Raw genomic sequence first — 57671 nt, 5'->3', positions numbered from 1 at the left:
CCATCGAAGGTGTACAGGAAGACGTAATTGAAATCCTGTTGAACCTTAAAGGTCTGGCTATCAAGCTGCACGGTCGTGACGAAGTTACGCTGACCTTGTCGAAGAAGGGTTCGGGGGTGGTTACCGCTGCCGATATTCAGCTGGATCATGATGTCGAGATCGTTAATCCCGATCACGTAATCGCTAACCTGGCGTCTAACGGCGCCCTGAACATGAAGCTCGTAGTAGCTCGTGGTCGTGGTTATGAACCGGCAGACTCGCGTCAGAGCGATGAAGACGAAAGCCGCAGCATCGGTCGCTTGCAGCTTGACTCTTCGTTCAGCCCAGTTCGCCGTATCGCATACGTGGTGGAAAACGCCCGTGTCGAGCAGCGTACTAACCTGGACAAGCTGGTTATTGATCTGGAAACCAACGGTACTCTGGATCCTGAAGAGGCTATTCGCCGCGCTGCAACCATCCTGCAACAGCAGTTGGCTGCGTTCGTCGACCTCAAGGGTGACAGTGAGCCAGTGGTTGTCGAGCAGGAAGACGAGATCGATCCGATCCTGCTTCGCCCGGTTGACGATCTGGAACTGACTGTACGTTCGGCTAACTGCCTTAAGGCGGAAAACATCTACTACATCGGTGACCTGATTCAGCGTACCGAAGTAGAGCTGTTGAAGACTCCGAACCTGGGCAAGAAATCCTTGACTGAAATCAAGGACGTTCTGGCCTCCCGCGGTCTGTCCCTCGGCATGCGCCTCGACAACTGGCCGCCTGCAAGTCTTAAGAAGGACGACAAGGCGACTGCCTGATCGTCGTAATCACCGAACGTAGTGTTTGGTAAGGAATGAACCATGCGTCATCGTAAAAGTGGTCGTCACCTGAGCCGCACCAGCTCGCACCGCAAGGCCATGTTCCAAAACATGGCGGTGTCGCTGTTCGAGCACGAGCTGATCAAAACTACTCTGCCAAAAGCTAAAGAACTGCGCCGCGTTGCCGAGCCGCTGATCACTTTGGCCAAGACAGATAGCGTTGCTAACCGCCGTCTGGCTTTCGACCGTACTCGTTCGAAAGCTATCGTTGGTAAGCTCTTCAACGACCTGGGCAAGCGTTACGCTACCCGTGAGGGTGGCTACCTGCGCATCCTCAAGTGCGGTTTCCGCGCTGGCGACAACGCGCCTATGGCGTACGTCGAGTTGGTTGATCGTGCTACTGCTGGCGAAGCTGTATCTGCCGAGTAAGACGTCAGTCTGAAACAAAGAACCGGGCCTAGTGCCCGGTTTTTTGTGCCTGTAAGAAACGCGCCCTCTGTACAAGCGCCTCCCGCGTCCTCGTCGTCATTATGTGATGGGGATGATCATTAGTTTTTCTCTATCGATGCCTGCAAGTTAATGAATTTGTAGCTGTCATATTGATGATCAATACTCCCTCTCAGCCGATAGCCGGCAGTTCAAGACCGACAGAGGAAGGAAGATCGCATGAGCCAAAACAAAACGCTTACCACCGCCAGTGGCGCTCCTGTTGCCGATAACCAGAATTCCCGTTCCGCCGGCCCTCGTGGCCCGCTGCTGCTCGACGACTTTCACCTGATCGAGAAGCTTGCCCACTTCAACCGTGAAAACATCCCTGAGCGCCGTGTACACGCCAAAGGCTCGGGTGCCTACGGTACGTTCACCGTGACCCGCGATATCACTCAATACACCAGCGCGAAGCTGTTTGAGACAGTCGGCAAGCAAACTCCGACTTTCCTGCGGTTTTCCACCGTGGGCGGTGAGCGGGGTTCGGCTGATACCGAGCGTGATCCGCGCGGGTTCGCCTTGAAGTTTTATACCGAGGAAGGCAACTGGGACATCGTCGGCAACAACACCCCCGTGTTCTTCATTCGCGATCCACTGAAGTTCCCGGACTTTATCCACACCCAGAAGCGTTTGCCGCAAAGCAACCTGAAGAGTGCCCAGGCGATGTGGGACTTCTGGTCGCATTCGCCCGAGGCGCTGCACCAGGTCACCATCCTGTTCTCCGACCGGGGTATCCCTGATGGATACCGTCACATGCATGGTTTTGGCAGCCACACTTACAGCCTCATCAACGCTCAAGGTGAGCGTCACTGGGTGAAGTGGCACTACAAGACCAAGCAGGGGATCAAGAACCTTGCTCCAGCGGAGGCTGCGCGCCTGGCGGGCACTGATCCGGATTACGCCCAACGCGACCTGTTCAATGCCATCGAGCAGGGTGATTTCCCGAAATGGCGCGTATGCATCCAGATCATGAGCGAAGCTCAGGCAGCGGCGCACTACGAGAACCCCTTTGATGTCACCAAGACCTGGTCGCAGAAAGAGTTTCCACTGATTGAAGTCGGAGAACTGGAGCTCAATCGCAATCCGCTGAACTACTTTGCTGAAGTCGAGCAAGCGGCATTCGGTCCCAGCAACATGGTCCCAGGTGTTGGCTTATCGCCTGACCGCATGCTGCAAGGTCGAGTATTCGCTTACGCGGATGCTCACCGCTACCGTGTTGGCACCAATCACCAGCAATTGCCGGTTAATGCGCCTCGCAGTCCGGTGAACAGCTACCAGCGTGATGGTTCGATGGCGTTTGGCAGTAACGGCGGTGCGGCACCCAACTACGAGCCGAACAGCTACGTTGAGTCGCCGAAGCAAGCGCCTCGCTATGCGGAGCCGCCATTGGCACTGAGCGGTGCGGCTGATCGCTACGATCACCGCGAGGATACCGACTACTACAGCCACGCCGGCGCGTTGTTCCGCTTGATGACTGGGGAGCAGCAATCATTGCTGGTTAGCAACATTGCCGGTGCGATGGCGGGTGTATCGAGTGATGTGGTTGATCGCCAGTTGCAGCACTTCTACAAGGCTGACCCGGCGTATGGAGAAGCAATCGCAAAGCTGCTCAACGTACAGCTTAACGAAGTCTAAATGAGAAGCAGAACCGCCCTTATTTGGGCGGTTTTTGCGTTATTTCAGCCGGTTTTCTCAGAATATCTTCGCTTTTATTGCGTCTTGCGAGTGACGATAAGGGCATGTTGGTTCAAACTACAACTTTAAAGCAGGGAGATGTAGGGCGATGCAAGGCCACCCAGATGTGATCGATTACCTCAACACGTTGCTGACCGGCGAACTGGCCGCGCGCGATCAATATTTCGTCCACTCGCGGATGTATGAGGACTGGGGTTTCACCAAGCTCTACGAAAGAATCAACCACGAGATGGAAGAGGAAGCAGGGCACGCTGATGCCCTGATGCGCCGGATTCTGATGCTCGAAGGCACGCCGCGCATGCGTCCGGACGATCTCGACGTCGGCACCACGGTGACAGAGATGCTCGAAGCGGATTTGCGCCTGGAATACAAAGTACGGGCTGCGTTGTGCAAGGGCATCAAGCTCTGCGAACAACACAAGGACTACGTCAGCCGCGAAATGCTGCGGGTTCAATTGCATGACACCGAAGAAGATCACACCTACTGGCTCGAGAAGCAGTTGGGTCTGATCAAGTTGATCGGGCTTGAGAACTACCTGCAATCCCACACCTGATTGCTGCGAATATAAAAAAGCCCCTGTCACTGATGAAGTAACAGGGGCTTTTTCATGGGGGCCGGTTAAGCCCGATCGCGCTCCAGCAGCGGCTTGAGGTAGAAACCGGTATGGGATTGCTTCATCTCTGACACTTCTTCCGGGGTGCCGACGGCAATGATCTGCCCGCCCTTGGAACCACCCTCCGGCCCCAGGTCCACCAGCCAGTCAGCTGTCTTGATCACGTCCAGGTTGTGTTCGATCACCACCACGGTGTTGCCGTGGTCGCGCAGGCGATGCAACACGTCCAGCAGTTGCTGGATATCCGCGAAGTGCAGACCGGTGGTGGGTTCGTCGAGGATGTACAGGGTCTTGCCGGTATCGCGCTTGGACAGCTCGCGGGACAGTTTCACCCTTTGGGCTTCACCGCCGGACAGCGTGGTCGCCGATTGCCCCAGCTTGATGTACGACAGGCCGACGTCCATCAAGGTTTGCAGCTTGCGCGCCAAGGCCGGTACGGCATCGAAGAACACCCGTGCTTCCTCGATGGTCATCTCGAGAGTTTCGTGGATGCTCTTGCCCTTGTACTTGATCTCAAGGGTCTCGCGGTTGTATCGCTTGCTTTTGCACACGTCGCAGGGCACGTAGATGTCCGGCAGGAAGTGCATCTCGACCTTGATCAGGCCGTCGCCCTGACAAGCTTCGCAGCGACCGCCCTTGACGTTGAAGGAGAAACGCCCCGGACCATAGCCCCGGGAACGGGACTCCGGTACGCTGGCGAACAACTCGCGGATCGGCGTGAACAAACCGGTGTAGGTCGCCGGGTTGGAGCGCGGTGTACGGCCGATCGGGCTCTGGTCGATGTCGACGACCTTGTCCAGGTGCTCCAGGCCCTTGATGCTGTCGTGGGCGGACGCTTCGAGGGTAGTGGCGCCATTCAGCGCAGTGGCGCTCAAAGGGAACAGGGTGTTGTTGATCAGCGTCGACTTGCCGGAGCCGGACACGCCGGTCACACAGGTCAGCAGGCCGATCGGAATCTCCAGGTCGACATTGCGCAGGTTGTTGCCGCGCGCGCCCTTGAGCGACAGCGTCAGCTTCTTGTTACGCGGTGTACGTTTGGCCGGGACTTCGATCTTCACCCGGCCTGACAGGTATTTACCCGTCAGCGAGTCCGGGTGAGCCATGACCTCGGCCGGTGTGCCTTCGGCGACGATATGCCCGCCGTGCACGCCAGCGCCCGGGCCGATGTCCACCACGTAGTCGGCCAGGCGGATCGCGTCTTCATCGTGCTCGACCACGATCACCGTGTTACCGATATCGCGCAGGTGCTTGAGGGTGCCCAGCAGCCGGTCGTTATCGCGCTGATGCAAGCCGATGGAGGGTTCGTCGAGGATGTACAGGACGCCCACCAGGCCGGCGCCAATCTGGCTGGCCAGACGAATACGCTGGGCCTCGCCACCGGACAAGGTGTCCGCACTGCGATCCAGCGACAGGTAGTCGAGGCCGACGTTGACCAGGAACTGCAGGCGCTCGCGGATTTCCTTGAGGATCTTGTCGGCAATTTCGCCACGTCGTCCAGTGAGCTTGAGCCCGCCAAAATAATCGGACGCATCGCCGATCGGCAGGTTGGTCACAGCCGGCAGGGTTTTCTCGCCGACCCACACATGCCGCGCTTCACGCCGCAGGCGAGTGCCGCGGCAATCCGGGCACGACTGGGTGCTGAGGAACTTGGCCAGTTCTTCGCGCACCGATGCCGATTCGGTTTCGCGGTAACGGCGTTCCAGGTTCGGCACGATGCCTTCGAACGGGTGCGAGCGTTTGACGATATCGCCACGGTCGTTCAGGTATTTGAAGTCGACGTTTTGCGAACCGCTGCCGTGCAGGATGAATTTCTGCTGATCGGCCGGCAATTCGTTGAACGGAACTTCCAGGCTGAACTTGTAGTGCGAGGCCAGCGAGCCGAGCATCTGGAAGTAATAGACGTTACGCCTGTCCCAGCCACGAATCGCCCCTTCGGCCAGGGTCAGTTCACCATTGACCAGGCGCTTGATGTCGAAGAACTGCTTCACCCCCAGACCATCGCAGGTCGGGCAAGCGCCGGCCGGGTTGTTGAAGGAGAACAGCTTGGGTTCCAGTTCGCTGATCGCGTGGCCGCAGATCGGGCAGGCGAAGCGTGCGGAGAAGATCATCTCTTCACCCGGCTCGTCGTCCATCGGCGCCACCAGGGCGATGCCGTCCGCCAGTTTCAGCGCGGTCTCGAAGGATTCGGCCAGGCGTTGTTGCAGGTCGGCGCGAACCTTGAAGCGGTCGACCACGACATCGATGGTATGTTTTTTCTGCTTGTCGAGCTTGGGAGCTTCGTCCAGCTCATAGAGCTTTCCATTGATTCGGGCGCGGACAAAACCCTGTGCGCGCAGCTCTTCGAAAACCGACAGGTGCTCGCCTTTGCGCTCGCGGATGACCGGCGCCAGCAGCATCAGCTTGCTGCCCTCCGGTTCGGCGAGGACCAGGTCGACCATCTGGCTGACGGTCTGCGCTTCAAGCGGGATGTCGTGATCCGGGCAACGGGGAATACCCACACGTGCATAAAGCAGGCGCAGGTAGTCGTAGATTTCGGTGATAGTGCCGACCGTCGAGCGCGGGTTGTGCGAGGTCGACTTCTGTTCGATGGAGATCGCCGGCGACAGGCCTTCGATGGTGTCGACGTCGGGCTTTTCCATCATCGACAGGAACTGCCGGGCGTAGGCCGATAGCGATTCGACGTAGCGGCGCTGACCTTCGGCGTACAGGGTATCGAAAGCCAGGGACGACTTGCCGGAGCCGGACAGGCCGGTGATGACGATCAGCTTGTCCCGTGGCAGGGTCAGGTCGATGTTCTTCAGGTTGTGGGTTCGAGCCCCACGAATCAGGATCTTGTCCAAGGTGGCCTCGCTCGGCGGGCGTCGAAAACGTAGGAGTATACGGCCAAATACTGGATGGATGCACACTATCGAGTGCTGCTATTGCTGCCTTACATGAAAGCACTGTCATCTACACGCGGCAAAGCGTCGCGATATACCCTGCCAATCGATGGGACTGGTAGAATCGCCGCCGGTTCACATGAGGTTTTTCCATGCACGATCCCCACAGCGAGCGCATGAGCGGCAGCGAGACCCGCGCGGCAAGCGGTCTGGCCCTGGTGTTCGCCTTCCGTATGCTTGGCATGTTCATGGTGTTGCCGGTTTTGGCGACCTATGGGATGGACCTGTCAGGAGCGACCCCGGCCCTGATCGGTCTGGCGATTGGCGCTTATGGCCTGACCCAGGCAGTTTTCCAGATTCCATTCGGTTTCATTTCCGATCGCATCGGTCGCCGCCCGGTGATTTACCTGGGCCTGATCGTGTTTGCCCTAGGCAGTCTGCTGGCAGCCAATGCCGATTCGATCTGGGGCGTGATCGCCGGGCGAATCCTGCAAGGTGCCGGGGCGATTTCGGCTGCGGTCATGGCCTTGTTGTCAGACCTGACCCGGGAGCAGCATCGGACCAAAGCAATGGCCATGATCGGCATGACCATCGGTCTGTCGTTCGCCGTCGCCATGGTGGTCGGCCCGTTGCTGACCCGCGCTTTTGGTCTGTCCGGGTTGTTCCTCGCCACGGGCGGCATGGCGCTGCTCGGCATTTTGATCGTCATGTTCATGGTGCCGCGCTCTACCGGGACATTGCAGCATCGCGAGTCCGGTGTTGCGCGCCAGGCATTGATGCCGACGCTCAAGCACCCGGACCTGCTACGGCTGGACCTGGGTATTTTTGTGTTGCACGCGATGTTGATGTCCAGCTTCGTCGCCTTGCCGCTGGCGCTGGTCGAGAAAGCCGGGCTGCCCAAAGAGCAGCACTGGTGGGTGTACCTGACCGCGTTGCTGATTTCTTTCTTCGCCATGATCCCGTTCATTATCTACGGCGAGAAGAAACGCAAAATGAAACGAGTTTTACTCGGCGCCGTCGTGACGTTGATGTTCACTGAGCTATTCTTCTGGCAGTTCGGCGACAGCTTGCGGGCTCTGGTGATCGGTACGGTGGTGTTCTTCACCGCGTTCAATCTGCTGGAAGCTTCGTTGCCATCGCTGATCAGCAAGGTTTCACCGGCCGGCGGCAAGGGCACGGCGATGGGGGTTTATTCCACCAGCCAGTTCCTCGGGTCGGCATTGGGCGGCATTCTTGGCGGTTGGCTGTTCCAGCATGGCGGTCTGTCGGTTGTGTTCCTCGGATGCGCCGGTCTGGCTGCCCTCTGGCTGGCCTTTGCTGTTACCATGCGCGAACCTCCCTACGTCACGAGCCTGCGCTTGCCGTTGTCGCCCGAGGCGATCCGCGAAGCGGGTCTGGTCGAGCGCCTGAAGGCGGTCGTAGGGATAACAGATGCAGTCATCGTCGCGGAAGAGGCGGCGATTTACATCAAACTGGACACCGAACTATTGGATCGCACCACCCTTGAGAGCCTGGTGAACAACCCGGCCGGGGCTGCGTGCGTAGCCTAGGAGAACGTTATGGCCCGTGGGGTTAACAAAGTCATATTGGTCGGCACTTGCGGCCAGGATCCCGAAGTTCGCTACTTGCCTAACGGTAACGCCGTGACCAACCTGAGTCTGGCGACCAGCGAACAGTGGACCGACAAGCAAACCGGTCAGAAAGTTGAAAAGACCGAATGGCACCGTGTGTCGATGTTCGGCAAGGTTGCAGAAATCGCTGGCGAATACCTGCGTAAAGGTTCTCAGGTCTACATCGAAGGCAAGCTGCAGACCCGCGAGTGGGAAAAAGACGGTATCAAGCGCTACACCACCGAAATCGTGGTCGATATGCAAGGCACCATGCAACTGCTGGGCGGCCGTCCACAGGGCGACCAGCAGGGCCAGGGCGGTGGTAACAACTACCAGCAGTCCGCGCCACGCCAGCAGGCTCCACGTCCACAGCAGTCGGCACCGCAACAGTCGCGCCCGGCTCCACAGCAGGCCGCTCCTCAGCCGGCTCCGGATTTCGACAGCTTTGATGACGATATCCCGTTCTGATTCTTTCACCAAAGAATAGAACCTGAAAAAGCCCGGCCTCCCTATGGATGCCGGGCTTTTTTGCATTTTTACCAGGGCATTCCTCGCCGGGATCGAGGATCGTCCAGCGGTCAGCGCGCAGTGATACTCTGCTATGGGTCCAGACCCTGTGCAGAGTTGCCCTATGGATCGCCTGTCTACGTTGTTGTCACAGTTCGGCGTGCGCGCGAACCTGTTTTACAGCGGCATGCTTTGCGGCGTGGCGTCCTACGATGGCGCCGACCAGCGTGGTCATATTCACCTGCTGCAGGCCGGCTCTGTCACTTTGAAAGGTCCAGGGAGGAGTGAGTTGTTGATCACTCGCCCCAGCCTGATTTTCCTGCCACGCCCCAGTCGACATCAGCTCATCGCCAGTGAGACTGAAGGTGCTCAGCTGTTATGTGCGTCGATGCTGTTCGATGGCGGCGCCAGCAATCCGATATCTGCTTCGCTCCCCGATCTTTTGGTGTTGCCCCTGGATGAGCTGCCGTTGCTGGCCGACACCCTGAGATGGCTGTTCGGTGAAGCTGGCGCCGGGCATTGCGGCAGGGAGGCCGTGCTTGATCGTTTGTTCGAACTGTTGATCATCCTGCTGTTCCGGCATTTGCTCGACCACCATCAGTTGAGCACTGGCATGATGGCCGGGTTGGCCGATGTGCGGCTGTCGCGCTCGCTGATACAGATGCACAACCAACCTCAGCGGGCCTGGTCAGTGGCCGAGTTGGCAAATGAATCGAACATGTCCCGCGCCGCTTATGCCGTGCATTTCCGCGCGGTCCTGGGGCAAACACCGTTGGATTATCTTCTGAGCTGGCGGATCAGTCTGGCGCAGAAGCGCCTGCGGGAGGGGCGGCCGATTACGCTGATCGCCGATGAGGTGGGCTATGAAAGTCCGTCGGCCCTTGCCCGTGCGTTTCGCCGCAAGACCGGCTGCAGTCCACGGGACTGGATGAAATCCCTGGCCCTTGAGGGCCGCGTACTGGCTGGTGATGGCGATGACCTGAATGCATCGAGCTGATTCAGGCCATCGGCGGGTGAAGTTGTCAGCTCAAGGGGTTTCCAGTCGGGTCAGCGAATGGCCCGCCACGAACAGGGAGGCGGCAAGCAAACCGATGTCCTTGAGCAGGAACTGGCCTGGCGCGACCGAAATGGCCGGGAAACCAAGGCCGGGCTCAATCACGCCGGGGGTCGAGAACATAAAGCTCAAGGTGGTGAAAAACAGCCCGGCCGACAAGACGCCCCCGATCAAGGAAAGCTTTGGCGACAGCAGGCGACCCGCAATCAGTACACCGATGGAGATCTCCAGAACGCCAAGCAAACTGGAAAACAGATCGACACTGAAAATGTTATAGACCCATCCCAGGAAGGGGCTGTTGCTTACCAGTGGCACCAGTCCCTCTGCTTCATAGTGGGTGAATTTCATTCCCCCGAACCAGAAGTAGATAACGGCGAGGGCGAAGTAAATGCCGTAGGTCCCTAGCGTCATGGTGGTGAGTCCGAGGGATGTTTTTTTCGACAGGCTGTCAGTGCTGATATTCATGCTGTTCATTGTTCAGGCTTCCAGTGAGTTATCCAGAAAGTGGCATGGGTGAAAGCAACATCCCCCGCGTATGCGTTGGGAGTGGAGTGATTGTTGGCTTCGGCATGACTTTTCAGGATTCTGGCGGTATTGCGTTTGATGCAGATCGTCCAGACTCACCGGCAATTAAAAGCCCATGGCATTTGCGGCCATGGGCTTTTTCATTTTCGCTGTCTTGTCCTGAAAAAGGTTTACACCTTCTGGCTTCTTGTCAGGTACTCGTTGGTCGAGACCACGCTGGCATAGGCAAACGCCAGGGCCGCCATGAACGCCGCATGAACTTGCGCCGCCGGAACCGTCACGCCATTGAACTCCAGGTCACGGGTGGCGCAGGCGTCGTGGATCACGGTGACCGTATAGCCAAAATCCGCCGCCGCCCGGGTGATGCCGTCGACGCACATGTGGCTCATGCTGCCCACGACCACCAGTTCCTTGATGCCTTGTTCGTCGAGGATCGATTTCAGTTCGGTTTCGCGGAACGAGTTGACGAAGTGTTTGAGCACCACCGGTTCGTCGGCACGGTTGAGCACTTTCGGGTGCAACTTCGCGCCCTCGGAGTTCGGGGTGAAAAACGGCGCATCTTCAGAGGTGAATTCGTGGCGAATGTGCACCACTGAATCCCCTGCGTCGCGGAAGGCCTTGATCAGGCGGACGGCGTTGTCGGCGGCGGCGTCGGCACCGACCAGCGGCCACTTGCCTTGGGGGAAGTAGTCGTTCTGGATATCGACTACGATGAGCGCTTGCTTGGCCATGACTGTTTCCTCGAAGTGTGTGTTGGTGTGGAATGAAGTATTGGCTCTGGCAGGCGATCCGAGGATTGGCCGCACCGACAATAGAAGGGGGAAAACTGACAATGGACGCAGAAAGGGCAATCGCCGAACTCGGTGTACTGATCTATCCCGGCGCGCAGATGGCGGCGGTGTATGGTTTGACGGATTTGTTCGGGGTGGCCAACCGGATCGCCGCCGAACATCAGTCTGCGCAGTTGCCGCTGTTGCGGGTCAGCCATTGGCAGGTCGAGGGTGATCAGGCGCCGGTTCGGGTCTTCGACAGCCATCCTGGCCCGGAGCGCGCCCTGGTGGCCGTGCTGATTCCGCCGTCGATCGGCGGTTTTTCCGAGGGCCAGGCGCCACAGGGACTGATTCGCTGGTTGCGTGAGCAACATGCCAACGGCGCGACTCTGGGCGGGGTTTGCGTGGGCTCTATCCTGTTGGCCGAAAGCGGTCTGCTCGACGGTCGCAGCGCCACCACTCACTGGACCTCGGCCAAAGCTTTCGCCGAACGTTATCCAGCGATCCGGCTCAAGGCCGATACGCCGATCGTCGATGACGGCGACCTGATTACCACCGCCGGGCTGATGGCCTGGTCCGAACTGGGTCTGCGCCTGGTCAACCGGCTGCTGGGGCCGAGCATCGCCACCAACACCGCGCGTTTTCTGGTGGTGGAACACAGCGATAGCGCCAGTGAGTGCGGCAGCAACTTTGCGCCGATCCTCAGTCATGGCGATGCGACGATCCTCAAGGTGCAACACTGGCTGCAAAGCACCGGAGCGACCGATGTGTCGCTGGCGGCGATGGCCGAAAAGGCAGGGCTGGAAGAACGCACCTTCCTGCGACGCTTTCGCGCGGCCACCGGGCTCAAACCCACCGAATACTGCCAGCACTTGCGAGTCGGCAAGGCCCGGGAAATGCTTGAGTTCACCAACGGCACCATCGACCACATCGCCTGGACCGTGGGTTATCAGGATCCCGGGGCGTTTCGCGCAACATTCAAGAAAATCACCGGGCTGGCGCCGAGTGATTATCGGACGCGGTTCGGGGTGGGCCCTGGATTGGTTGCACGGTAGTTGCATCACCTCGATTCCCTGTGGGAGTCGTGCAAAATGCCGGAATATCAAAGGAAGTCGTGCAGAATAAAACAGGCCTCATGCCATCACTTACTGCGCAACAGACTGATTTGAAAACCCTTTCCCCTCAGGCCGCCTTGGCCTGATCCCTGCACCCCTTCAGCTACATTCATCAAGCGTCGATTGAAGGGGGATGCATGACCCCAACAAACAGCAAGAAACTGGTGCTTGCCCACTCGGTGATCGCCGACGCGCCACTGCACGAAGTCGAGACCAATCGTGCGCTGGCCCGCTGGCTGGCGCAGATACTGGGGCTCAAGTACGGTGGCAGTTTCGACCCGCAACGGCATGGTGGGCGGAATATCTACCTGTTGCCGACCCAGACCCTTGTGGGCGCTGCGGCTGCCCGGCAACTGGGGGTCAAGGGCCCGGAGGATTTGTGGGGCGGTTATGTCGACCACGACTTCATCTGCACCAAAGCCATCAGTCACGGATTGCTCAACCACCATGCCCATGCGCCGCGAGGCTGGGCTCCGTTGTTTTCCGAGCGGGTGCGCAGCGTGGTGCTCGACGGTCTCAGCGTGTTCTCCCTGAAGGATGCGCGCCCGGCGGCGGAGCATTTGCTGTACACCGGGCCGATCCGCCTGAAACCGATTCATGCCTGTGCCGGACGTGGTCAGGAAGTGATCAAAAGCCTCGACGAGTTCGATGAGCTGCTTGCCCAGCCCGAGGCCGAGGCGATGTTCACCGAAGGCGTGGTGCTCGAACAGGACCTGGACCAGGTGATCACCCACAGCGTCGGCCAGAGTTTTATCGGCGCAAAAGTACTTAGCTATTGCGGTGATCAATACTTGACCGAGGACGCTCAGGGTGAACAGGTGTATGGCGGGTCCAACCTGCTGGTGGTGCCAGGTGGCTATGACGAATTGTTGAAGCTGGATCTGCCGGAAGACGTGCAACTGGCGATCCACCAGGCACAGGTGTTCGACAGCGCGGCGGATGAAGCCTACCCAGGTTTCTATGCCTCGCGGCGCAACTACGACATCGCCCAGGGCGTCGGCAGCGATGGCCGGCCACGCAGCGGTGTGCTCGAACAGTCCTGGCGCATGGGCGGTGCCAGCAGCGCCGAGGTCGCGGCCTTGCAAAGTTTCGTCAACGATTCGGGGATATGCGCGATTCGTGTGTCTTCGGTGGAAACATACATCGACCAGCCGCTGCCGGCGGACGCCATCGAGGTGTACCGCGGGCCGGCGCAGGCCAGTGACTTTCTCCTCAAGTACGTGACGGTTAAACCCTATGACGGCTAGAAGCGAATCCATTCAGATCGACATTGACGACGAACAGATGAGCGGCACCTTCCTGAGTCCCAAATCGAAAGTCCCCGGCGTGCTCTTTGTGCACGGTTGGGGCGGCAGCCAGGAGCGGGATCTGGAACGCGCCAAAGGTATCGCCGGGTTGGGGTGCGTGTGCCTGACCTTTGACCTGCGCGGGCACACCGGTGGCACCGGCATTCCATTGTCCCGCGTGACCCGGGAAGACAATTTGCGCGACCTGCTGGCGGCCTATGACCGCTTGCTCGCGCACCCGGCCCTCGATACCTCGGCGATTGCCGTGGTCGGCACCAGTTACGGGGGGTATCTGGCCTCGATTCTGACCTCGCTGAGGCCCGTGCGCTGGCTGGCGCTGCGGGTGCCGGCGCTGTATCGCGACGAGCAATGGCACACGCCGAAACGCGACCTGGACAAGCTGGATCTGCGTGATTACCGAAGCACCCTGGTGCGTGCCGACAGCAATCGTGCCTTGCATGCCTGCTCGCAATTCACCGGGGATGTCCTGTTGGTGCAGTCCGAGACCGACGACTACGTGCCCCATTCGACGATCATGAGTTACCGCGCGGCGTGCCAGCAGACTCACTCGCTGACTCACCGCATTATCGACGGCGCCGACCATGCGCTGAGCGACCCGGTTTCGCAGCAGGCCTACACCTCGATCCTTGTCGGCTGGATTACCGAGATGGTGGTGGGGGAGCGTTTGAGCATTATTCAATCATCCTGATATTGGGGTGTTCTTGCGGGCCCCTTCGTGGGCTTGCCCGCGAAGGCGTCCTCACAACCAGCACAAAATCACTTGGGTTTCTTCGCAATCCGCAATGACTTGGCCTTGGCTTCCACCAGCAGGTACATCACCAGGGCAATCAACAACGGCAGGATGAAATAAATCGCCCGATAGGCCAGCAGCCCCGCCACCAGGCTGCCCCGCGAAGCCTCGTGTTGCAGCAGCGCCACAAACACCGCTTCCAGCACGCCGAGCCCGGCCGGGATGTGAGTGATGACCCCGGCGATGGCGCTGATCAACAGCACGCCCAGCACCAGTGGATAGTCCAGTTTGTTCGGTAGCAAGGTGAAGATCACCGCTGCCATCAGCGACCAGTTCAGGGCACCGAGGGCCAGTTGCAGCACGGCCATGCGCAGCGACGGCAGGTCAATCTCCACACCACGAATCACCCACTCCCGACGTTTGGCAAACCGGCACGCCACCAGGTATCCGGCGCTCAGCAGCAATAACAAAACCCCCACGCCTTGCAGCGCGCTACTGCTGAGCTTCCAGCCCGGCGGCATGCGCACCAGGCCGCTGCTGAACATGGCGCCGGCAATGACCATGTAACCGAACCAGTTGGTCGCCAGGCTCAGACCGAGGATTTTCGCGATGTTGCTCTTGCTGACCCCGAGCCGCGAATACAGCCGGTATCGCATGGCGATGCCACCGACCCAGGCGCTCAGGTTCAGGTTGAAGGCGTAGCTGATGATCCCCACGGGCAGAATCTGCTTCCAGGTCAGGTTCTGGCGGATGTAGGTGCGGCCGATCAGGTCGAAGCAGGCGTACACCAGAAAACTCACCAGGGTCAGCCCCGAGGCAATGATCAGTGTGCGCACCTTGAAATCGGCCAGGGTATCGAACACTTCGTTCCATTCGATGCGTTGGGCGAGCATCGTGAACAGCACGATCAGCATCAGGAAAAACAGCATCGTCAGCGGTCGTTTCCAGCGGTTCCAGTGCGACTTGCCAGGGCTTTTGGCGTGAGTTGCCGTGTGGGGCTCAGTGCGGTTCATGGTCAGCGGCCCCGGTCGGAGGAGGAATGTGTTTCAGGCGAGGTTTATGCGCCGGCAACCAACCGGCCCACGCCGGGAAATGCCGCAGGCAGTGAAACACCAGAAAACCGACGGTCATGTGCCAGACACGCCCGCGTGGCGCGATGTCGTGAGACATGACCTTGCAATGGTTGTCGCTGAGGTCTTCCAGGCGATCGAACAGAACTCGATTGAAGCCACGGTCGCGGATCAGTAAGTTGGCTTCCAGGTTCATCGACAGGCTCAACGGGTCGAGGTTGCTGGAGCCTACGGTGCTCCAGTCTTCATCCACCAGTGCGACCTTGCCGTGCAGTGGACGGTCGCAATATTCGTAGATCTTCACCCCGGACTTGAGCAGGTAATCGTAGGTCATGCGCGCCGCAAGCCTGGCCACCCGCATGTCTGGTTGGCCCTGCAGGATCAGCCGCACATCCACCCCTCGGCGGGCGGCGTTGCGGATCTCGCGCAGCAGGCGGAACCCGGGAAAGAAGTAGGCGTTGGCGATCACCACCCGGCGCTGCGCCTGGCGCAATACCTGGCGGTAAACCTCCTCGATGTCGGTCTGGTGTTCCCCGTTATCGCGGTACACCAGCCGCACCTGACCATCGTGATCGCTGAAGGCCAGTTCCGAACGCCGCTGCCGACGGCGGTGCCACCAGTATTTGGCGTGCGCCGGGCGACCGCATTGCAGCAGGGCAAAGTGATGGATGTCGGCAACGGCCGGACCCTGAACTTCTACGGAATAATCCTGTTTGGCCTCGGGGCCGAAGTCGGCCAGATGATCGGCAGAAAAATTGATCCCGCCGACGAACGCGATGGTGCCATCGACCACCACGATCTTGCGGTGCAGGCGCCGGAACCAGTTGGTGCGGATGCCCAGGCGTTTCGGTGCCGGATCGAACATTTGCAGGTGCACGCCGGCCGCGGTCAGGGCGTTCAGGAACCCGGTACTCAGTTCGCCGCAGCCGAAGCCGTCGAGGCTCACGGTGGTGCGCACGCCACGCTGGGCGGCTTCGATCAGAATCTGTTGCAGCTCATTGCCGACCTTGTCCTCGAACAGAATGAAGGTCTCCAACAGGATTTCGTTTTGCGCCCGGCGCAGGGCTTCAAACACCCGGGGAAAATACGCCTCGCCATTTTCCAGCAACTCGACCCGATTGCTGCCTTGCCAGCCGTATTCGACATCGACCGCTGTCGGCTCGCGGGTGGGCGGAGCGGGGATGTGTTCCAGTGTGTTTTTTTCCATCGAATGGCTGCTCATAGCTCGATCTCCACCGACAGCGGGGCGTGGTCGGAAAGGTGCGACCAGGGCCGAGAGGTCAATACTTGCGGATGGCTGGCCTTGAGGTTGCGTACGTAGATGCGGTCCAGACGCAATGCCGGCAGGCGTGCGGGGAAACTGCGCGCCGGTTTGCCATGGTGCTCGTCGAAGACTTCGCGCAACCCGCTGGGCGTGAGCAATGCATCGGCGCGCTGGCGCCAATCGTTGAAGTCCCCGGCGACAATCACCGGGGCGTTGCCGGGCAGGGCGTCCAGGCGCTGGGTGAGCAGCTTCAGTTGCGCGGTGCGATGGGTTTCGCGCAGCCCCAGATGCACGCAAATCGCATGCACCTCCTGGCCGTCGCCGGGCAAGCGCAATACGCAATGCAAGATCCCACGGTTCTCGTGGCCGCTGATGGACACGTCGAGGTTGTCGTGGCGGATGATCTGGAACTTCGACAACAGCGCATTGCCGTGATCGCCCGCCGGATACACCGCATTGCGGCCATAGGCGAACTGCGGCCACAGGCTGTCGGCGAGGAATTCGTATTGCGGCATCGCCGGCCAGTTGGTGTAGCGCCTGGGATGCTGTTCGTGGGTGCCGTGGACTTCCTGCAAAAACACCACATCGGCAGACACACTGCGCACCGCTTCACGCAGTTCCGGCAGGATGAAGCGCCGGTTGAGTGCGGTGAAACCTTTATGGGTATTGACCGTCAGCACCTTGAAACGACAAGTGACGGACGGCCCCTGTACCTGCATGCCGGTTGCGTTTGAGTGTGCGGGAATATCGGTGTGATTCGCTGTCATGTCGCCTCCCGCCTGACGGCCCCTGTTTTTGGATGACTCCGGGGCGGCGGCGAAAGTTTCGATGGGACTACGGACGGTACATTCTCTGTAGAACACCACCGAACAACTGTAGGAGCGAGCTTGCTCGCGATAACGGCGGTCCATTCAACATGGATGTGACTGATAAGCCACCTTCGCGAGCAAGCCCCACACAGGGTTTATCCGTGGCCGGTGATAACGCGGGCAGAACCCTCGGCCGGTTCTGCATACACCGGGCCGAGGCGATCAAGGCGTCCACTCCATGCGGTCAATGCCAGCGCCACCAACACCACCAGGCCACCGATCCATGCGGTGTGAATCAACCCCATGTGGGCGACGATGAGGCCACCACCCCACGCGCCACCGGCAATGCCGAGGTTGAACGCCGCGATGTTCAGACCGGACGCCACGTCCACCGCCTGCGGGGTGTGATGCTCAGCCTGACGCACCACATACACCTGCAACCCCGGCACGTTGCCGAATGCCACGGCGCCCCAGACCAGCACGGTGGCCAGCGCGAGCCAAGGATTACCGGCGGTGAAAGTCAGCACGAACAACACGGCGGCGAGCAGAGCAAAGATGATTTTCAGAGCGCTGATCGGGCCGCGTTTGTCCGCCAGTTTGCCGCCCCAGATATTGCCGACGGCCACGGAGATGCCGTAGACCAGCAACACCAGGCTGACGGTGCTGGCGCTGAAGCCGGAAAGGTCCTGAAGAATCGGCGCGAGGAAGGTAAAGGCAATGAATGAACCGCCGTAGCCGACGGCCGTCATCGCATACACCAGCAGCAGGCGTGGTTGCTTGAGCACCTGCAATTGCTGCAACAGCGATGCGGGTTTGCTGTGGGCGATATTTTTCGGCACGTATATCAGGCTGCCGATGAAGGCGATCACGCCCAGGGCCGAAACGGCGAGGAAGGTTTCACGCCAGCCGAAATGCTGGCCGATGAATGTCCCCAGCGGCACACCGGTGACCAGCGCCACGGTCAGGCCGGTGAACATGATGGCAATCGCGCTGGCGGCTTTTTCCTTCGGCACTAGACTGGTGGCGATGGTCGAGCCGATCGAGAAAAACACCCCATGGGCCAGGCCGGTAACGATCCGTGCGAGGATCAACGACTCGTAACTCGGTGCTTGCCACGCCAGCAGGTTACCGAGGGTGAACAGCACCATCAGCGACAACAGCAGCAATTTTCGCGGAACCTTGCCGGTGAGGGCGGTCAGCACCGGGGCGCCGACGGCAACGCCAAGGGCATACAGGCTGACCAGCAGGCCGGCGGATGGCAGACTGACGCCGAGGTCGGCGCCGATGGTGGGTAACAGGCCAACGATGACGAACTCGGTCGTCCCGATGGCAAAGGCGCTGAGGGTCAGCGCGAGCAAGGCAATGGGCATGGCTGCAACTCCGGTGGATTCATTCGATGGAGCGCAGTGTCGTGGTTCGGATCGTGCGGAAAAATACAGGGGCGAGCATTTGATATTTGCCTTGGGCGCAAAGGTCGCGAGCGAGAGTGTTAGTCTGTGGCACAGGAAGGCATCGCCGTCCTGCTATCTGCGGGCAATATCCGAACTTGCCAGACATTTCTCGATCAGTTCCTTACCGACACAGCCAAAGGAGCGGGTGTTTTGATCAGGCTCAAGACCGCGATACTGCTGGGAGCGTTGCTGTTTGTGGGTAGCGAGCAACTGGAAGCCGGCGCGATACCGGGGCTGCCGGCCACCGCGACCGCCGTGACCCCACCAGCCCACCCTGAACCGCTGGTGCAAGGCGGATTACTGGGGGCCATCAGTTCAAGCATCGACGAGGTCCAGACCAAACTCGATCTCAACGAAAACCTTCTCGACGTCTGGCGCCTGCGTGCCGACCTCGCGGCCGATGAAGTGGATCAATTGGTCAATAAGCCATCGGCCCGTTCGCCCTGGCGCGTCGCCGGCGATTTCCTGCTGCTGACCTGCGTGTGGGCGGCCGTGTTTGCCTGTCTTTGGGTGCTTGGGCGGATGGCCGCCAGGCGCCTGTGCGAGCACCGTCTGCTGCTCAGTCGGGAACGGGGCCAGGCGTTGCTCGGTTATGTGCTGCCCTACACCCTTCCGGCGGTGATCAGTCTGCCGTTGACGATTTATGCCAGCCAGTTTTTGCCGATATCGGCGGGAAGGGCGCTGGCGTTGTGTTTTGCCTATGCCACCAGTGCCGGGATCTTTGCCGCGTCATTGGTGCTGTCGCTGGTGGTGATGTTCAATGCCGGACACAAGCGGCGGGCGGTGCAGATTATTCGACAACACAGCCCACGACCGCTGTTCGGCATCGGTTTTCTGGTGGCCCTGAGCGATGCCCTGACCAGCCCGCAGATCGCCCATCAACTGGGCAGCAATCTCACCAGCAGCATCGCCGTGTTCACTGGATTGACAGCGTCGATTTCCTTCGGCTTGCTGGTGATCCGCATGCGTCGCCCAGTCGCCCATGTGATCCGCATCCTGCCGCTGGCCCAGCGCCTCAGCCAGCCGGCGTTGCGTGAAACCCTGCGGATATTTTCCGGGCTCTGGTATTGGCCGATTCTGTTGATGGTACTGGTATCGATCATCAACCTGATCGGCGCCGGGGTGGACAACCAGAGAGTGCTGCGCAGCGCCTTGTTCACCACGGTGCTGCTGATCGCCACGGTGTTTATCAGCACCACGCTGCATCATCTGTTCAAGACGCGCAGCGAAGCGGACCTGCGCCGCAGCAGCGCGTACAAGGAGCGCTTTCTCAATTTGTCACATGCCTTGTTGCGTATCGGCATGGCCATCGTGTTCATCGATATCCTCGGGCGGATCTGGGGCGTGTCGCTGTTCGAATTCGCGGTGACCAATGCCGTGGGCCGGGCGATCAGTGATTCCCTGGGCCACATCGGTCTGATCCTGCTGGTGACCTGGATGGTCTGGGTGGTACTCGACACGGCGATTCAGGAAGCTCTGAAACCGCCAACCAACAAGCGCTCGGCGCGTCAGCCGAGTACACGGGTGAAAACCATCCTGCCGCTGCTGCGCAACGCGATCAAAATCATCCTGGTGGTGATATGCGCGATCACCACCATGGCCAACCTTGGGATCAACGTCGCGCCATTCCTGGCTGGTGCCGGGGTTATCGGCCTGGCAATCGGTTTCGGCTCCCAGCAACTGGTGCAGGACGTGATCACCGGGCTGTTCATCATCATCGAAGACACCCTGTCCATCGGCGACTGGGTGGTGCTCGATTCCGGGCATGCCGGCACGGTCGAAGGCCTGACCATCCGTACCTTGCGCCTGCGCGATGGCAAGGGCTTTGTGCACTCGGTGCCGTTCGGGCAGATCAAGGCCGTGACCAACCAATCGCGGCAATTCGCCTATGCGTTTTTCTCGGTGCAATTCACCTACGACACCGATGTCGACAAGGCCATCGAACTGATCCGCGAGGCCGGGCACTCCATCAGCAGCGACCCATTCTTGCGTTACAACCTGCAAGGGCCGCTGGATGTGTTTGGCGTCGACAAAATGGACCTCAACGGCGTGGTGCTGACCGCGCAATTCCGCACGGTGTCCGGCGGCCAATATGCCGTGAGCCGGGCCTTTAACCAGCGCCTGAAAAAGCTTGTGGATAACTGCCCGTGGGTGCATTTCGCGCAGACTTATCCACAGCAGGCGCTGGTGCCGAGGCATGCGGTCGAGCCACTGAAGGAGGGAGATACCGCACCGGAGCATTCGGCGGTGTTGATGCCGGAGCGGCCGCGGCCTCAATAGTCAGTTTAGTACTTGGGGCTTTCAGTGGCTGGTCTGGCCCCATCGCGAGCAAGCTCGCTGCCACAGGGGATCTTCTGTGATTACAAATTTTCGGCACAACAGAGATCACTGCGGGAGCGAGCTTGCTCGCGATGGGGCCGGTCCAGACGCCATTAATGCCGGATAAGCTTACTACGCACTTCAGCCATCGCCCGTTCATCCAGTTCCACCCAGATCTGCTGCTTGCCGGCAATCTCGGCAGCAACCGCCAACCCGTCGCGATACACCAGCCGATTGCTCGCCAGTGCCGGGACTTTCGCGCCGGGCAATAGCGTGCCGGCGAGGTTCAGCGGATCGACCCCGCACACCGCGACCAGGCTGCCGTCTTGGGGTCGACGCCGTACCTCTCGCAACAAGGGAATAGCCTCGGGCAAGGCGAATTGCTCACCCGCCAGCCCGCTGACAAACCGTCCGCCACGAATCTCTCCGCGTGCCTCCAGACGATGGAAAGTACGCAGCAGTTCGCGCCAGCTCGGCAGCCAGTCCGCCTCACGTTCCAGCAAACGCCAGAACACCACGCCGTAACGACGCAGCAAGGTCAAGGCGATGTGCTCAAGGGTATCGGCTGGCGTCCGCTGGTTTTGCACCACCGGCGCGACAGGCATACGTCGCAACAAGGCCCAGCGCCCGGCGTCGTCCATGCCACCGATAAATGCCCCGCGCCCGCGTCGACTGTTGCGAGGCTGGCGCTTGCTGGCCGGGGTGATCAGTGCGCGTAACCCGGCGAAGCTGTCGGCGTTCACCAGCCCGGCGCCCACCAGTTCCTGCAAGGCGATTTCCAGTTCCGAACGCAGCAGGTGGGCCTCATGAATCAGCTCATCGAAAAACAGCGCGCCGTGCTGGCTGAGGGCGGCGTGGACCTTTTGCGCTTTCGGCGACAGTTCGCTGACGGGCGTCTGTTCGGTCAAGCCGCTCCAGAGGCCCACCCGGTTGCGCGGCAGCAACACAATCGGCGTGCTGCGCAGCGCGGTGCTGGCGCTTTTGTTGCGCGCAGTCAGGCGCGTCCACACCAGTCTGCCGCTGCGGCACAACTCATCCAGCCAGGTCGCCGAGTAGTCCTTGATCCGCGCCGGCAGGATGTCGCTGTCCCAGGCTGAAGCGGCAGCAGGGTAGCCTTCGAATTGCGCGACGACGGCTGGCAGTACCGCGGCGCCCTGACCCTTGCTTGCGCTCGATATATGCTGCCAGTCGAACAGGAATCGCATGAAATCCTGCAACGCCACCGGTTCGATTTCCCGGCGCAGGCGCTTGACCGTATAGCGGTGAATCCGCGCCAGCAAATGTCGCTCGCACCATTCTTCCCGGGTAGTGCCCGGGGTAAAGCGACCGCGCAGCACGTAGCCTTCGCGTTCCAGTTGCGCCAGGGCCTGGTTGACCTGCGCAGCGGGCAAGCCGAGTGGTTCGGCAATACGCTCGAGCGCCAGTGGCCCGAAGGCGCTGAGCCGCGCGCGGATCAGTTCGAGGATGGCGTCGTCGGCCTCCCAGACTTCGTCGAAGTCCGGCAGCGCTTGCAGCGATGGCGTCATTTCGGCCTGTGGAAAAATCGCCTGCAGGCAGGTCAGGCGCTCCAGCGCCAGCCACAGCGATTGCCCGGCGTTGATCTGCATACGGCTCGCGCGGCCGCTGTCGGCCAGGGTCTTGAGCCAGTCGAACCACTGCGGGTTGGCGCCGGCCTCGGTATCGGTGATGCACGCCAGGCTCATCAAGGCCTCGTGCATTTCGTCGACCCCGCAGGGCGCTGGCCAGGCTTCGTCGCGCACGGCGGCAATCGCCTCGGCGTCCAGGGCGCCGAGGTCGTCGGTGGATTGCGGGTCGCTCCAGCGCCGATTGAGCACTGCCTGGGTTCTACGTTCCTCCAGCGGTGCATCGTCGAGAAAGGTATAGGGCCGGGCGCTGAGAATCTCCGCCGCCAGCGGTGAAGGCGCCGGCAAGTCGCGGCTGATCAGGCGAATGTCGCCACGTTCCATACGCCGTAACAAAGCCAGCCAGCCTTCACTGTCCATGGCATCGTGCAGGCAGTCATCGAGGGTTTGCTCTACCAGCGGATGGTCGGGAATCTCCCGTTCGCCGGCGAGGTTTTCCACGCAGGCGATCTGATCGGGAAACACGCTGGCGATCAGGTCTTCGCTTTTCATCCGCTGGATCTGCGGCGGGACTTTGCGCCCGCCGCTGTAGCGCGGCAGCGCCAGGGCCACCCCGGCATTCCAGCGCCAGCGCACGCCGAACAGCGGCGCGTCGAGCACGGCTTGAATCAGGATGTGTTCGGCACTGTTGCTGTGCAAGTAGCGCCAGACGTCGTCCAGTTCAAAACTGTGGCTGGTGGACAGCGACAGCACGATGGCGTCTTCGCTGGCGGCGGCCTGCAATTCGAAATTGAAGGTGCGACAGAAACGCTTGCGCAGGGCCAGGCCCCAGGCGCGGTTGATGCGGCTGCCGAACGGCGTGTGAATGACCAGTTGCGTGCCGCCGGACTCGTCGAAAAAACGCTCCATCAGCAATGTGTCTTGGGATGGCAGGGCACCCAGCGTTTGCCGCGCACGGGCCAGGTAATCCACCAGTTGTTCGGCGCTGGCGATGTTCAAACCCAGGGTCTCGGTCAGCCAGTCGAGCGCTGGCTGCAAGTTACCTGGCGCAGCCCCCAGCAGGTCATCGAGTTGTGCCTGCAAGCGCGCCACCGCCGAGGACAATTCGGCACTGCGCCCCGGTGCTTCACCGAGCCAGAACGGAATGGTCGGCGGCTGGCCCTGGGCATCCTCGACCCGGACTTTGCCGGTTTCCACCCGCAGGATCCGATAGGACGTGTTGCCTAACTGGAAGATATCCCCGGCAATGCTTTCCACGGCGAAGTCTTCGTTGATGGTGCCGATGTTCAGCCCTTGAGGCTCCAGCAGCACGCTGTAGTCGGCGTTGTCCGGAATGGTCCCGCCACTGGTCACCGCCGTCAGTTTCGCGCCCCGGCGGCCGCGCAGGGTGCGGTTCACAGCGTCGCGATGCAGGTAGGCGCTACGAATGCCCTGACGACCGTTGTAACCCTCGGCGAGCATGTGCAGCAGCGCCTGGTAGTGTTTGTCGTCGAGTCCGGCGTAGGGCGAGGCGCGGCGCAGCATCTCCAGTAGCGCTTGTTCCGGCCACTCCTGGCAACTGACCTCGGCGATGATCTGCTGCGCCAGCACGTCCAGCGGCGCTTGCGGGATCAGCAAGGTATCGAGTTCGCCCCGGCGCACGCAGTCGAGCAGCGCGGCGCATTCGATCAGGTCGTCCCGGGTGGTGGCGAACAAACGGCCCTTGGGCGTGCCGCCGACCTGGTGCCCGGAACGGCCGACCCGTTGCAGAAACCCGGCAATCGAACGCGGCGAGGCGATCTGGCACACCAGGTCGACGTCGCCGATGTCGATCCCCAGTTCCAGCGACGCGGTGGCGATCAGCACTTGCAGGTCGCCGCGCTTGAGTCGCTGCTCGGCATCCAGGCGAAATTCCTTGGCCAGGCTGCCGTGGTGGGCGGCGACGGCATCCTTGCCCAGGCGCTCGCTCAGGTGCCGGCTCAGGCGTTCGGCCAGACGTCGGGTGTTGACGAAGATCAGCGTGGTCCGGTGTTCCCGGGCGAGGGCGGCGAGGCGGTCGTAGACCAACTCCCAGACATCGTTGGCCATCACGGCCGATAGCGGCACGGGCGGTACTTCGATATCCAGGTCGCGGGGGCGGGCGTGGCCGATGTCGACGATCTCGCACGGACGGTCGCGACCGACAAGGAAGCGCGAGACGGCTTCGATGGGCTTTTGCGTGGCCGACAGACCGATGCGCAGCAGTGGCTCCGGGCAGAGGGCTTGCAGGCGTTCAAGGCTCAGTGCCAGGTGGCTGCCGCGTTTGCTGGCAGCCATGGCGTGGATCTCGTCGACGATCACCGTTTGTGCGGTGCCGAGCATCTGCCGGCCAGAGTCGGAGCCGAGCAGCACATACAGGGATTCCGGCGTGGTCACCAGTATGTGCGGCGCGGTCTTGCGCATTGCCGAACGATCTTTTTGCGGTGTATCGCCGGTGCGCACGGCCGTGGTGATCTGCAACTCGGGCAGGCCCATCATGCGCAATTGCTCGGTAATGCCGGCCAGCGGGTTTTGCAGGTTGATCTGGATGTCGTTGGACAATGCCTTGAGGGGCGAGACGTAGACCACCAGGGTTGCGTCGGGCAAGCCTTCGGGGCTTTCCAGGCCGCGGTGCACCAGGTCATCGATGACGGCGAGAAAGGCGGTGAGGGTCTTGCCGGAACCGGTGGGCGCGGCGACCAGGGTCGAGCGGCGCTGGCGGATCAGCGGCCACGCCCGGGCCTGGGCGGCGGTGACCGCCGGGAACGTGTGGCTGAACCAGGCGCTGACGGCAGGGTGGAAGCCGCTCAGGGCACTGTCTGCGGGAATGGGCAGGTTCATGCGGCAAGTTATGCGGGTGGGTGGGCCAAGATGCAAGTACCGCTTGGGGATCTCTGTTGACTGACAGGACCCCATCGTGAGCAAGCTCGCTCCCACAGGGGAGCGGTTTACACAAAACCATTGTGGGAGCGAGCTTGCTCGCGATGAGGCCAGTGACAGCACCACAAATCCCCCCGGATCTACACTTTACGGGTGACGGTTGCGCACTAAACCCGCAAAATGCAACGATTCCGGCAATTATCAACGACATCGCCTGGGCGCGATGTCGATAAAGCCATCGTTTCAATCAGACTGGGCCTGCTGACTCTATGCGAATGCGCCTTATGTTACTGGGCGGCGGAAATGCCCTTGGGCAGGCGCTGATTCGCCTCGGTGCGGAGGAAGACATCGGTTTCCTCGCCCCCCGCCCACCCGAAGACGGCTGGGATGCCGCGAGCCTGACACAACTGCTCGACGACACCCGTCCCGATGCATTGATCAACCTTGCCTACTACTTCGACTGGTTTCAGGCCGAGGCGGTGAGCGAATCGCGCCTGGCCGGCCAGGAGCGCGCGATCGAGCGTCTGGCGGAACTGTGCCAGCACCACAACATCGTCTTGCTGCAACCCTCCAGCTATCGCGTGTTCGACGGCTCCCGTGCCACCGCCTACAGCGAAAAAGACGAACCGGTGCCTCTGGGCCTGCGGGGGCAGGCGCTGTGGCGGATCGAGCAAAGCGTGCGCGCCACCTGCCCACAACACGTGCTGCTGCGTTTCGGCTGGCTGCTGGACGACAGCCCGGATGGTGCCCTTGGCCGCTTCCTCGCCCGTGCCGAACAACCCGAAGAGCTGCTGATGGCCGACGACCGACGGGGCAATCCGACGCCAGTCGACGATGCCGCCCGCGTGATCATTTCAGTGCTCAAGCAACTCGATTGCGCGGCGCCGCTGTGGGGCACCTACCACTACGCCGGGCATGAGGCGACGACGCCGCTGGCGCTGGGGCAGGCGATTCTGACCGAGGCCCGCAGCCTGCATCCGCTGGCCATCGAAGCCCCGACCGCCCAGGCCCACGCCGCGCGTCCGGATGCCGCCGAAGAACCGCAACACGCGGTACTGGCTTGCAAAAAAATTCTGCACACCTTTGGAATCAAACCACGCGCCTGGCGTGCGGCGCTTCCCGGTCTATTGGACAGGTTCTATCGTCATGGCTGACAGCCCCGTTTTGATCACCGGTGGTGCCGGTTTCATTGGTTCACACCTGACTGACGCCCTGCTTGCCAGGGGCCATGCGGTGCGGATTCTCGATGACCTGTCCACCGGCAAGCACAGCAATCTGCCGCTGGATAATCCCAGGGTCGAACTGATCGTCGGCGACGTGGCCGATGCGGCTTTGGTTGCCCAGGCGATGGCCGGATGCAGCGCCGTTGCACACCTGGCCGCCGTGGCTTCGGTGCAGGCCTCGGTGGACGATCCGGTGCGCACACACCAGAGCAATTTCATCGGCACGCTGAACGTCTGCGAAGCCATGCGCCAGACCGGGGTCAAACGCGTGCTGTTTGCCTCCAGTGCGGCGGTGTATGGCAACAATGGCGAAGGTGAGTCGATCGACGAAGACACGCCCAAGGCGCCGTTGACGCCTTATGCGGTGGACAAGCTGGCCAGCGAGCAATACTTCGACTTCTACCATCGCCAGCATGGGCTGGAACCGGTGATTTTCCGCTTCTTCAACATCTACGGCCCGCGCCAGGATCCGTCCTCGCCGTACTCCGGGGTGATCAGCATTTTCAGCGAGCGCGCCCTGAAGGGCTTGCCGATCACGGTGTTCGGCGATGGCGAGCAGACCCGGGATTTTGTCTACGTCGAAGACCTGGTCGACTTGCTGGTGCAGGCCATCGAAATGCCCCAGGTCGAAGTCGGTGCGGTCAACGTTGGCTGGAACCAGGCGACGACCCTCAAGCAAATGCTCGAAGCGCTCGAAGCCGTGGTCGGCAATTTGCCACCGGTGAGCTACGGCCCGGCACGCTCCGGTGACATTCGTCATTCCCGGGCGAACAACCGGCGCCTGTTGGAACGCTTCACGACCTCGGAGCAGACACCGATGCGTGTGGGGCTGGCGCGGTTGCTGGGGCGATAGATCGCTTCCATGCGGACATGAAAAAGGCGCCTTTTTACAGGCGCCTTTTTCACGGCCGGAATTTACTTACAGCTTGTGTAATTCCTGTGGCGAGGGGGATCGTCGGATCGCCGCATCGCCCCGTTCGACTGCGCAGCAGTCGCCGTCATTTTTAAGTCTGCTCACCACCAAGCCTCATTCACCACCACGTGAACGTTCTTTAGAACTTGTAACCCAGACCCACCATGTAGATGAACGGGTCTACATCGACGTCCACCCGTGCCCGGGTGCCTGGTGCGATCGAGTTGTTCTCGACGGTGGCGCGGGTATCGATGTCGATGTAGCGCACCTGGGCGTTGATCATGATGTTATCGGTCAGCATGTAGTCAGCACCGACCTGCCACGCCAGACCCCAGGAGTTTTCCGCCTTGAAGTTGCTGAAACCGGCGGACTGGGCCTGGCTGCCAACGTGTTCGTCGTAGATATAGGTGTAGTTGATGCCGCCGCCGACGTACGGCTGGAAGGCCGACTTCGGATCCAGCGGGTAGTACACCAGGCTCAAGGTCGGTGGCAGGTGCTTGAGGGTGCCGAGTTTGCCGTTGGCCGCGCTCAGGGCCGTGCCCTTGAGTTTCACGTCATGCTCGAACGGTGTGGCCGCCAGCAGTTCGATACCCAGGTGGTTGGTGAGCATGTAGGCGAAGTTCAAGCCCAGTTGCGTGTCGCTGCTCAGTGTCGCCTTGCCGCCCAGGTCGGCGCCCGCCAGCGGGCCTTGATCGACCTTGACGCTGGAGCTGTCGGCTTCCGGGTTGACGGTGATTGCACCGGCGCGAAGGAGGATGTCGCCAGCTTCGAAGGCATTGGCGAGCGGGGCTGCGAGCGCAAGGGCAACCAGCGAAGCGCTGAGCATGGACTTGTTCATGGGGGCTCCAGAGGACGTTAAAAATTTTGATGTCCAATGGTAAGGCGGCTAACTATTCGGTCTTTTGATGCAGCTCAATGAAAGTGGCAAGGACTGGAATTTGTGATGTTTCTGATGATGAACTGACAGTCGACACAAAACGACCTGATTCACTCCGGCAGTTCATACAGATAAATCTTGTCCGCCTCCATCTGATACCCGGCATCCGCCAACTCGCTGGTGGACGCCTTGACCTGCAACGCGCCTTCGATCCAGTAAGGCTGATACAACTCGTCCAGCTTCACGCCGACTTCGCTCTTGACGTGCACGATCTGGTTCGACGGCGGTGGCGGTACATGGATGCAGGCGCCGAAATACGGCACCAGCAGAAACTCCGTGGTACGTCCTTCCTCGCTCACCTCCAGCGGCACGATGTAACCCGGCAGGCGAATATTCTGGCCGTCGAGGGTCTTGACCACCGGTGCGTTGGGCATGTCCTGCTTGGCTGCTGGCGCCGACTCTGCCGAGAGCGTACTGCTCATCTGCGACAGATCATGCAACGGCGTCATGTTCGGCACTTCTTTCGGCGCGTCGGGCGGGATCATCTCCGACCAGGTCAGGTCTTTTGGCTGGGCCGCCCACAGGGGCAGGGCGACCAGCATCAACAGCGCAAGTACAGCGCGGGGCATTTTCAACGTCCTCATAAACGGATCGACAAGCCATCGGCCAGGGATTGGCGATAGGCGCGCCAGGCCGGCACGCTGCCCATCAGCAACGCGGCGATCAGGATGCCACCGAGTAGCGTCCATTCATACTCACTCGGCCAGGACAGCGGCAGGAACAGGCCGTAGTTGGCTTGCACATAACCCTGGGCCGCCGCGATGCACACATACAGCAACGCCACACCGGCGATCACGCCCGATAGCGCCAGGGCAAAGGCTTCGAGTACCAACAGCGTCGCGATGTGCCAGGGGCGTGCGCCCACCGAGCGCAGGATCGCCATTTCCCGACGGCGCTCGTTGAGGCTGGTGAGAATCGCTGTGAGCATGCCGATCAACCCGGTCAGCACCACAAACAGCGAGACCACGAACAAGGCTTTTTCCGCAGTGCCCATCAGACTCCACAGCTCTTGCAACGCCACGCCTGGCAGGATCGCCAGCATCGGCTCGCCACGGAATTCGTTGATTTCCCGTTGCAGGGCAAAGGTCGAAATCTTGTTGTTGAGGCCGAGCATGAACGCGGTGATCGCTTGCGGCGTGAGGTCCATATTGCGCGCCTGATCAGCCGTGATGCGGCCCTCGCCCCGGGCCGGCACGCCGTTATGCCAGTCGATGTGAATCGCTTCCATGCCACCGAGGCTGATGTGCAGCGTGCGGTCCACCGGTGTGCCGGTGCGCTTGAGAATGCCGACCACAGTGAACGGTTTGTCGTCGTGCTTGACCAGGCTGATCGCCGCCACGCCATGGGCCAGCACCAGTTTGTCACCGAGTTTGTAGTGCAGTGCATCGGCCACTTCGGCACCGAGCACCACTTCGAACGGGTCGGTTTCGAAGGCGCGGCCATCGCTCAGTTGCAGGTGTTGCTGGCGACCGTACTGGTAATGCTCGAAGTAGGCTTCGGTGGTGCCCATCACCCGGTAGCCGCGATGGGAGTCGCCGAGGGACATCGGGATCGCCCACTTCACTTTCGGGTTGCTGGCGAAGTGTTCGAAGCTGTCCCAGCGGATGTTGTTGGTGGCGTTGCCGATGCGGAACACCGAGTACAACAGCAGGTTCACCGAGCCCGAGCGGGCGCCGACGATCAGGTCGGTGCCGCTTATTGTGCTGGCGAAACTGGCCTTGGCTTCGGTGCGCACACGCTCCACTGCCAGCAACAGGCACACCGACAGGGCGATGGCGAACGCCGTGAGGATCGCGGTGAAACGACGGTTAGCCAGGCTGGCCATGGCTAGACGAAACAGATACATCTCAGACCTCGGACGGGGTAGCGGCGCGATTGAGTTCGGCCAGCGACAGGTTGTGGTCGAACAGCGGCGCCAGGCTCTGGTCGTGGCTGACGAACAACAGGCTCGAGCCGGCTTCGCGGCACTCGGCGAACAGCAGGCGAATGAAGTTCTCGCGGGCGTCGTAGTCGAGGGCCGAGGTCGGCTCGTCGGCGATCACCAGTTCCGGCTGACCGATCAGCGCGCGGGCGGCGGCGACCCGTTGCTGCTGGCCGATGGACAACGAATCGGCGCGGCGACCGAGGATGTTTTCATCCTTCAAACCCAAGTGGGCAAGCAGCGTCGCGGCCGCTTTGTCGACGCTGCCGTGGCGTTGTTTTGCCCGTTCGGCGCGTAGTTTCGAGAAGTGGCAGGGCAGTTCGACGTTTTCACGCACCGACAGAAACGGCAGCAGGTTGAACTGCTGAAAGATGTAGCCGGTGTGATCGACGCGGAAGTGGTCGCGGGCACCGGCCGAGAGTTGCGTCAGCTCCTGGCCGAGCAGGCGGATGCTGCCGCGATCAGGCTTTTGCACGCCGCCGAGCAGACCGAGCAGGGTGGTCTTGCCGCTGCCGCTCGGGCCTTTGAGGAACAGGGTTTCGCCGTGCTCCAGGCGAAACGCCGGGATGTCCAGCAGTGGCGGGTGACCGGGCCAGCTGAAGCCCAGGTCGGACAGTTCGATGAGTGCTTGGGTCATGTGAAACCGGTGTGGTTGGTGGTGAACCCTTGTAGGAGCGAGCTTGCTCGCGAAAAACCTGAGAACACCGAGGTGAATCAGGTTGCCCGCGTTATCGTTGGCGTCCATCGCGAGCAAGCTCGCTCCTACAGTGGGTCAGAATTTCAGCGCGGCAGCCTTGGCCGTCACTTCAACCCCTTGCTGCCCGCTCGGGCCGATCAGTTGTACCTGAATTTTTTGGGTGGCCGGGAAGCGGGTGAAAATATTCGCCAGGTCCAGTGACTTCAGTGCCGCTGGCGTGGCGCAAGTGAACTGATAGTGAGCGTGGATTTCGCTGTGATCATGGTGATGTTCGTGGCCGTCTTCGTCCTTGGCGTCCTCATCGTGATCATCGTCGGCATCGGGCTTGTCGCCGAACAGCGGGCTTTCCAGCTCCTGGTTTTCCACCACGCAACCAGCGGCTGTTGGAAGGTTGAACAGCGCCAGCGGTTTTTCGAGCTGAGCGCGAACAGCGGCGACTTTAGCCTTGTCGGCATCGCTGCTGGCGACGTGCTCGAAACCCACCAGGTTCATGGCCGGGCTTTCCAGTTCCAGCTCCAGGGTCTTGCCGTCCAGCGCCGCATTCAGGCGTCCCACACCATGTTCGTGGGCACCCAGGCTGCCATGCTCATGATCGTGTTCGTCGGCGGCATGGGCGACAGTCAGCGGCAACATGGCAAACGGCAGGGCGAGAAGCAGACGACGCATGGCGAGTCTCCGAAAAGTAAAATGAAGAAATTGTTATGTAATCTTATAACGTAATTGCGCAGAGTTTGACTGTCTGCTTGGTGTTGCACAAGTCCCATGGGAGCATGTAGGGAAGAAATGTGCGGGAGCAGACCCATGTTGCGAATTCGCGGAAGCATCGGCGACTGGCCGGTGGATTTGACCCTGGAGATGGACGACGCGGACTGGACGCGACTAGGGGCGCAGTTGCAGGTGGAAAAAACCCCGGTCAGCGTGCCAACGGCGAAACCGTTGAACCAGGATGATGCGCTGTGGCAGATCGCCCGGGATTTGCTGCGCAAGGCCGGGCAGCTCAGTGGCCCGGACCTGCTCGATCAGCTCGAAGGCCTGACCGGCAGTGCAGCATCGGGCAAACGGCTGCTGGTGCGCCTGCGTCACAGTTCGGATGTGAAGGTGGAAAGCGGCGGGGATACACCGCTGTATCGCTGGTTGGAGTAGGAGCGAGTTTGCTCGCGATGGACGTCAACGATAACGCGGGAACCTGATTCACCTCGGTGCTCTCAGGTTTTTCGCGAGCAAGCTCGCTCCTACAGGGTCGGCTTAGTACAACGCAGCAAACAACTTGCGGCGGTACGTGCTGACCAACGGATGATCGTTGCCCAACAACTCGAACACCTGCAGCAAGGTCTTGTGCGGCAAGCCTTCGCTGTAGCTGCGGTTGCGGGTAAACAACTTCAGCAATGCATCCAGCGCGGCGTCGTACTGCTGACGGGCCAGTTGCTGGATGGCCAGTTGATAGACCGCCTCATCGTCCAGCGGGTCTTTCGCCAGTCGGGCCTTCAGGTCGGCGGCATCCGGCAGGTCCTTGGCCAAACCGAGAAACTTGATCTGTGCCTTGGCGCCGGCCAGCGCGGCCTTGTGCTCGTCGCTCTTGACCGCATCCAGCACGGTTTGCGCTTCGCCCAGTTCACCGCGCTCGGTCAGGCAGCGGGCGTACAGGATCAGTGCCTTGGCGTTAGTGTTGTCTTCACCCAGGATCACTTTGAGCTGCGCTTCGGCATCGGCAAAACGGCTGTCGTCGAACAGCGCCTGGGCCTGTTCGAACGGATCGGCGGCGGCCGGTGGCGGCATCTGCACATGGGGTTCGAGCAGGGCACGCACGGCCGACTCCGGCTGCGCACCGGCAAAGCCATCGACAGGCTGGCCGTCCTTGAACAGCACCACGGTCGGCAGGCTGCGGATGCCGAAGCGGGCGACGATGTCTTGTTCGATGTCGCAGTTGACCTTGGCCAACAGCAACTCACCCTGATAGCTCTCGGCAATGCTCTGCAGCATCGGCATCAGCACTTTGCAGGGCGCGCACCATTCGGCCCAGAAATCCACCAGCACCGGCTTGTGGAAAGAGTTCTCGATCACCGACTGGTCGAAATCGGCAGTCGTGGCGTCGAAGATGTACGGCGTTTCCTGACTCATGGGGGATCTCGTAAAAGCGTGAATGGGGCAACTATACGGTCAGGCGCGGGCGGCGTGGTAGAGGCTCACATGCCGAAACTCGTGGGGCTCGGCCAGATCCGGCAGGGTCATCGCCTCCAGCATGTCTATGCGCCGATATAGCGGATGGCGAAAGTCCCGCACTCGGGAATCCGCCACAAGCGCCTCTCGGCCGCGGCTGAGGAACTGGTCGAGCAGTGGCAGGTTGGCCCGGTCGTACAGCACATCCGCCACCAGGATCAGATCGAAGCGATCGGCCTCGGCGAAAAAATCCGTCGAGTAGTTGAGCTCTACGTCATTGAGCTCGGCATTGGCCCGACACGCGGCAATCGCCAGCGGGTCGAGGTCGCAGGCCAGCACTTCGAGCGCGCCGGCTTTGGCAGCGGCAATCCCCGCCACGCCAGAGCCGGCGCCAAAATCCAGCACCCGCTTGCCTTCGACCCAATGCGGGTTGTCGGCCAGATAACGGGCCACGGCCAGACCGCTGGCCCAGCAGAAACTCCAGTACGGCGGCTCATGCAAAATCCGCCGGGTCTCTTCCGGGCTGAAGGCGCGGTCCATGTTGTTGCCGTCGATCAGCCACAACTTCAGGTCGGTCCCTGGTAACTCACAGGCGACTAATTGCGCATCACCGAGCAGTTCACTCAACGCCTTTTGCAGGTCGAGCGGTGCACTCATGGGGCTTTGACGAATTGCAGTTGGCCCAGGGCCTGGGTGGTCGGCTGGGTAATCAGTTGCGACGGCAGGTGCAGGATCAACTGCCCGGACTGACTGGCGCGGCCTCGCAGTTCAACGCGGGCCCCGGCCGGGAAGGATTGCGGATTGAAGCGCAGGTGAAACGGCAGCACCTGGTTGTTGCCGATCAGGCTGGAACTGGCGAGCAATTGTTGCGGGCGGTCCTTATCGTCGATCACCAGCAATGCCAGTTCGACTTCAGCGCCAGCTGGAACGCCTTGCAAGGTGCCGCTCAGTTCACGCTGATGGGCTGGCAGCGGGCCAAGTGCGGCGGCCTCCCGGGCTTTCTTCTGCGCTTGCTGCGGCGCCGGGCCAGGCGTTGGCGACTGGGGCTTGGGCGCATCGCTGCTGCAAGCCACCAGCAGGCTGAAAACGCTGAGCAAAATGAGCGGACGTAACGACATTGGTGGCTCCATAACGCTGAATTCCATGGATCAAGTGATCATCCCGTCTGTATACCGCAAACCCTATGGCTTGTCTTGCCACGGGGATGCGCTACCATGGCCCTCCCTTTTTTTGTTGCCTGCCACCATGCACTGTCCCTTCTGCGGTGCCAACGACACCAAGGTCATCGACTCGCGTCTGGTCGCCGAGGGCGAACAGGTGCGCCGCCGGCGTGAATGCCTGGCCTGCGGCGAGCGTTTCACGACGTTCGAGACGGCTGAACTGGTGTTGCCGCGCCTGATCAAAACCGACGGCAGTCGCCAGCCGTTCGACGAAGAAAAACTCCGCGCCGGCATGCAGCGCGCGCTGGAAAAGCGCCCGGTGAGTGTCGAGCGGCTCGAGTCGTCGCTGGTGCACATCAAACACAAACTGCGCGCCACCGGCGAACGCGAGGTCAAATCCCTCGTGGTCGGCGAACTGGTGATGGCCGAGCTGCAGAAGCTCGACGAAGTCGCCTACATCCGCTTCGCTTCGGTGTATCGCCGCTTCCAGGACCTCAACGAGTTCCGCGAAGAGATTGATCGCCTGGCCCGTGAACCGGTGAAAGAATGACCACTTGCGCCGAACAAGCCATCCTCGACGCCCAATTCATGGCCCGTGCCCTGGAATTGGCGCGCAAGGGGCATTACACGACGCACCCCAATCCGCGGGTCGGTTGCGTGATCGTGCAGGGTGGGCAGATTGTCGGCGAAGGCTGGCACGAGCGCGCCGGTGAGCCCCACGCTGAAGTCCACGCCCTGCGCGCGGCCGGTGAGCAGGCTCGTGGCGCCACCGCTTACGTGACACTTGAGCCTTGCAGCCATCACGGCCGTACACCGCCCTGTGCCGATGCACTGGTCAATGCCGGTGTGGCCCGCGTGGTCGCGGCGATGCAGGACCCGAACCCGGAAGTCGCCGGTCGCGGTCTGCAACGCCTGACACAGGCCGGTATCGCCACCGAAAGCGGCGTGTTGGAAAGCGAGGCGCGCAAGCTTAATCAAGGCTTTCTGAAACGCATGGAACACGGCTTGCCGTTCGTGCGGGTCAAGTTGGCCATGAGCCTCGACGGGCGAACCGCCATGGAAAGCGGCGAAAGCCAGTGGATCACCGGCCCGGCGGCGCGCTCGGCGGTTCAGCGTCTGCGCGCCCAAGCCAGTGTGGTACTGACCGGCGCCGATACGGTGCTGGCGGACAACGCACGGTTGACCGTGCGCGCCGATGAGTTGGGGCTGGATGCAGAGCAAACAGCCTTGGTCATGAGCCGTCCGCCGCTGCGGGTGTTGGTCGACGGCCGCCTGCGGGTGCCGCTGGATGCACCGTTCTTCAAGGCAGGCCCGGCGCTGGTCGCCACCTGCGTGGCGGTTGAAGAGCAATATGCCAACGGTCCGGAGTGCCTGATCGTGCCGGGCTACGACGGTCAGGTCGATCTGCGTCAGCTATTGGTTGAACTCGCAACCCGTGGCGTCAACGAAGTGCTGGTCGAGGCCGGCCCGCGCCTGGCAGGTGCCTTTGCCCAACTCGGTCTGGTGGACGAGTTCCAGATTTTCATTGCCGGCAAGTTCCTGGGTTCCTCGGCGCGGCCGCTGCTGGACTGGCCGCTCGTGCAAATGAAGGATGCGCCCGAGCTCAAAATCATCGAAATTCGTGCCGTTGGCGATGACTGGCGAGTCATCGCCATTCCTTTGCCAGTAGCAAGCGTATAATTTCCGGCCATCGCGCAAGCTTTGGCTTTGTTCTCGAGGAGAACCTCATGTTTACCGGCATCATCGAATCCATCGGCAGTATTCGTGCATTGACCCCAAAGGGCGGTGATGTGCGGGTACACGTCGAAACCGGCAAGCTCGACCTGAGCGACGTCAAACTGGGTGACAGCATCGCGGTCAACGGCGTGTGCCTGACTGCCGTCGAGTTGCCAGGCAATGGCTTTGCGGCGGACGTCAGCCGAGAAACCCTCGATTGCACCGCCATGAACGACCTGAAAAGCGGCAGCCCGGTCAATCTGGAAAAAGCCCTGACCCCAACCACTCGCCTCGGCGGGCATCTGGTCAGCGGTCACGTCGACGGCGTGGGCGAAGTGGTTGCCCGTACCGAAAATGCGCGCGCCGTGGAATTTCGCATTCGCGCGCCGAAGGACCTGGCCAAGTACATCGCCCATAAAGGCTCGATCACCGTCGACGGCACCAGCCTCACCGTGAACGCAGTCGATGGCGCCGAGTTCCTGCTGACCATCATTCCCCACACCCTGAGCGAAACCATCATGGCGTCGTACCAGCCAGGCCGCCGGGTGAACCTGGAAGTGGACTTGCTGGCCCGTTACCTGGAGCGTCTGCTGCTGGGCGACAAGGCCGCAGAGCCGACTGTCGGCAGCACCATTACCGAAAGCTTTCTGGCCCAAAACGGCTACCTCAAATCCTGAGCTCTAATTTCGAAAGAAGGGGGGTGCCTTGTGGCGCTCAATAGCATCGAAGAACTGGTTGAAGACATCCGCCAAGGCAAGATGGTCATCCTCATGGATGACGAAGACCGCGAGAACGAAGGCGACCTGATCATGGCCGCCGAGTGCTGCAAGCCCGAGCACATCAACTTCATGGCCAAGCACGCCCGTGGCCTGATCTGCATGCCGATGAGCCGCGAGCGCTGCGAACTGCTCAAGCTGCCGTTGATGGCGCCGCGCAACGGGTCCGGTTTCGGCACCAAGTTCACCGTATCGATCGAAGCGGCCACCGGCGTGACCACCGGCATTTCCGCCGCCGACCGTGCGCGCACCGTGCAGGCCGCCGCCGCCCGTGATGCCAAGGCTGAAGACATCGTCAGCCCGGGCCACATCTTCCCGCTGATGGCCCAGGCCGGCGGCACCCTGGCCCGTGCTGGCCACACCGAAGCGGCGTGCGACCTGGCGCGCATGGCCGGTTTCGAGCCGAGCGGGGTGATCTGCGAAGTGATGAACGACGACGGCACCATGTCCCGTCGCGCTGAGCTGGAAGCCTTTGCCGCCGAACACGACATCAAGATCGGCACGATCGCCGACCTGATTCACTACCGGATGATCCACGAACGTACCGTTCAGCGGATTGCCGAGCAGCCACTGGACAGCGAACTGGGCCAATTCAACCTGGTGACCTATCGTGATTCCGTGGAAGGCGACGTGCACATGGCTCTGACCCTGGGCAACGTGTGTGCCGAAGAGCCGACCCTGGTTCGCGTGCACAACATGGACCCGCTGCGTGACCTGCTGATGGTCAAGCAACCGGGCCGCTGGAGCCTGCGCGCCGCCATGTCCGCGGTTGCCGAGGCCGGTAGCGGCGTGGTGCTGTTGCTCGGTCACCCGCTCGATGGCGACGTCTTGCTGGCGCATATCCGTGAAACCGCCGATCACGCGGCCGTGAAAAAACCGACCACCTACAGCACTGTCGGTGCCGGTTCGCAGATCCTGCGCGACCTTGGCGTACGCAAAATGCGCCTGATGTCGGCACCGATGAAATTTAATGCGATATCCGGTTTCGATCTGGAAGTTGTAGAATACGTGCCCTCCGAATAATGACCGGTTGTTTCCGGCCTTGAATTCGCGGCAAATAAATCACTGAGGGGCGCGTAGAAGACGCGTCCCGGCTCTTTAAGAGATCTAACGAATGACCCTGAAGACCATCGAAGGTACCTTCATCGCCCCTAAAGGCCGCTACGCTCTGGTAGTGGGCCGTTTCAACAGCTTCGTCGTTGAAAGTCTGGTCAGCGGTGCAGTTGATGCCCTGGTTCGCCACGGCGTGAGCGAAAGCGACATCACCATCATCCGCGCACCTGGCGCCTTCGAAATTCCGCTGGTTGCGCAGAAAGTCGCCCAGAAAGGCGAGTTCGCGGCAATCATCGCCCTGGGCGCAGTCATTCGTGGCGGCACTCCGCACTTCGAATACGTGGCTGGCGAATGCACCAAGGGCTTGGCCCAGGTGTCCATGGAGTTCGGCGTACCGGTTGCATTCGGCGTGCTGACCGTTGACTCCATCGAGCAAGCCATCGAGCGTTCCGGAACCAAGGCCGGCAACAAAGGTGCTGAAGCTGCCCTGTCCGCTCTGGAAATGGTCAGCCTGCTGGCGCAGTTGGAGGCCAAGTGATTAGCGACGAAAGCGATCGTTTCAACCCGCGCGATCCAAAGCCTGCGGATGCCGGCAAGCCATCGAAAAGCGCCAAGCGTCGCGAAGCCCGTCAGCTCGCGACCCAGGCGCTGTACCAATGGCACATGGCCAAGCAGTCGCTGAACGAGATCGAAGCGCAGTTCCGGGTCGATAACGATTTCAGCGATGTCGACGGCGCGTACTTCCGCGAAATCCTGCACGGGGTTCCGCAATTCAAGACTGAAATCGACACCGCGCTCACGCCATGCCTGGACTTGACCATCGAAGAGCTGGACCCGGTTGAACTGGCAGTTCTGCGCCTGTCGACCTGGGAGCTGCTCAAGCGCGTCGACGTGCCGTACCGCGTTGTGATCAACGAAGGTATCGAACTGGCCAAGGTCTTCGGTTCCACCGACGGCCACAAGTTCGTCAACGGTGTGCTCGACAAGCTGGCCCCGCGTCTGCGTGAAGCTGAAGTCAAGGCGTTCAAGCGCTGATTGGCGTTTGGACAGGATACCTGATGGGCGAGTTTGAGCTGATCCGCAATTTCTTCGCCGCCGCGCCTTGTGCGCAGGGCGGCGAAGGCGTTGCCCTCGGGATTGGCGATGACTGCGCCTTGCTGGCTGTTCCCTCCGGGGAGCAGATGGCGATTTCTACCGATACGTTGGTGGCTGGCGTGCATTTTGCCGATCCCTGCGATCCGTTTCTGCTCGGTCAGCGCTCGCTGGCCGTGGCCGTCAGCGACCTGGCCGCCATGGGTGCCACCCCGATTGCCTTTACCCTTGCCCTGACCTTGCCGACGGTGACCGCCGATTGGCTGCAAGCCTATGCCCGTGGTTTGAACCAGATGGCGCAAAGCTGCAGCGTGGCACTGGTGGGCGGTGACACGACCCGTGGGCCGCTGAGCCTGACGATGACCGTGTTCGGCCGCGTGCCGGCCGGTCAGGCGCTGACCCGCAGCGGTGCGCAACCGGGCGACCTGTTGTGTGTCGGCGGCAACCTGGGCAATGCCGCCGGTGCCTTGCCCTTGGTGCTCGGCCAGCGCACCGCCGAAACGAGCATTGCCGAGCCGTTGCTGGCGCATTACTGGTCGCCACAACCGCAGCTCGGTTTGGGTCAGGCGCTACGGGGCAAGGCCACTTCGGCGCTGGATATCTCCGACGGCCTGCTTGCGGATTGCGGGCATATCGCGCTGGCGTCGAAGGTTGGTATCGAAGTCGAGCGGGATCGTTTGCCACTGTCGCAGAGCCTGGTCGACTTTCTTGGCCAATCGGACGCACAGGTTGCGGCCCTGAGCGGCGGCGACGACTACGTCCTGGTCTTCACCTTACCGTCCGTCGAGTTGCCGCTATTGCTGGCCGATGGCTGGCCGATCCATGTGATTGGTCAAGTGGTGACGGGGCAAGGCGTGAAGCTGCTGGACGCCGATGGCAAAGACATCACCCCGCAAACCCGGGGTTATCAACATTTTCGGGAGTCACCGTGACAGATCATCCCAAACAGGTCCCGGCGGAATTCGTACCGCCGTCGGTCTGGCGTAATCCATGGCATTTCCTGGCGTTCGGCTTTGGCTCGGGCACCTTGCCAAAGGCGCCCGGCACTTGGGGGTCGTTGGTTGCGCTGCCCTTTATTCCGTTGTGGCAGATGCTGCCCGACTGGGGTTACTGGCTGATGTTGGGCATCACCATGCTGTTCGGCTTCTGGCTGTGCGGCAAAGTGGCCGACGATTTGCGGGTACACGATCATGAAGGCATCGTCTGGGACGAAATGGTCGGGATGTGGATCACCCTGTGGCTGGTGCCGGAAGGCTGGCAGTGGTTGCTGGCGGGTTTCCTGATGTTCCGCTTCTTCGACATCCTCAAACCATGGCCGATACGCTGGATTGACCGGCACGTACATGGCGGTGTCGGCATCATGCTCGATGATGTCCTGGCAGGGGTGTTCGCCTGGTTGGCGATGCAGGGGCTGGTGTGGTTTTTCGCCTGACCGGGGGGGCAGGCGTTAATCAGGAGAGCGGTTGATCGGTGGAGGCATGGGGGGCGGTGACGAGTGGAATGGTGAAGGCAGTTGCTCCCACATTGATTGTGGTGCGGCGTATATCAAACATTTTGATAGTTATCGCCGATAATTCAGCCTAAGCGTCCTCCGGAACCTGCTGTTACAATGCCGGCTCTGCGAATCTTCAGACTTTTAGATCAGGAGCACACCGGTGCCTGTCGTTTTTGTCGCCGCTTCCAAGCTGCCAACGCCTTTTGCGCAATTCACCATGCATGGCTTTCTCGATGAAGCCACCGGCCGCGAGCACGTTGTGCTGAGCCTGGGTGAATTCGACGATGGTGCCCCGGTACTCGGCCGGTTGCACTCCGAATGCCTGACGGGGGATGCCCTGTTCAGCCAGCGTTGCGACTGCGGCTCGCAACTGGAGGCCGCCTTGCAGGCCATCGCCCGCGAAGGTCGTGGCGTATTGCTCTACCTGCGTCAGGAAGGCCGGGGCATTGGTCTGCTGAACAAGATCCGCGCCTATGAGCTGCAGGACGGTGGCGCCGACACCGTTGAAGCCAACGAACGCCTGGGCTTTGCCGCCGACCAGCGTGACTACGCCATGTGCCTGCCGATGCTGGAACATCTGGGCGTGAAGTCACTGCGCCTGATGACCAACAACCCGCGCAAGGTCAAAGCCTTGACCGACATGGGTATCGTGGTCGCCGAGCGCGTGCCGCTGCACACCGGCCACAATCCGCATAACCGACTCTACCTGGCGACCAAGGCCAGCAAGCTCGATCACATGATGGGCAATGAGCATCAGGGCGAGGTAGACCGGGCGTGACCCGCGGTCAGGTGCGGCGGCGGCTGTCCGTCAACTGGTGGCAATACCTGGCACTGGCCTTGTTGCCGCTGTTTGTGATCAACGCGGTGTTCGGCCAAAGCGAAGCCATTCTGCCGGTGCTGGCGATGCCGTTGTTCATCGCCGGAGTTGCCTCGATGTTTGTCAGCCTGAAGTTTTTCGGCGCCTACAAACATGCACTGATCGCCACCCACAAAGCCGTCGATACCCCTGAAGAACCTGCTGCCTGGATCAGTCTGGCGACCAAGCGGCGCAAGGCGTTCCTGGCTGCCGGGCTACCGGCCTGGATCGCTGCCCTGGCGGTGTTCGTCGGTCTCGAAGCCGTGCCGCTGATGCTGCTGGCACTGTCGACGGCCGTGTTGTTCTACCTCTATCGTATTCCGCGTCAACTCGGTTGATGCGCGTGCTCTGGCTGGCGGTGTTGCTGCTGGCCGCCAGTGGCTCGGCCGTTGCGGTCGAACGGGTTGTCAGCCTCGCACCATCGCTCTCTGAAATCGTCGTTGAACTGGACTCCGCCGACCTCCTGGTCGGTGTGCTGGACGCCGGTGAGCGACCTGCCGAACTCAAGGACCTACCCTCCGTTGGCCGCTATGGCCAGCTGGATATGGAGCGTTTGCTCAGCCTGAAGCCCGATCTGTTGCTGCTATGGCCCGGTAGTGTCGGCCCGGCCCAGCGTGACCAGCTCAAGCGACTGAATATTCCCATCTTCGTCGCCGAACCCCGCAGCCTGGACCAACTCGCCGCACAGATCGAGGCCATTGCCGCTCAGCTCGATCGGCCTGAACGTGGAATTTCATTGGCCAACGATCTACGTCAGCGGCTGGATGAATTGCGCCAGCGCTATCGCCGGGACAAGCCGTTACGAGTGTTCTATCAGGTCTGGGATCGACCGCTGTATACGGTTGGCGGCGAGCAGATCATCAGCGATGCGCTGGAGGCCTGCGGTGCGCAAAACGTGTTTGCCGACCTGAAGCTGCCGGCACCGCAAGTCAGTGTGGAGGCGGTATTGCAGCGTAATCCCGAGGTGATTCTGGCCAGCGATCAGGCGCAGCTTGATGCGTGGAAAGCCTGGCCGCAGGTGGCGGCGGTGGCACAAGGGCAATTGCGTTTGGTGACGGACAAAGGCCTGGAGCGGCCGAGTGGGCAGATGGTCGAGGCGACCGCCAAGCTTTGTCATTTGATTGCGTCAGACCGCTGAGACCGAGGTGCTTTCATCGCGAGCTTGCTCGCGATGAGGCCGGTCCACACACCTCTTATTTTTGATCAGATCTCTGGTGTCCAGGTCACTCCGAACATCCACGCCCGACCTTCCTCGCGATACCCATACTGGCTACCTTGGTAGCTGTACAACGCCCGGCTGTAACCTTTGTCCAGCAGGTTATCGACCTTCAGCTCCAACTGGATTTCGCGATTGAGCTCCCAATTGCTGCGCAACCCCAACAGGGCATAACCACCCAACGACTGTTGATTGTTCAAGTCGTCATAGCTGCTGCTGACCGCTTGCCAACTGGCGCCGAGGCCCAGGCGATCGAACTGTCGGTCCAGGTCCAGGCTCAAGGTGCGCCGCGCACGACGGGCCAGGGTGTGGCCCGTATCACGGTCGCGTGGGTCGATGATCGCCACGCCAAGGTTGCTCTGCCAGCCGAACAGTTCCTGCTTCAGTGCGGCTTCGAAACCGTTGATCCGCGCGGAAGCAACGTTCTCTGGGCGGGTGCTGTAGATGATTGCGTCTTCAATATCTGTGCGATACAGCGACGCTTCTAAGCGACTGCTCTCGGATAATTGGCTGCGCCATTGCAGTTCATAGCTTTTCGAGGTTTCAGGCTTCAGGTCGGGGTTGTTGTATTTCGGGTAATACAAGTCGTTGAACGTCGGCGCACGGAAGCCCTCGCTGTAACTCACCAGTACTTCATTATCCGGGTTCAGTGGCAGGGTAAAGGTACCGCTCCAGGTATTCTGGCTGCCGAACTGCTGGTTATCGTCGTGACGCAGGCCCAACTCCGTGGAGAAGCTGTCCGCCTGAAAGCGATGCTGGATAAACGCGGCGCGGTTCCAGCGGCTGTCTTCGTCGAACGCTGTAGTGCTGTTGATCCGGTCTTCGTACCAGTCGCCACCGAGCATCAGGCTGTTGCGCTCGTTGATCATCAGATCGTTCTGCCAGTTGACCGAGTCGCGGTAAGTATTGAAAACACTGCGCTCATCGCTGAGCTTGTCGAGAGTTGTCTCGCGGTTTTCGCTGTGACCGAGTTCGACGCGGGTTTTCCATACCTCATTGATCTGTGCATCAATGTAGCTGCTGACGCTGCTCACATTGAAGTCGTTGTAGGGCTGCTGTTGATAGGACTTGTCCGTCACGTAATCGTAACGGCCGAACGGACTATCAAACTCGCTCTTGCCACGGTTATCCAGCAGGTTGGCGCCGATTTCGATGTCTTCCGTCAGGGCGTGACTCAGGCTCAGGCTGAGGGATTTGTTGCGGTAGGCGTCGTGATCGCCATCACTGGGATACGACTCGTGGGTGCGATTGATCCCGGCGGTTTCATCGAGGCTGGCGCCGAGGTTGAAGCGGGTTCGCTCATCACCACCGGACAGGCCAAGGCTGCGCTCCCAGGTCTGATTACTGCCAAAACCGGTGTGCATGCGCGGTTGCAGGCCTTGTTCACCGCCGCGGCGGGTGAAGATCTGGATCACCCCGCCAATCGCATCGCTGCCGTAAATCACCGAGCGGGAGCCGCGCAGCACCTCCACGCGCTCGACCTGTTCGATATTGATGTGTTGCAGGTTGCTGTCGCCGGAGGTCGAACTGCCGATGCGTTGGCCATCCACCAGCACCAGGCTCTGGGCCGACTGGGTGCCGCGGATGTAGACCCCCGGAATGCTGCCGCGCCCGCCGGACTGCGAGATTTGCACACCCGGTACCCGACGCAACAGGTCAGTGACGCTATCGGGTTGCAGGCGATCGATGTCGTCGCGGGTGAACACGGTGTTGGCGGCGCTGCTGTCATTGCGCGCTTCGACCTGGCGGTTGGCGCTGATCAACACGTCGGGCAGCTTCAGGGCCTGGTCGCGTTCGAAGGTGTCGGCCAGCAATTGACCGGCCGGCAGCAGGGTCAGCGTCAGGGCGAAGGGAGAGAGTTTCATGGGCAGTCCGTTGGTGCTTTTAGACGAATACAGTTTTGATAGGCGCTGAAAACCACTGTGGGAGCGAACTTGCTCGCGATAGCGGTGTATCAGTCAGCATCTGAGTCGACTGACAGTCCGCCATCGCGAGCAAGCTCGCTCCCACAGGGTATTGCGTTTAGATGTTGAGCAGTTGCAGGCGCTCGCGGATCGAAGCCTCGATCCCGGCTTCATCCAACCCACACTCAGCCAGCATTTGCGCAGGCTTGGCGTGTTCGACGTAAATGTCCGGCAAGCCCAGGTGCAGCATCGACTTGAGGATGTTTTCGCGGGCGAGGAATTCGCTGACCGCGCCACCGGCGCCGCCCATGATCGCGTTTTCTTCGACAGTGACCAGTAGCTCGTGGCTGCCAGCGATTTCGCGAACCAGTTCTTCATCCAGCGGTTTGACGAAACGCATGTCGACCACGGTTGCGTCCAGCGTCTCGGCGACTTTCAGGGCTTCGGCCAGTTGCACGCCGAACACCAGCAGGGCGACTTTGCTGCCCTGGCGGCGGACTACGCCCTTGCCGATCTCGATCGGTTCGAGGTCTTTCTCGATGGTCGCGTTCGGGCCGTTGCCGCGAGGGTAACGCACTGCCGCCGGGCCTTCGTACAGGTGGCCGGTGGTGAGCATCTTGCGCAGCTCGTTTTCATCGCTCGGGGTCATCACCAGCATGCCGGGGACGCAGCGCAGAAACGACAAATCGAAGCTGCCGGCGTGGGTTGGGCCGTCTTCGCCGACCAGGCCTGCGCGGTCGATGGCGAACAGCACGTCGAGGTTCTGCACCGCGACGTCATGCACCAACTGGTCGTAGCCGCGCTGCAGGAAAGTCGAATAAATCGCTACCACGGGTTTTGCGCCTTCGCAGGCCATGCCGGCCGCGAGAGTGACGGCGTGCTGCTCGGCAATGGCGACGTCGAAGTAGCGCAGCGGGAAGCGTTCGCTGAAAGCGACCAGATCCGAGCCTTCCTTCATCGCCGGTGTAATCCCGACCAGCCGCGGATCGGCCGCCGCCATGTCGCACAGCCACTCGCCGAACACACCGGAGTACTTGGGGCCGCTGGCCTTTTTCGGCGCGGCGGCCGGGGCGTTCAGCGGTTCGAGTTTGGTGATGGCGTGGTAACCGATCGGGTCGACTTCCGCCGGGGCGAAGCCTTTGCCTTTCTTGGTGACGACGTGCAGGAACTGCGGGCCTTTCAGATCGCGCATGTTGCGCAGGGTGGCGATCAGGGTCGGCAGGTCGTGGCCATCGATTGGGCCGATGTAGTTCCAGCCCAGTTCTTCGAATAGCGTGCCGGGAACCAGCATGCCTTTGGCATATTCTTCGGTCCGGCGAGCGATTTCCCAGGCACCGGGCAGGCGCGACAGCACTTTCTTGCTGCCTTCGCGCATGCTCGCGTAGGTGCGGCTGGAAAGGATCTTCGCCAGGTAGTTCGACAAGCCACCAACGTTGCGCGAGATCGACATGTCGTTGTCATTGAGGATCACCAGCATGTTGGCGTCCACTTCCGGCGCATGGTTCAGCGCCTCGAACGCCATGCCCGCGGTCAACGCGCCGTCGCCGATCACCGCGATCGCCTTGCGCTCGCTGTTTTGCAGGCGGGCGGCAATCGCCATGCCCAGTGCGGCACTGATCGAGGTGCTGGAGTGGCCGACGCCAAAGGTGTCGTACTCGCTCTCGGAACGACGCGGGAAGGCGGCGACGCCGTCCTTCTGGCGCAGGGAGCTCATGCGCTCGCGACGGCCGGTGAGGATCTTGTGTGGATAAGCCTGATGACCCACGTCCCACACCAGCCGGTCGTCCGGGGTATCGAAGACGTAATGCAGCGCGATGGTCAGCTCGATCACGCCCAGGCCTGCACCGAAATGCCCACCGGTCTGGCCGACCGTGTAGAGCAATTCCAGGCGCAACTCATCGGCCAGGGTTTCCAGCTCGGCTTCGCCTAACCGGCGCAGGCCGTCCGGCGTGTTCGCGCGGTCGAGCAGGGGCGTGGTCGGGCGCTTGCGGGGAATCTCATGAAACGTCGTGGGCATCAGGCGAATCGTTATAGGTATAAAAGATGCGGCAGTTTACCTGATGCATCGTCCCCTGCCCACGCGTTGGTCTTTTTTGACGGATTTGCCGTCAGCTGCGGCGATCGACGATATACCGGGCCAGATCACGCAACGGCTCGGCCGCCGCGTCAAACGGTCGCAGGGCATGCAGTGCCTGGTCGCGCAGCTCCAGGGCATAGGCCTTGGCGGCGTCGAGGCCGAGCAGGGACGGGTAGGTCGGTTTGTCCCGGGCAATGTCGGCGCCCTGGCGTTTGCCGAGGGTTTCGGTATCGCTTTCGACGTCGAGAATGTCGTCCTGCACCTGGAATGCCAGGCCGATGGCCTGTGCATAAGTCTGCAGGGACTTCAGTTCGTCTTTCTCGGCACGGCCACTGGCCAGGGCGCCGAGTTTGACGCTGGCCTCGATCAGCGCGCCGGTCTTGTGCCGGTGCATGTACTCCAGGGCTTTCTGGTCGAGCTTCAGACCGACCGAGCCGAGGTCGATGGCCTGACCGCCAACCATGCCCGCCGGGCCTGCCGCCAACGCCAGGGCACTGACCATTTGCAGGCGGATTTCGGCATCCGACGCGCTCAGGCGTGGATCGAGCAGGGCGCTGAAGGCCAGGCTCTGCAAGCCGTCACCGGCGAGGATCGCGCAGGCTTCATCGAATTTTTTGTGGGTGGTTGGCTGGCCGCGGCGCAGATCGTCATCGTCCATCGCCGGCAAATCGTCATGCACCAGCGAGTAAGCGTGGATCAATTCCACCGCACAGGCCGCACCGTTGGCTTGCTCGGCCTTGCCGCCCAACGCTTCGCAAGCGGCGTAGGCCAGCAGTGGACGGACGCGTTTGCCGCCATTCATCACGCTGTAGCGCATGGCTTCGTACAGCCGCGCCAGCTCGGGGCTCGGTGCGGTGAACAGGGTTTCCAGCGCTGTGTTGACGCGGGCCTGGCTGGAGGCCGAGTACGCTGCAATCATTCTGGCTGATCCGCGTCGAAGGGTTCCTCGGCCAACTCCCCATCACGCTCGAGCAGCACCTGAACCTTTTGTTCGGCCTGGGCCAGCGCTGCCTGGCAATCGCGGGTCAGGCCAATGCCCTGCTCGAAAGCGGCCAGCGAGTCCTCCAGCGACAATTCGCCATTCTCCAGGCGCTCCACCAGCGTTTGCAGGTCGGCGAGGGATTGTTCGAAATCCAGTGCAGCTTTTTTGCGGGCCATGGCGGCGATTTCCGGTTGACGTTAAACCGGCGCGACACTAGCAGATAGGGGGGGTATGGGCAAATGAGTGGGGGATTTGGTGCTGCCCATTCCTGTAGGAGCGAGCTTGCTCGCGATGGTCGTTAACGATGACGCGTACTGTCTGATTTGACGCGGTGCCCTTGCGTTCATCGCGAGCAAGCTCGCTCCTACAGGGTGGAAGATGCTTTTCGGCTCACCGTCCACCCAGCGCTGTGATTCCTCCCGCAAATCCAGATGCGCCCGATTGTTAAAAAACACCTGCACGTCTAACCTTCGCGTCATATTCGACTCGGCAATCACGGGTCTTTCAGACGAAACGCAGTATCCACATCTGTAATGCGCTCAGGATCAGGCGCAAGGTTTCGTCATGCATGGCAGGAGGCGTCACATGCGCTCATTTCTTTTGCTGCTGATCGGGTTGGTCTGTGTGCCGGTTCTGGCCGCGCCAAGTGCCGAGGTGTCGGAGCCGGTGGGCGGCTGGCGCTTCAACGGGTTGCTGGACCGCACGGAAAACCCGCAAGTCGCCTATCCCACGCCGCCGATCGACCGGGGTGTGCAGCGCAATCGCACGATGATCGAAGGCCAACTGAAGGCCCTGGGCACCCAGCGCGGGCCGCACACCTTGGCGGTCAACGGCAATCCGCTGAATCTCTATACCGACGAACAAGGGCGTTTCGCCCGACCCTATGCGTTTGGCGCCGGTTCCAACAGCGTCGAAGTGCGCAGCGCCGAAGGCCAGTCTCTCAAGCGTGTTCAATTCTATGAAGCCAACAACCTGCGCACCCCGGCGCGGATTCGCGTGGTGCTGGGTTGGGACGATCCGAAAGCCGAACTCGACCTGCATATTGTCACGCCTGATGGCCAGCATGCCTTCTGGGCGCATTCGGCCTTGACCAATGGCGGCGGCCTCGACCCCGACGGCGTCGATGGCCCGGGTCCGGAAATGTTCACCATGACCGCACCGCTGCGTGGCACCTATCTGGTTTACGTGAACTATTGGGGCAACTTCGGCAGCGGCGGCTATAACTTCGATGAGACCAGCAACCAGAACGAGGTGATTACCTCGCAGATCAACCTGGTGCTCAACGAAAACACCGTCGATGAAAAACGCGAGACGTTCATCGTGCCCCTGCGCGCAATCGGCGACCTGCTGCTGGTCAAGACTTTCAACTACTAAGCATCCCCGCTCCACGGATGAACATCGGGTTTTGTGAACATGAGTGATAGCACTGTTACCCCAGCCGCTGGTGCCTCGGCGGCCAAATCCTCTCTGCATTGGCCGACGCTGTTGATCGGGTTATGCCTGGTCGTTGTCGTGGCCGGTGGGATCGGGTGGTTCATGCACAAACCCAAGGCCCCGACCCCCGTGTTGGCCAGTGACAAACTGGGCATGAGTCGCCCGGATGGCCTATTGGAAACCCACTCCCTGAGCCAGTTGCCCAAGGACTTGCTGGCGGTGCCGTTCCTCAAGGAAACCCTGACCGAAGATTTCGTCTTCTATTACGAAACCCATGCCGATCGCTTGGGCTTGATCGGCAGCTTGCGGCGGATCATCTACGAACACGACCTGAAACTGCAGGACACCTTGATCGAGCAGTTGTTCGATCAGCCTGCCGACGTAGCGTTGTGGCGCGGGGCGGATGGGCGGCTCAAGGATTTCCTGCTGGTGATGGATCGCGGCGGGCTGGCCAAGGTGTTGGAGCCGCTGGCCAAAGTGGCGCTGGGCGACTCGCAGCTGAGCAAGGTCGCTGACGTGAAGGTCGGAACCGACGACGTGGCGCTCTATCAACTCAACTACAACGCGAGCAAGGCGCTGCTGTTCGCGTCCCATGGCGACAAACTGGTGGTGTTGTCCAATCCGGCGAAACTCTACGATCCGCAAAGTGGCGCAACGGAAGAATCGGGCAGTGTGTCGACCACGGCCATTGCTGCGCTGCTCAATGGCGACAAACTGTTTCCCGAAGCCTTCGGCCTGCCGCCGCGCGCGCCGCAGGTGAAACAACGCCTGTCGGTGAATGCCAGCGTGCTGGCCATGGGTTACCAGCGTTTCATTCCTAACTTCGCCGGCCTGCGTTTTGACATGGACGACAAGGGCTGGCACAGCTTCCTGGCCATGGATGAACTGGAGAATCAGCCAGACTTTGATTTCAAACCGATCTGGCAAGCCATGCCCATGGGCGCTAGCGCTTGTGTGGCGTTGCCGCTGGCGGCCGAACAACAGAAACCGCTGCTGGTGAAACTCGGTGCGCAGGAGAAGGTGGCCCAGGCGCTGACCGAACACATGGCCGGCGCGGCGGGCTTGTGCTGGTATGCCGATTCGCGGTTGTACACGCCCTTGCTGGTGGCCAGTCTCAACGATGATGACAGCGGCAAACTCGATGGAGATCTGGGCAGCCTGTTTGGCTCGATGGTCGGTGCCTACGAGAGCAAAGTCGAAGACGGTGCCTTCCCGGTGGTGGAAAAGCAGGAAGGTCAGAGCCATCAGTGGCGACGTCAGGTCAGCTCCAGTTTCGGTCCCTATGCGGCCAAAGAGGCCGAAAACCCCGACGCGATCACCGGCAAGACGTTCATGAAAGTCAGCCTGGCGCGGCATGGTTCGACGCTGCTGTTTTCCCTCGACGACAAACTTGTGGACAAGGCCCTCGGCACCCTCGACAAACGCTTCCCGCCGATGGCCGACGTGGTGCCCAAGGACCTGCTGATGCCGGTCTATTTCGGCCCGGATTCCATGGTGCAACTGATGCAGCAGGAAACCCTCGACAGCCTGCCCCAGGACATGGAGCCGGTGTTCTACAACGCCGCGCAAGCCTACCTGATCCCGAAACTGCGCAAACTCGGCGGCTACGGTAAATACGCCCTGACCTTGCCCGAAGGCAGCGAGCCAGACGGCCACTGGCAGTGGCTGCCGCTGGAGTGGAAAGCCCTGTGACGGCATTGATCCGAAGTCTCGGCCTGCTGGCGTTGTTGCTGAGCGCGGGTGCCCGCGCTGTCGAGGCACCGTCGCTCGACCCACAGCAATCCCAGGTGTTTCGTGCCTGGTTCGTGCGCATTGCCCAGGAGCAACTGAGCCAGGGCCCGAGCCCGCGCTGGTATCAACAAGACTGTGCCGGGCTGGTGCGCTTCGCCGCTAACGAAGCGCTGAAAGTCCATGACGACAAATGGCTGCGCAGCAATGGCCTGTCCAATCGTTACCTGCCGCCGGAATTGCAATTGAGCGACACCCAGCGCGGTCTTGCCCAGCAATGGCAGCAGGGCGGCGGCAAGGTCGGGCCATACGTCAATGCGATCAAATTGATCCAGTTCAACAGCCATCTGGTCAGTCGCGATGTGTCTCAAGCGCGCCCTGGCGACCTGATGTTTTTCGACCAGGGCGACGACCAGCACCTGATGATCTGGATGGGCCGTTACATCGCCTATCACACCGGCACCAGCACACCCACCGACAACGGCATGCGTTCGGCAAGCCTGCAGCAACTCATGACATGGAAGGACACCCGATGGATACCCGACGCAGCCAACCCCAACTTCATCGGCGTCTATCGACTGAATTTTCTTTCCCAATGACCGGTGCCCGCATGCTGCGTTTTCTGTCTCTGATGTTGGTATTGGTGCTGCCGTTCTCGGCGGTAAACGCCGAAGACTCGGTCCCGGCCAGCGGCTATGCGCCAGTGGCCGGCGAGAGTTTTTTCCTGCTGGCCGACAGCAGCTTTGCCAGCGATGAACAGGCGATGGTGCGCCTTGAAGCGCCGGGTCGCGACTATCGCCGGTTTCGCATGGAGCCCTACGGCGGCGCCGATATTCGGGTGTATCGCATCGACAAGCCGCTGGACTTCCTCAAGCGCCAGAAGAACCTGCATCGGGTGGTCAGCGATGGCCAGTTCAAGGGTGAAGGCCTGTCCAATACCCTCGCGTACCTGTGGGACAACTGGTATCGCAAATCCCGTCGGGTGATGCAGCGGGCGTTTTCCTACGAGTCGCGTAAACAAGTCATCGAGGAAGTGCCGGAACTGAAGATGGGCAACGCGATGGCCGCGCCAACGCCCTACGATGCGCAGCCGCAATTTGCACTGATACCGGGTTTGCCGGTGGTCAGCCAGTTCCGTTATCCGTTGTGGCAGGCCAAGCCGATCCAGCCACCTGCCGGGGTGAACCTGGCCGGTTCTTCCAGCGAGTTCGTCAGCGTCGCGCCGGGCAACGTGTACATCCCGCTGGGCAATCTGAAACCGGGTCTTTATCTGGTGGAAGCGCTGATCGGCAAGTACCGCGCCACCACCATGGTGTTCGTCTCCAACACCGTGGCGGTGAGCAAGATCGCCGGTGACGAATTGCTGGTGTGGGCCGCGCGCAAACACGAAGGCAGTTCGGTGCCGAAGGTCAATGTGCTGTGGACCGATGGCCTGGGTGTATTGAGCAGCGGCGCCACCGATACCGATGGCTTGCTGCGCTTGAAACACGTCAGCCCTGAGCGTTCGTTCGTGATCGGCGAGGACGAAGAGGGCGGGGTGTTCGTCTCCGAGAATTTCTACTACGACAGCGAAATCTACTACACCAAACTCTATGCCTTCACCGACCGGCCGCTGTATCGACCGGGGGATTGGGTGTCGCTGAAAATCGTCGGGCGGGAGTTCAAGAACGCGCGGGACTCGGTGCAGCCAAGCGCGGCCGACGTCAATGTGACCGTGCTGGATGCGACCGGCACGGCGCTGCAATCCCTCGATCTGAAGCTCGATTCCAAGGCTGGCACCCAGGGCCGATTCCAGTTGCCCGATAACGCTGTGGCCGGTGGCTATGAACTGCGTTTCAACTACAAGGGTCAGGCTTACAGCAGCGCCTTCCGCGTCGCTGAATACATCAAGCCGCACTTCGAGATTTCGCTCAACCTGGCCAAGCAGGATTACCGTACTGGCGAAGCGGTCAAGGGCAACCTTGTGCTGCTGTACCCGGACGGAAAACCGGTGGCCAATGCGAAACTGAGCCTGAGCCTGCGCGCCCAACAGCTGTCGATGGTCGACAATGAACTGCAATACCTCGGGCAATTTCCGGTGGAGCTGACCAGCACCGAATTGACCACCGACGCCAAGGGCAGCGCGTCCCTCGACTTGCCGGCAGCGGACAAGCCCAGTCGCTACATGCTCACGGTGTTTGCCAGCGACGGTGCGGCGTATCGGGTCAAGACCACCAAGGAAATCCTCATCGACCGTGGCGCAGCGAATTTCCGCTTGAGCGCGCCTCAACGTTTCAGCGCGGTGGGTGACAAGGTTGCCTTCAGCTATGCCCGCGACGGCGAGCAGGCCGATGCCGTTACGCCAGGCAGCTATGGCTGGGTGCGTTTGGAGGACCAGAGTACCGGCGAAGGCAAACTCGCGGTAACCGACAAAGGTTTCACCCTGGCCTTTGACCGGCCGGGCACCTACAACCTGACGCTCAAGGATGATCATGGCCGGGCGGTCGGCGCCACCGGCCATTCGGTGACCGGAGAAGGTGTCAAAGCCGTACCCGGCACTGTGGAAGTCGTCCTCGACAAGCCCGAGTACATCGCTGGCGATGAAGCGCTGGCGCTGATCACTTTCCCCGAGCCAGTGAGCGATGCGCTGTTATCTCTGGAGCGCGACAAGGTCGAAGCCACTGCGCTACTTTCCAAGGGCGGCGACTGGCTGACGATGGAAAAACTCAGCGGTAACCAATACCGCGCGCGCATCCCGGTGAAAGACGGTTTCGCGCCGAACCTGACCTTCTCGGTGTTGTACACCAAGGGCGGCCAATACAGTTTCCAGAACGCCGGCATCAAGGTGGTAACGCCACAGATCGACGTGGCAATCGCCACCGACAAAGAAACCTACCTGCCGGGTGAAACCGTCTCGGTAGACCTGACCACCCGGTTCGCCGGCAAAGCGATTCCCGCGCACCTGACGGTCAGCGTGGTCGATGAAATGGTTTACGCCCTGCAACCGGAAGTCGCGCCGAGCATCGACCAGTTCTTCTATCACCCACGGCGCAACAACGTGCGCACCAGCGCCAGTTTGTCGTTCATCAGTTATGACGTTGCCTTGCCGGGCAGCCCCGGTGCACCGGGCAAGGCCAATCGCAGTGAGCGCGGCGTGAAGGTGCTGGAGCGGCCGCGCCGCGAAGACGTCGACACGGCTGCGTGGCAACCTGAATTGCTGACCGATGCCAACGGCAGAACCCGCTTCACCTTCAAGATGCCCGACTCCCTGACCCGCTGGCGCATCACTGTCAGGGCCATCGCCGATGACGGTCAGGTCGGGCAGAAGAAGCAGTTCGTACGCTCGGAAAAACCGCTGTACCTGAAGTGGAGCGGGCCGACCAGATTCCGCGCCGGTGACAAACCGGACCTCGGTGTGTTCGCCTTCAGTCAGGCCGAGAAACCGGTCAAGGCCGAACTGGTGACCCGTTACGCCGCCAACGAACAACGCGTGCCTGTAACTCTGAACAGTGGCATCAACTATATCCCGTTGCCGACCTTTGAACTGGTCAATGGCGAGTGGAGCGCCGAGCTGGTGCAGGATGGCAAAACCGCTGATGCCCTGGCGGTGCGCCTGAGTGCGACCGGTGAAGGCTGGCAGGTGACTCAAACCCAGAGCCTTGATGTGGGTGAGGGCGATACGCCGCTGACGTTGCCGACAGACGCCAGTGATATCCGCCTGCGTCTGGACGACAGTCCGCAAGCATTGTTCCGTTCTGCACTCGACGATCTGTTGAGCTACCCCTACGGTGGCGTCGAGCAGACCGCCAGCGGCCTGCTGCCATTGAGCATCGCCTACCCGACGCTGGCGGCGAATCCGCAGATCCGTGATCGCCTGCGTCTGATCATGCAAAACAGTCGCTTGCGTCTGGTACAAATGGCCGGCCCTTCGGCGAGCTTCACCTGGTGGGGCATGGATGGCGAGCCGGATGCATTCCTCACCGCCTATGCCTATTACGCCGACTGGCACGCCAGCCAGGTGCTGGAACTGAGCCTGGCGCCGGAGCATTGGCAGCGGGTGCTGGAGGTCTACGCCAAACAGGCGAAGAACACGCCGTTGTTGCAGCGGGCGTTGATCCTGTCGTTCGCCAAACAGATGCAGTTGCCGGTCAACACCTTGCTCAGTGGCTTGATGGACGACCTGGCGAAAGCGGGCGAGGGCACCGCCGCGAACCTGATGGAGAACGGCGAAGACAGCCTCGTCATGAGCGATCCGGATTCAGCCTTGGGGCTGGCGGCTGCACGCGTGCTGACGGCATCGTTGGCCAGGCAAGCGAAGGTCGCTTTACCGGACGCGTTCAATCGGCAACTGGCCGACGCGCAGCAACGTCTGGCGGTCAGTTCCCAGCCGTTTGCCGAGGCGCTGAACCTGTCGCTGCAACCTTTCGATCAGACTCACGCTCGAGCGTTGTTGCAACGTCTATTGCCGCAGCAATCGACCCTGGAGCGTGCATTGGCGCTCACCTGGCTGCAACGCAGCATCGAGCAGGCATCGCCTACTATCGCGTTGGCGCCGGGTGAAGGCTGGAAGAAGCGGTACGGGGTTTCTGGTGAGATGTATTGGACGTGGCAGGGGCCTGCGCCTGTGCCGACGGTATTGACGCTGACCGGGGTGCAAGAGCGTCCGCTGCGGGCTGCATTGAGCTACCGCAGCCAGCAACCGGCGTTCGATCCGATGGCCGTGACCGTCACTCGTCGCCTGTCGCGACTGGTGCCGGGGGACGAAGCCTTCACCTTCAAACTCGAAGCGGTCGGCAACGCGCCGCTGTCCAGCGACAACCTCTATCTCGATGAAGTGATCGTCACCAGCAAAGCCGCCAAACCACTGCGCTATGGCCTGCTGGAAGTGCCGCTGCCACCGGGTGCCGATGTCGAGCGCACGACCTGGGGCATCAAGCTCATGGGCAAAGCCGGCACCGAGCCGACGTCGCTGGAGAAGGCGCGTTTCGAACCGGGGCAAATGGCTTACGCCATTCCGGTCGATGCCTTGAGTGGTGAATTGCGCCTGCGGCATTTGGTGCGTTTCTCGCAGAAAGGGCGGTTCAACTTGCCGCCGGTGCGTTTCACTCAGGTTTATACGCCGCAGCATCAGGCGATGGAACAAAAGGCAGCCCTTGGCCAGGTCACGGTTCACTGACGTGCACAGGCGGCTGATTGGTTGGTTGTTGTGTTTGATCCCTGTGCTGGCAACGGCGCAGGACGAACCTTTGCGCCTGGCCTTCAAGGGCGATTTGTTGTCGCTGAGTCGAACGCAGGTGATCACCCGCGAGCCGTTGCCGCAGACGTTGCAGTCGCCATTGGGCAGTGTGTGGAAGTTGTTCGTCTACGCCTGGCTGGTGGACACCGGCGCGCGTGAGCCGGCTTATGAATGCCGGGGCCAGTTGAAGGAAGAGGTTTATTGCTGCACGGCGGGCGGCAGGATCGAGCGTGATCAGGCATTGGTGAAGTCATGCGGTCTGTATTTCGAACCCGCGCGGTTGGGCATCGGCGATGCCGACTGGCGAGCCTATTGGCAGACGCGGCAGGCGCCGCAATGGTTGCTGGATTTGCCTTCGTTGCAACCGGCTACCCGGGTTTCGGTGGCGGAACTGTTGAAGATGTTGGCCGCGCTGCCGGCGCAGGAACACGCCCGGCGTGTGCTGCTCGATGTGATGCTCAATGCCGCCGATGGCCATGTCGTCGGCGAACTGGGAAGCCGTCTGCGGGTGAAGACCTGGAGCTGGCTGGCGGATCAGGATGCAACATCGCGACAGGGCGGATTTGCCGGTTGGACGGCGGACGGTACACCGGTCTGGGCTGGCGGGCGTGGCACCAGTCAACGGGTTCTTCGAGATTACGCGCAGGCACTGTCTACGGTGATTCCTGTTGCATGGCCTGTGGATGCAGGGCAGTGCGTAGAGGTCGACCTGTTCTCTCGCTATCCACTTCGGCGCGTGCTGTCAGGGGGCACCGCAGTGACTTCCGGGGCATTGCAGGGTGACTACCGCGTCGAATTCGCCAACGGTAATGCGCTGGATATCCACAGCGACGGTGAACTGTTTCTGCTGAGCGACAAGCTCGTGGCTCGTCTGGATCGCGAAGAGTACGTTGCCCGTGTGCTCCAGCGCGAAGCCAGTACCGAACCGGTCGAAGCCGCCAAAGCCCTGGCCGTGGCCATCCGCACTTACCTGCTGCAAAACGCCACGCGCAGCGGTGACTGCCTGAGCATCGACGACAGCAGCAGTCGTCAGCGGGTCGCACCGCGTCCGGCGTCATCCGAGTCTCGCGACATCGCCGCCTGGACCAGCGACCTGGTGCTGGCCGGCAGCACCATCACCTACCATTCCGATCAACCCGGCCCGGACAAGCTGTCCTGGCAGCAAGCCGTCGAACAGGCCCGTGCCGGCCAGCGCTACGACGCCATCCTGATGCACGCCTACCCACGCGCCAGCCTCAGTCGCTGGGACAACCCGGTCGCCTCCTGCGAAGCGTTACCTGCCGCACAAGAATGGCTGCAGAAACAACGGCGCGGCTGGCGCCAAAAACTTGAAAGCGAAACCGGCTACAACGAAGTCAGCACCTTCGCCGTATGCCGCCTGGCATTCGGCCGCCCCTATGTCGACCGCGAACGTCAGCGTATCTACGTGCGTGGCGCGCAGACACTGCAAGACCGCCTCGACCTGACCCACGAATACCTGCACCTGGCCTTCGAAGCACACCCCAATGGCCAGGATGAAACCTACATCGAAGGGCTCGCCCGCCACCTCTTGCTGGAATAGACCATGAAACTCCGTTATCCACAGGTCTTGCTGTTGCTCTGTTCGCTGGTGGCGTTGCCATCGGTGATGGCGGCTGACAGCGTCAAACTCGACACCCCCG

At 61.2% G+C, this 57671-nt stretch carries 51 protein-coding genes (2 of these 51 running past the window's edge); 31 read left to right on the top strand and 20 right to left on the bottom strand.

Annotated elements, in window-relative coordinates; genetic code table 11:
- The 4 genes from AC3WTM_RS06410 to bfr all read left to right on the top strand — a co-directional run.
- A protein-coding gene (locus AC3WTM_RS06410; RefSeq protein WP_007970428.1) for a DNA-directed RNA polymerase subunit alpha crosses the window boundary here: on the top strand, window positions 1-794 show its 3' portion. The gene continues 208 nt to the left of window position 1, outside the view; 794 of the gene's 1002 nt are visible here — the last part of the coding sequence; its start codon lies beyond the left edge, outside the window; the stop codon is at window positions 792-794.
- Window positions 795-836: 42 nt separating this feature from the next.
- Complete coding sequence (gene rplQ / locus AC3WTM_RS06405; protein ID WP_007970429.1) at window positions 837-1223, top strand: 50S ribosomal protein L17; 387 nt, start codon at window positions 837-839, stop codon at window positions 1221-1223.
- A 237-nt stretch (window positions 1224-1460) separates the two neighbouring features.
- A complete protein-coding gene (locus tag AC3WTM_RS06400; protein WP_102672157.1) occupies window positions 1461-2915 on the top strand; it encodes a catalase in 1455 nt (484 codons plus the stop codon).
- Between the two features lie 148 nt (window positions 2916-3063).
- Window positions 3064-3528, top strand: a complete 465-nt coding sequence (bfr, locus tag AC3WTM_RS06395; RefSeq protein ID WP_008053867.1) for a bacterioferritin — start codon at window positions 3064-3066, stop codon at window positions 3526-3528.
- Between the two features lie 65 nt (window positions 3529-3593).
- Here the strand turns inward: bfr and uvrA are convergent, their stop codons facing one another.
- A complete protein-coding gene (gene uvrA, locus AC3WTM_RS06390) occupies window positions 3594-6428 on the bottom strand; it encodes an excinuclease ABC subunit UvrA (protein ID WP_102672156.1) in 2835 nt (944 codons plus the stop codon).
- Between the two features lie 191 nt (window positions 6429-6619).
- Here uvrA and AC3WTM_RS06385 point away from each other — a divergent pair, with 191 nt between their 5' ends.
- The 3 genes from AC3WTM_RS06385 (at window position 6620) to AC3WTM_RS06375 (ending at window position 9581) form a co-directional block, all read left to right on the top strand.
- Complete coding sequence (locus AC3WTM_RS06385; protein ID WP_102672155.1) at window positions 6620-8017, top strand: MFS transporter; 1398 nt, start codon at window positions 6620-6622, stop codon at window positions 8015-8017.
- A 9-nt stretch (window positions 8018-8026) separates the two neighbouring features.
- The gene (locus AC3WTM_RS06380; RefSeq protein ID WP_007984430.1) at window positions 8027-8545 is read left to right on the top strand and encodes a single-stranded DNA-binding protein; all 519 of its coding nucleotides are present in this window, start codon (window positions 8027-8029) and stop codon (window positions 8543-8545) included.
- A gap of 163 nt (window positions 8546-8708) precedes the next feature.
- A complete protein-coding gene (locus tag AC3WTM_RS06375) occupies window positions 8709-9581 on the top strand; it encodes an AraC family transcriptional regulator (protein ID WP_102672154.1) in 873 nt (290 codons plus the stop codon).
- A gap of 30 nt (window positions 9582-9611) precedes the next feature.
- Here the strand turns inward: AC3WTM_RS06375 and AC3WTM_RS06370 are convergent, their stop codons facing one another.
- Together AC3WTM_RS06370 and AC3WTM_RS06365 are read right to left on the bottom strand one after the other, a co-directional pair.
- On the bottom strand, window positions 9612-10112 hold the full coding sequence (locus tag AC3WTM_RS06370; RefSeq protein ID WP_102672153.1) for a YkgB family protein: 501 nt from the start codon (window positions 10110-10112) through the stop codon (window positions 9612-9614).
- Window positions 10113-10333: 221 nt separating this feature from the next.
- On the bottom strand, window positions 10334-10894 hold the full coding sequence (locus AC3WTM_RS06365; protein WP_102672152.1) for a cysteine hydrolase family protein: 561 nt from the start codon (window positions 10892-10894) through the stop codon (window positions 10334-10336).
- Window positions 10895-10995: 101 nt separating this feature from the next.
- On the opposite strand from AC3WTM_RS06365, the gene AC3WTM_RS06360 reads away from it, so the two are divergent.
- From AC3WTM_RS06360 to AC3WTM_RS06350, 3 genes are all read left to right on the top strand, one after another.
- A complete protein-coding gene (locus AC3WTM_RS06360) occupies window positions 10996-11988 on the top strand; it encodes a GlxA family transcriptional regulator (protein WP_102672151.1) in 993 nt (330 codons plus the stop codon).
- Between the two features lie 197 nt (window positions 11989-12185).
- Window positions 12186-13295, top strand: coding sequence for a DUF3182 family protein (locus AC3WTM_RS06355; protein ID WP_102672150.1), 1110 nt, complete (start codon window positions 12186-12188; stop codon window positions 13293-13295).
- Complete coding sequence (locus AC3WTM_RS06350; protein ID WP_102672149.1) at window positions 13285-14043, top strand: alpha/beta hydrolase family protein; 759 nt, start codon at window positions 13285-13287, stop codon at window positions 14041-14043. Before AC3WTM_RS06355 ends, AC3WTM_RS06350 begins: the two co-directional genes overlap by 11 nt.
- 68 nt (window positions 14044-14111) lie before the next feature.
- Here the strand turns inward: AC3WTM_RS06350 and AC3WTM_RS06345 are convergent, their stop codons facing one another.
- From AC3WTM_RS06345 to AC3WTM_RS06330, 4 genes are all read right to left on the bottom strand, one after another.
- Window positions 14112-15098 carry a lysylphosphatidylglycerol synthase domain-containing protein gene (locus AC3WTM_RS06345; RefSeq protein WP_102672148.1) on the bottom strand — a complete coding sequence of 329 codons (987 nt, stop codon included), beginning with the start codon at window positions 15096-15098 and terminating at the stop codon, window positions 14112-14114.
- On the bottom strand, window positions 15085-16377 hold the full coding sequence (clsB, locus tag AC3WTM_RS06340) for a cardiolipin synthase ClsB (protein ID WP_102672147.1): 1293 nt from the start codon (window positions 16375-16377) through the stop codon (window positions 15085-15087). Before clsB ends, AC3WTM_RS06345 begins: the two co-directional genes overlap by 14 nt.
- Window positions 16374-17138 carry an endonuclease/exonuclease/phosphatase family protein gene (locus AC3WTM_RS06335; protein WP_256586071.1) on the bottom strand — a complete coding sequence of 255 codons (765 nt, stop codon included), beginning with the start codon at window positions 17136-17138 and terminating at the stop codon, window positions 16374-16376. The genes clsB and AC3WTM_RS06335 overlap by 4 nt, the downstream gene beginning before the upstream one ends.
- Before the next feature lie 245 nt (window positions 17139-17383).
- The gene (locus AC3WTM_RS06330) at window positions 17384-18598 is read right to left on the bottom strand and encodes an MFS transporter (RefSeq protein WP_102672145.1); all 1215 of its coding nucleotides are present in this window, start codon (window positions 18596-18598) and stop codon (window positions 17384-17386) included.
- A gap of 231 nt (window positions 18599-18829) precedes the next feature.
- Here AC3WTM_RS06330 and AC3WTM_RS06325 point away from each other — a divergent pair, with 231 nt between their 5' ends.
- Window positions 18830-20959 carry a mechanosensitive ion channel domain-containing protein gene (locus tag AC3WTM_RS06325; RefSeq protein ID WP_102672144.1) on the top strand — a complete coding sequence of 710 codons (2130 nt, stop codon included), beginning with the start codon at window positions 18830-18832 and terminating at the stop codon, window positions 20957-20959.
- 152 nt (window positions 20960-21111) lie between these two features.
- On the opposite strand, the gene AC3WTM_RS06320 is transcribed toward AC3WTM_RS06325, so the two are convergent.
- On the bottom strand, window positions 21112-25419 hold the full coding sequence (locus AC3WTM_RS06320; protein WP_102672143.1) for a DEAD/DEAH box helicase: 4308 nt from the start codon (window positions 25417-25419) through the stop codon (window positions 21112-21114).
- 308 nt (window positions 25420-25727) lie between these two features.
- On the opposite strand from AC3WTM_RS06320, the gene AC3WTM_RS06315 reads away from it, so the two are divergent.
- The gene (locus AC3WTM_RS06315) at window positions 25728-26612 is read left to right on the top strand and encodes a sugar nucleotide-binding protein (protein WP_008053852.1); all 885 of its coding nucleotides are present in this window, start codon (window positions 25728-25730) and stop codon (window positions 26610-26612) included.
- A complete protein-coding gene (locus AC3WTM_RS06310) occupies window positions 26605-27534 on the top strand; it encodes an NAD-dependent epimerase/dehydratase family protein (RefSeq protein ID WP_102670736.1) in 930 nt (309 codons plus the stop codon). The genes AC3WTM_RS06315 and AC3WTM_RS06310 overlap by 8 nt, the downstream gene beginning before the upstream one ends.
- A 199-nt stretch (window positions 27535-27733) precedes the next feature.
- On the opposite strand, the gene AC3WTM_RS06305 is transcribed toward AC3WTM_RS06310, so the two are convergent.
- The 5 genes from AC3WTM_RS06305 to AC3WTM_RS06285 all read right to left on the bottom strand — a co-directional run bounded on the left by AC3WTM_RS06305 (window position 27734) and on the right by AC3WTM_RS06285 (window position 31815).
- Entirely contained in the window at window positions 27734-28432 is a 699-nt protein-coding gene (locus tag AC3WTM_RS06305; protein WP_102670737.1) for an OmpW/AlkL family protein, read from the bottom strand.
- A 149-nt stretch (window positions 28433-28581) separates the two neighbouring features.
- Window positions 28582-29100: a DUF3299 domain-containing protein gene (locus AC3WTM_RS06300; protein WP_090451674.1), complete on the bottom strand. Its 519-nt coding sequence runs from the start codon at window positions 29098-29100 to the stop codon at window positions 28582-28584.
- A gap of 11 nt (window positions 29101-29111) precedes the next feature.
- Window positions 29112-30377, bottom strand: coding sequence for an ABC transporter permease (locus AC3WTM_RS06295; RefSeq protein ID WP_102670738.1), 1266 nt, complete (start codon window positions 30375-30377; stop codon window positions 29112-29114).
- Window position 30378: 1 nt separating this feature from the next.
- On the bottom strand, window positions 30379-31089 hold the full coding sequence (locus tag AC3WTM_RS06290) for an ABC transporter ATP-binding protein (RefSeq protein ID WP_102670820.1): 711 nt from the start codon (window positions 31087-31089) through the stop codon (window positions 30379-30381).
- 135 nt (window positions 31090-31224) lie between these two features.
- Entirely contained in the window at window positions 31225-31815 is a 591-nt protein-coding gene (locus tag AC3WTM_RS06285) for a DUF2796 domain-containing protein (protein ID WP_102670739.1), read from the bottom strand.
- 135 nt (window positions 31816-31950) lie between these two features.
- On the opposite strand from AC3WTM_RS06285, the gene AC3WTM_RS06280 reads away from it, so the two are divergent.
- Window positions 31951-32292: a hypothetical protein gene (locus tag AC3WTM_RS06280; RefSeq protein ID WP_102670740.1), complete on the top strand. Its 342-nt coding sequence runs from the start codon at window positions 31951-31953 to the stop codon at window positions 32290-32292.
- Between the two features lie 102 nt (window positions 32293-32394).
- Here the strand turns inward: AC3WTM_RS06280 and trxA are convergent, their stop codons facing one another.
- From trxA to AC3WTM_RS06265, 3 genes are read right to left on the bottom strand one after another with little or no spacing between them, the layout of a single operon-like run.
- Entirely contained in the window at window positions 32395-33267 is an 873-nt protein-coding gene (gene trxA, locus AC3WTM_RS06275; protein ID WP_102670741.1) for a thioredoxin, read from the bottom strand.
- Between the two features lie 39 nt (window positions 33268-33306).
- Window positions 33307-33963 carry a class I SAM-dependent methyltransferase gene (locus AC3WTM_RS06270; RefSeq protein ID WP_102670742.1) on the bottom strand — a complete coding sequence of 219 codons (657 nt, stop codon included), beginning with the start codon at window positions 33961-33963 and terminating at the stop codon, window positions 33307-33309.
- Window positions 33960-34424 carry a YbaY family lipoprotein gene (locus AC3WTM_RS06265; RefSeq protein ID WP_102670743.1) on the bottom strand — a complete coding sequence of 155 codons (465 nt, stop codon included), beginning with the start codon at window positions 34422-34424 and terminating at the stop codon, window positions 33960-33962. The genes AC3WTM_RS06270 and AC3WTM_RS06265 overlap by 4 nt, the downstream gene beginning before the upstream one ends.
- Before the next feature lie 127 nt (window positions 34425-34551).
- Between AC3WTM_RS06265 and nrdR the strand changes: the two genes are divergently transcribed.
- The 11 genes from nrdR (at window position 34552) to AC3WTM_RS06210 (ending at window position 42592) form a co-directional block, all read left to right on the top strand.
- Window positions 34552-35016 carry a transcriptional regulator NrdR gene (nrdR, locus tag AC3WTM_RS06260; RefSeq protein WP_003228656.1) on the top strand — a complete coding sequence of 155 codons (465 nt, stop codon included), beginning with the start codon at window positions 34552-34554 and terminating at the stop codon, window positions 35014-35016.
- Window positions 35013-36146, top strand: coding sequence for a bifunctional diaminohydroxyphosphoribosylaminopyrimidine deaminase/5-amino-6-(5-phosphoribosylamino)uracil reductase RibD (gene ribD, locus AC3WTM_RS06255; RefSeq protein WP_102670744.1), 1134 nt, complete (start codon window positions 35013-35015; stop codon window positions 36144-36146). Before nrdR ends, ribD begins: the two co-directional genes overlap by 4 nt.
- 47 nt (window positions 36147-36193) lie before the next feature.
- Entirely contained in the window at window positions 36194-36859 is a 666-nt protein-coding gene (locus AC3WTM_RS06250; protein WP_102670745.1) for a riboflavin synthase, read from the top strand.
- 30 nt (window positions 36860-36889) lie between these two features.
- Window positions 36890-37981 (top strand): bifunctional 3,4-dihydroxy-2-butanone-4-phosphate synthase/GTP cyclohydrolase II, encoded by a 1092-nt coding sequence (gene ribBA, locus AC3WTM_RS06245; RefSeq protein WP_007970163.1) that lies wholly within the window; start codon window positions 36890-36892, stop codon window positions 37979-37981.
- A 91-nt stretch (window positions 37982-38072) separates the two neighbouring features.
- Window positions 38073-38549, top strand: coding sequence for a 6,7-dimethyl-8-ribityllumazine synthase (gene ribH / locus AC3WTM_RS06240; RefSeq protein ID WP_003228649.1), 477 nt, complete (start codon window positions 38073-38075; stop codon window positions 38547-38549).
- Window positions 38546-39046, top strand: a complete 501-nt coding sequence (gene nusB / locus AC3WTM_RS06235) for a transcription antitermination factor NusB (RefSeq protein WP_057713127.1) — start codon at window positions 38546-38548, stop codon at window positions 39044-39046. Before ribH ends, nusB begins: the two co-directional genes overlap by 4 nt.
- 23 nt (window positions 39047-39069) lie before the next feature.
- Window positions 39070-40035, top strand: coding sequence for a thiamine-phosphate kinase (thiL, locus tag AC3WTM_RS06230; protein ID WP_102670746.1), 966 nt, complete (start codon window positions 39070-39072; stop codon window positions 40033-40035).
- Entirely contained in the window at window positions 40032-40535 is a 504-nt protein-coding gene (locus AC3WTM_RS06225) for a phosphatidylglycerophosphatase A family protein (protein WP_007970166.1), read from the top strand. Before thiL ends, AC3WTM_RS06225 begins: the two co-directional genes overlap by 4 nt.
- Before the next feature lie 223 nt (window positions 40536-40758).
- Complete coding sequence (gene ribA / locus AC3WTM_RS06220) at window positions 40759-41376, top strand: GTP cyclohydrolase II (protein WP_008053837.1); 618 nt, start codon at window positions 40759-40761, stop codon at window positions 41374-41376.
- On the top strand, window positions 41373-41792 hold the full coding sequence (locus tag AC3WTM_RS06215; RefSeq protein WP_102670747.1) for an MFS transporter: 420 nt from the start codon (window positions 41373-41375) through the stop codon (window positions 41790-41792). The genes ribA and AC3WTM_RS06215 overlap by 4 nt, the downstream gene beginning before the upstream one ends.
- Complete coding sequence (locus tag AC3WTM_RS06210; RefSeq protein WP_102670748.1) at window positions 41792-42592, top strand: cobalamin-binding protein; 801 nt, start codon at window positions 41792-41794, stop codon at window positions 42590-42592. The genes AC3WTM_RS06215 and AC3WTM_RS06210 overlap by 1 nt, the downstream gene beginning before the upstream one ends.
- A gap of 65 nt (window positions 42593-42657) precedes the next feature.
- Here AC3WTM_RS06210 and AC3WTM_RS06205 read toward each other — a convergent pair whose 3' ends face one another.
- The 4 genes from AC3WTM_RS06205 to AC3WTM_RS06190 form a co-directional block, all read right to left on the bottom strand.
- The gene (locus AC3WTM_RS06205; protein ID WP_102670749.1) at window positions 42658-44535 is read right to left on the bottom strand and encodes a TonB-dependent receptor domain-containing protein; all 1878 of its coding nucleotides are present in this window, start codon (window positions 44533-44535) and stop codon (window positions 42658-42660) included.
- A 157-nt stretch (window positions 44536-44692) separates the two neighbouring features.
- Window positions 44693-46591: a 1-deoxy-D-xylulose-5-phosphate synthase gene (dxs, locus tag AC3WTM_RS06200; protein ID WP_102670750.1), complete on the bottom strand. Its 1899-nt coding sequence runs from the start codon at window positions 46589-46591 to the stop codon at window positions 44693-44695.
- A gap of 91 nt (window positions 46592-46682) precedes the next feature.
- Window positions 46683-47570: a (2E,6E)-farnesyl diphosphate synthase gene (ispA, locus tag AC3WTM_RS06195; RefSeq protein ID WP_102670751.1), complete on the bottom strand. Its 888-nt coding sequence runs from the start codon at window positions 47568-47570 to the stop codon at window positions 46683-46685.
- A complete protein-coding gene (locus AC3WTM_RS06190) occupies window positions 47567-47809 on the bottom strand; it encodes an exodeoxyribonuclease VII small subunit (RefSeq protein ID WP_007970180.1) in 243 nt (80 codons plus the stop codon). The genes ispA and AC3WTM_RS06190 overlap by 4 nt, the downstream gene beginning before the upstream one ends.
- 409 nt (window positions 47810-48218) lie before the next feature.
- Between AC3WTM_RS06190 and AC3WTM_RS06185 the strand changes: the two genes are divergently transcribed.
- The 6 genes in view from AC3WTM_RS06185 to AC3WTM_RS06160 are tightly spaced (at most 39 nt apart) and all read left to right on the top strand, a layout consistent with a single transcriptional unit that may run on beyond the window.
- Window positions 48219-49007: a YfaP family protein gene (locus AC3WTM_RS06185; RefSeq protein ID WP_102670752.1), complete on the top strand. Its 789-nt coding sequence runs from the start codon at window positions 48219-48221 to the stop codon at window positions 49005-49007.
- Between the two features lie 39 nt (window positions 49008-49046).
- Window positions 49047-50759, top strand: a complete 1713-nt coding sequence (locus AC3WTM_RS06180; protein ID WP_102670753.1) for a DUF2138 domain-containing protein — start codon at window positions 49047-49049, stop codon at window positions 50757-50759.
- Complete coding sequence (locus AC3WTM_RS06175; RefSeq protein WP_173677929.1) at window positions 50756-51394, top strand: DUF1175 domain-containing protein; 639 nt, start codon at window positions 50756-50758, stop codon at window positions 51392-51394. Before AC3WTM_RS06180 ends, AC3WTM_RS06175 begins: the two co-directional genes overlap by 4 nt.
- Entirely contained in the window at window positions 51391-55950 is a 4560-nt protein-coding gene (locus AC3WTM_RS06170; protein ID WP_102670755.1) for an alpha-2-macroglobulin family protein, read from the top strand. Before AC3WTM_RS06175 ends, AC3WTM_RS06170 begins: the two co-directional genes overlap by 4 nt.
- Window position 55951: 1 nt before the next feature.
- Window positions 55952-57571 carry a DUF2300 domain-containing protein gene (locus AC3WTM_RS06165; RefSeq protein ID WP_102670756.1) on the top strand — a complete coding sequence of 540 codons (1620 nt, stop codon included), beginning with the start codon at window positions 55952-55954 and terminating at the stop codon, window positions 57569-57571.
- 3 nt (window positions 57572-57574) lie between these two features.
- On the top strand, window positions 57575-57671 hold the 5' portion of the coding sequence (locus AC3WTM_RS06160) for a YfaP family protein (RefSeq protein WP_102670757.1). 716 nt of this gene lie beyond the right edge of the window; 97 of the gene's 813 nt are visible here — the first part of the coding sequence; its start codon is at window positions 57575-57577; its stop codon lies beyond the right edge, outside the window.

The organism is Pseudomonas sp. EU05-FHT14B02 (assembly GCF_058791055.1).
Note: the sequence above shows the minus strand (reverse complement) of the source record. Positions and strands in the feature narration are given on the sequence as shown.

Bases quoted from the DNA above. Each gene is read 5' to 3' on its own strand.
- rplQ (WP_007970429.1), top strand. From the start codon at position 837: ATGCGTCATCGTAAAAGTGGTCGTCACCTGAGCCGCACCAGCTCGCAC.
- AC3WTM_RS06400 (WP_102672157.1), top strand. From the start codon at position 1,461: ATGAGCCAAAACAAAACGCTTACCACCGCCAGTGGCGCTCCTGTTGCC.
- bfr (WP_008053867.1), top strand. From the start codon at position 3,064: ATGCAAGGCCACCCAGATGTGATCGATTACCTCAACACGTTGCTGACC.
- AC3WTM_RS06385 (WP_102672155.1), top strand. From the start codon at position 6,620: ATGCACGATCCCCACAGCGAGCGCATGAGCGGCAGCGAGACCCGCGCG.
- AC3WTM_RS06380 (WP_007984430.1), top strand. From the start codon at position 8,027: ATGGCCCGTGGGGTTAACAAAGTCATATTGGTCGGCACTTGCGGCCAG.
- AC3WTM_RS06375 (WP_102672154.1), top strand. From the start codon at position 8,709: ATGGATCGCCTGTCTACGTTGTTGTCACAGTTCGGCGTGCGCGCGAAC.
- AC3WTM_RS06370 (WP_102672153.1), bottom strand. From the start codon at position 10,112: ATGAACAGCATGAATATCAGCACTGACAGCCTGTCGAAAAAAACATCC.
- AC3WTM_RS06365 (WP_102672152.1), bottom strand. From the start codon at position 10,894: ATGGCCAAGCAAGCGCTCATCGTAGTCGATATCCAGAACGACTACTTC.
- AC3WTM_RS06360 (WP_102672151.1), top strand. From the start codon at position 10,996: ATGGACGCAGAAAGGGCAATCGCCGAACTCGGTGTACTGATCTATCCC.
- AC3WTM_RS06355 (WP_102672150.1), top strand. From the start codon at position 12,186: ATGACCCCAACAAACAGCAAGAAACTGGTGCTTGCCCACTCGGTGATC.
- AC3WTM_RS06350 (WP_102672149.1), top strand. From the start codon at position 13,285: ATGACGGCTAGAAGCGAATCCATTCAGATCGACATTGACGACGAACAG.
- AC3WTM_RS06345 (WP_102672148.1), bottom strand. From the start codon at position 15,098: ATGAACCGCACTGAGCCCCACACGGCAACTCACGCCAAAAGCCCTGGC.
- clsB (WP_102672147.1), bottom strand. From the start codon at position 16,377: ATGAGCAGCCATTCGATGGAAAAAAACACACTGGAACACATCCCCGCT.
- AC3WTM_RS06335 (WP_256586071.1), bottom strand. From the start codon at position 17,138: ATGCAGGTACAGGGGCCGTCCGTCACTTGTCGTTTCAAGGTGCTGACG.
- AC3WTM_RS06330 (WP_102672145.1), bottom strand. From the start codon at position 18,598: ATGCCCATTGCCTTGCTCGCGCTGACCCTCAGCGCCTTTGCCATCGGG.
- AC3WTM_RS06320 (WP_102672143.1), bottom strand. From the start codon at position 25,419: ATGAACCTGCCCATTCCCGCAGACAGTGCCCTGAGCGGCTTCCACCCT.
- AC3WTM_RS06315 (WP_008053852.1), top strand. From the start codon at position 25,728: ATGCGAATGCGCCTTATGTTACTGGGCGGCGGAAATGCCCTTGGGCAG.
- AC3WTM_RS06310 (WP_102670736.1), top strand. From the start codon at position 26,605: ATGGCTGACAGCCCCGTTTTGATCACCGGTGGTGCCGGTTTCATTGGT.
- AC3WTM_RS06305 (WP_102670737.1), bottom strand. From the start codon at position 28,432: ATGAACAAGTCCATGCTCAGCGCTTCGCTGGTTGCCCTTGCGCTCGCA.
- AC3WTM_RS06300 (WP_090451674.1), bottom strand. From the start codon at position 29,100: ATGCCCCGCGCTGTACTTGCGCTGTTGATGCTGGTCGCCCTGCCCCTG.
- AC3WTM_RS06295 (WP_102670738.1), bottom strand. From the start codon at position 30,377: ATGTATCTGTTTCGTCTAGCCATGGCCAGCCTGGCTAACCGTCGTTTC.
- AC3WTM_RS06290 (WP_102670820.1), bottom strand. From the start codon at position 31,089: ATGACCCAAGCACTCATCGAACTGTCCGACCTGGGCTTCAGCTGGCCC.
- AC3WTM_RS06285 (WP_102670739.1), bottom strand. From the start codon at position 31,815: ATGCGTCGTCTGCTTCTCGCCCTGCCGTTTGCCATGTTGCCGCTGACT.
- AC3WTM_RS06280 (WP_102670740.1), top strand. From the start codon at position 31,951: ATGTTGCGAATTCGCGGAAGCATCGGCGACTGGCCGGTGGATTTGACC.
- trxA (WP_102670741.1), bottom strand. From the start codon at position 33,267: ATGAGTCAGGAAACGCCGTACATCTTCGACGCCACGACTGCCGATTTC.
- AC3WTM_RS06270 (WP_102670742.1), bottom strand. From the start codon at position 33,963: ATGAGTGCACCGCTCGACCTGCAAAAGGCGTTGAGTGAACTGCTCGGT.
- AC3WTM_RS06265 (WP_102670743.1), bottom strand. From the start codon at position 34,424: ATGTCGTTACGTCCGCTCATTTTGCTCAGCGTTTTCAGCCTGCTGGTG.
- nrdR (WP_003228656.1), top strand. From the start codon at position 34,552: ATGCACTGTCCCTTCTGCGGTGCCAACGACACCAAGGTCATCGACTCG.
- ribD (WP_102670744.1), top strand. From the start codon at position 35,013: ATGACCACTTGCGCCGAACAAGCCATCCTCGACGCCCAATTCATGGCC.
- AC3WTM_RS06250 (WP_102670745.1), top strand. From the start codon at position 36,194: ATGTTTACCGGCATCATCGAATCCATCGGCAGTATTCGTGCATTGACC.
- ribH (WP_003228649.1), top strand. From the start codon at position 38,073: ATGACCCTGAAGACCATCGAAGGTACCTTCATCGCCCCTAAAGGCCGC.
- thiL (WP_102670746.1), top strand. From the start codon at position 39,070: ATGGGCGAGTTTGAGCTGATCCGCAATTTCTTCGCCGCCGCGCCTTGT.
- AC3WTM_RS06210 (WP_102670748.1), top strand. From the start codon at position 41,792: ATGCGCGTGCTCTGGCTGGCGGTGTTGCTGCTGGCCGCCAGTGGCTCG.
- AC3WTM_RS06205 (WP_102670749.1), bottom strand. From the start codon at position 44,535: ATGAAACTCTCTCCCTTCGCCCTGACGCTGACCCTGCTGCCGGCCGGT.
- dxs (WP_102670750.1), bottom strand. From the start codon at position 46,591: ATGCCCACGACGTTTCATGAGATTCCCCGCAAGCGCCCGACCACGCCC.
- ispA (WP_102670751.1), bottom strand. From the start codon at position 47,570: ATGATTGCAGCGTACTCGGCCTCCAGCCAGGCCCGCGTCAACACAGCG.
- AC3WTM_RS06190 (WP_007970180.1), bottom strand. From the start codon at position 47,809: ATGGCCCGCAAAAAAGCTGCACTGGATTTCGAACAATCCCTCGCCGAC.
- AC3WTM_RS06185 (WP_102670752.1), top strand. From the start codon at position 48,219: ATGCGCTCATTTCTTTTGCTGCTGATCGGGTTGGTCTGTGTGCCGGTT.
- AC3WTM_RS06180 (WP_102670753.1), top strand. From the start codon at position 49,047: ATGAGTGATAGCACTGTTACCCCAGCCGCTGGTGCCTCGGCGGCCAAA.
- AC3WTM_RS06170 (WP_102670755.1), top strand. From the start codon at position 51,391: ATGACCGGTGCCCGCATGCTGCGTTTTCTGTCTCTGATGTTGGTATTG.